Here is a 54,821-nt window from a genome sequence, read left to right as displayed (position 1 = left end):
AGCTGACCATCGAGCGCGATGCCGCGTACGACTTCCTTGTCGTGAATGCCGTTGATCCATTGATCGGCTGCGGCCTCGCTGTAGGGATAAGGCATGCGCGAGGTCATGCTGGCGATATCCCAATCCGCGCCAATCTCGGCGATGCGCCGTGCGTCAGCTTGCGTCAGTTCCCGAAGTCGTAAGCGCCGGGTCCTGATCTCACTGCCCTGCATCCTCTTCATCACCAAATGCCACAAGCGACCGACCATGATCTTCTCGTATTCATTGATCCGCGCGCCTGTTCGTGCCGCCGATCGTTCAACAAGATCCTTGAAAATATAAAAACAGGAGGCACGCGGTGCGCCTCCTGTTGGGTTATTCGAATTTTACCGTATGTGATCGGACCGCTTTCGCACGCCGCATCATTCCGCCGCGGCCACACCCTCGCTGGGCTTGACCGAAACATAGGTTCGGCCATTGCCGCGCGTGCGGAATTCAACGGCACCTTCGACAACGGCAAAGATCGTATGATCCGTGCCCATGCCGACGCCGGTGCCTGGATGCCACTTGGTGCCGCGCTGGCGGATAATGATGTTGCCAGGGATAACCTGCTCGCCGCCATAGCGCTTCACGCCAAGGCGTTTCGATTCCGAGTCACGACCGTTCTTCGTCGAGCCGCCGGCTTTCTTTTGTGCCATTGCTCAAGTCCTTCCTTAGTCTGTCGCCCTGCATCGGGCGCGGGCGTAGTTCAATCAGGCGGCGGTGATGCCGGTGATACGGATAAGCGACAGGTCCTGCCGATGACCGCGCTTCCGCCGGGAATTCTTCCGCCGACGCTTCTTGAAGGCGATGACCTTAGGGCCGCGCGTTTGCTCGACCAGTTCTGCGGTAACCTTTGCGCCTGCAACCAGCGGCGCGCCGACCTTGACGCTTTCGCCTTCGCCGACCATCAGAACCTCGTCAAATTCGATCGTGGCTCCGGCTTCGCCAGAAAGTTTTTCGACAGTCAGGATATCGTTTTGAGCGACACGGTATTGCTTGCCGCCCGTCTTAATGACTGCGTACATTGAATTAAGCCTTTATCTCTTCGCCGGCAGCTTCCGCGTCCGGCTGGGTTTCCGCGCCCTGTGGCGCCACCGTATTGCCTTGAATTATCAGGCAAATTTGGCGGACTTAATTCGCATAAGCGGGCCAGAGAAAAAAATCGCTGGCGAGGGCCTCGGGCAGCGCCTCTTGCGCGGATAGGCTAATACCCTCCGCGAACCGACGTCTTATGAGAGAAGAGTGCTCATTTGTCAACGATAACGACCGGCAATTTCGAGGCTCATAGGCCGTTAGCGGACATAACAGCGGCCAAGTGATGGGAACATGCTCGAGGGGTGGGCCAACTGGGTCGGAGTGAAGGCGGAAACATGCGCGTAACTGAGGCTGACTTGCCTGAAATACCGGTTATCGAGGTTGGAGCCGACTTCCCCTGGGAGACCCTTATCCGTCAGGAAGAAAGGGCGCACGCGTTACTTGATGTGGCAACGCGCCGGACTCCCGATCGCGTCCTGCAGGTTCTGGACTCGATATCGCGTCGTTGGATTGCGCGCCGAGAGGCCGATGACTTGGCCGAGGTTGACCGCATCGCCGTGCGTCTCGGAAGGCCTGGGGCCTACTTTTTGTCGGTCAACTATGAATGGGGCTGCACGGTCCGCGTGTGTCCCTCACCGGACAATGCCAGCGCCCGCCTCATCCGTGTGCTCGATTGGCGCACGCCGGGGCTTGGCGCTCACATCATCGCGGCAAAGGTCGAGGCTGCTGCTGGGCCGTTCCTCACGCTAACATGGCCCGGCTATACCGGCGTGTTGCAGGCTGTCGCCAAGGGACGCTTTGCTGCAGCGCTCAACCAGGCCCCCATGCGGCGGCCCGTGGGACTTTACCCGGTCGATTGGGCGGCCAATCGCGCACGCGTCTGGCTTATGCTCCATCCAACGCCTGCACACGTGTTGCGCGACGTGTTCGAAACGGCGGAAGACTTTACCGAAGCAAAGCGGATGTTAGTGGAGCGCCCCATCGCATCTCCCGGCATTTTTGCGCTTTCCGGTCTGGGGCCGCGTGAGGTCGCAATCATTGAGCGCACTGAAACAGAGGCCCGTGTGCACACGGGAGACCAGATCGCGGCGAACCATTGGCAAGCGGCTGGCTGGCACGGTACCGCGCGCGGCACGGACAGCGCCGGCCGAGCCTGCCAGATGGCGCGAATTCCAGCAGATCTGAAGCCGGATTTTGGCTGGCTCGCTGCTCCGATGCTCAATGATCGGACGCGTCTGGTGATGCAAGCTGATGCAACTGAGGGGCGTCTCATCGCCCAAGGCTATGAAGCGCAAGCCGCGGCGACCATGCCTCTGCAACTATCCCTGTGATGAGGTCAATATCCTGGATGTGCAACACGAAGCGCATGGCAAACTCCAGAAACGCGAAAGGGGCCGCGTATCCGCGACCCCTCCGTGAGACTGGCTGAAAACGCCGGTCCGGATAGAAATCCTGGTCAGCTAGCTTAGAACCGGAGGCTGCTCCGACACTGTGCCCGCAAACCCAGACCACCGCGTCAGTCCGAAGATCTCACTTAACATCGGATCACCTCCTTCCCGTTGTTGAATCTCAAATCAAAGATAGCAGTGTTCGTTTTGTTTTCAAGGGGCTGGCCGGGGTCCCTTGAAACGATGTACGCACTGCGAATCGCGCAATTTTCAAAGACTTGTGCAAGGGCAGGTGCGCATCAGACGCTTTCGGAATTCTTAGTGCTTATGTCCAAAGCCGAGCGGTTTGAGGCGTGTCATCAATCGGATACGCCCCCTTGCATCGCTGCGATCAAGACGCTACAAGCTCGCGTCCTGCTGGATCGTTTTTTTGCGTCGGCGGGACTGCGGTCGCGGGTATTTTGGGCCTGCGGCCTTGGGGGTAGGCGGAGCCAATTTTTCCCGTCATACATATTCGGTACGGAGAGGTGGCTGAGTGGTTGAAAGCACCGGTCTCGAAAACCGGCATACCCGCAAGGGTATCGAGGGTTCGAATCCCTCCCTCTCCGCCATTTCAGACCGCCTCTGGGCACGCCAATCGCCGCCGATTGCCGCCCTTGACCGGCAATAAGCGTCTTTAGCAGTTCCGTTTTCGACCCCATGATCCGGATTGCGTCGTCCGCGACCTCGACGCGCTGCGCCAGCGCGCGCAGGTGATCCCGCCGATAGCCGCCCTCGTGACCGCGAATGCGCTCCCGCGCGCGGCGTGCAAACCCTTCGATCATCGCGGGACTGAGGGCACTGTGGCCGGGGCTTTCGAGCAGGGCTTGCGCCCGGTCGGCATCAGCCCGCGCCTGATCGCGGAGAACCTTGAGACCGGCGATCCGCTCCTTGAGCGCCGGATCGTCCAGATCAGCCACGCCCGCCTCAATGGCGTCATAGAGGCGCTTGAGGCGCGATTCCGATTCGGTCGCCTGCCGCTGCAAAGAGGCGATGTGTTCGCGGCGGCGCTCGGCCTGATCCTCGCGGCGGCCGAGGATGCTGCCAAGCAGCTTCTCCAGACGGTCGGGATCGAGCAGGCGGTCCTCGATATGGCTGACCACCATGTCGTCGAGCTTGTCCATGGGGATCGCTCGGCCCTTGCAGCCGGTCTCGCCCTGCCGCGCCTTGATCGAGCAGGCATAGTAGCGGTAGCGGCCGCTCTTGCCGGTGCGGATGGTCATGGCCCCACCGCAATTGCCGCAATAACAGATGCCGGTCAGCAGGGTCGGCCCGATCACGACGCGGGCGGGCAGTTCGGTCTTGGGGTTGCGAGCCTGCAAAAGCGACTGAACGGCGTAGAAAGTCTCCCGCTCGATGATGGCGGGCACCGGGACGATGACGATTTCGCCGGCGGAACGCGGGTCGTTGTGCTTGCTGCGCTTCCCCCATTCATGTTCGCCGATATAGGTGCGGCGGGTCAGGACGCGATGGACCTGGCCGATGCCCCAGCGGCCGCCATCACGGGTGAAGATACCCTTGGCGTTCAAGTGCTTGACGATCGCCTTGACGCCCATCTGGCCGCTGTCGCCCTGACCTTCCAGAGCGAGCCGATAGATCAGACGGATCGTGTCGGCGTGCAGCGGGTCGATTTCCAGCTTCTTCTTGGTCTTGGCCCCACGCTGTTCGGCGGCGGCGATCCGGTAGCCGATCGGCGGCAACGCACCGTTCCAGAAGCCTTGCCGGGCATTCTCCTTCAGAGCGCGCGTGACGTGCTTGCCGTTCTCCTTCGACTGGTATTCATCGAACAAGGACATGATCCGACGCATCATGTCGTGGATCGGGTCGTCCCCCAGCTCTTGCGTAATGGAAATGAGGCGCACGTCATTCTTGGCGAGCTTGCGATAGTAATATTCCATGTCGAAAGCATCGCGGAAGAAGCGCGAGAAGCTGTGAACCAGAACCACGTCGAACGGTGTGGGCTTCGACGTGCCCGCCTCGATCATCCGCTGGAACTCAGGGCGGCGGTCGTTGGTGGCCGTGTTGCCCGGCTCCACGAAGATTTCGACAAGCTGATAGCCGCGCGCCGCGCACCAGGCTTCGCCCTGCTTGCGCTGGTCGGGGATCGACACGTCATGCTCGGCCTGCCGAGCGGTAGAGACGCGCAAATACAGGGCAGCCCGCAGGGCGACATTGGGGGATTGTGCGTTCATTTGCGGGTTCCTTTCGACTTGCGCCGCTCGATCAGGGGCAAGACCAGCTCCACGCGGTCATGGATGACCTTGGGGACCAGCTTGAGACCCTTGCCCTTCTCCATGCGAACAAGGCCGTAGCCGGCCATGGCCTTGAGGGTCCGGGACAGGTTGGATTTCGCGCGGCCGGTGATCTGCGCCAGTTCCTCCAGCGAGTCCGGCTCATGCTCATGGATGATGCGGAGCAGTTCGCAGTTGCTGGGCGACAGGAACTTGGCAAAGGACATGGTGGACGCGAACCAGACAGTCGGATCGCCGGGTGCGGGCTTTTCCTCGCCCCTGGCGACCCGCATGGTGCGGGCTTTCATTTCATCGGGTTCGGCGATCCCGACCTTGAGTGTCGTCATGGCATAGCTCGATCATCAGTTATGGCTTTTCATTATCATACCGCGATAACTTTTTCAAGCCTTCAGGCAGATCGACTGAGCCGAACATTTCATCGAAAACATCGGCGAACCAGCGCTCGAACACCTGAATCTCGGCCTCGGTGATCGGCACTTCGCCGGGCCAGTCATCAATGACGGGCAGCTTCTCCACGTCGAAGACATGAGACGGACTGCCGCGCGGCGGGCTGACGCGCGGCGCGGGATCGTCGTCATAGTCGTAGAGATCGTCGGGGAGCGTTCCGCGGGCCGGCTGTCTTGGACGGCCCCGTTGGGCGCGGCGGTGCTCTGCGCACATGGTATCCTCCGTGTTTTGCGGTTGGCATCCGGCGCGCTATGGCCCCGGAATTAAGCGAAGCATGGAGGGGGATCGGCGGTATGTAGCGTGCCGCATTCGCGCCTGTTCGCTCGCGGCACCCCCGTCGTGACGGATCAGGTCGCCTGCCGCTGTGCCTTGGCGAAGCCGCGATCCGTGGCGATGAACCGTTCCAGCATCGGCACGATAAGTCTGGCTGGCTCGATTGGGGCACCGCCATCAGCCAAGAGAGCGCCATAGTCAATCAGGTCACGGTGGAGCTGCGCGGGTAGTTCCAGCGTCACCTTCACCGGCTTGTCGTCGGCAAGGGGACCGAGTTTCAGCTTCGTCATAGTCAGTTCCTGTAGGGTTCGAGGACTAAATCCCGCGTCACAATGACCCTGACCGGGAAGCCCGGCCGGATGGTCAGCGTGGGCGCGACCTGCAACTGGCGCTGGACGATCTGCTGCCCGGCTTGATTGATGGTGTCCTGCGCCCCGTCGCGGATGGCGCGGATCAGCCGGTCCTCGTCGTCGGTCGCCAGCTCCGTGCCGATGCCGAGCAGCGTAGACAGCCCGGCCGCTTTCATCAGATCCCACCAGTGATAATCGACGCCATCCTCAAGCCCGGCATAGCCGGAAGCGTCCGCGCCGGGCTGGCGCTCCAGCACGATGGAGCGGCCGTTTGGCAGGATCAGGCGGTTCCAGACGAGCAGCACGCGGCGTTGGCCGAAGGTCACGCCGGCATCATATTGGCCGATGATGCGCGTCCCCTGCGGAATCAGGAGTAGGCTGCCGGTCGGGCTGTCATAGACATTCTCCGTGACTTGCGCGGTGATTTGTCCCGGAAGGTCGGAGCGGATGCCGGTAATCATCGCCGCCGGGATCACGGCTCCGGCCTGAAGGATGTAGGGTGATGCGGGGGCCATGATGCGGTCCAGGGCGACGGTCTGGCGATCCACCGGACCATTGAGGAACGCTGTGTGCCGGTCCTGGCTGGCGGCAGCACCAGATTGACCGTTGAGGCCAAGGCCGGCGAGGCTCGGGCTTGCTGTTCCCGCTCCCGGTGCAGTCTGGAAAAAGACGCGGCTGACGCGCGCGGCTTCTTCTTCGGCAAGACGGCGTTGCTCCTCGGGATCGACGGCTGGCGTGGCCATGACAGGCGGCGCGACGGGCTGGCCCCTGTTTTGCGCATCAAGGATCGGGCCGCCGAGATCGCCGGGCAAGGCCGGCCCCAGGACGGGTCCGGTATAGTCGCGCGGCAGGCCGGACAAACCGTCCGCCGTGGGGCGGTTCTCGGTCGAGTAGAGTTCTTTGCTGCTGCCGCTCATGTCGCGGGTCTGGAGCGCATAGATCAGCGCCCCGCCGATACCGAGAAGCGCCACCGCTCCAACGCCGGCGAGCATCTTGCGGGACAGGCGCGTGACGCGGGGCGGTTCGGCACGCAGCCTCATGGGTGCGGTGGTGTCGGCTGCGGCTTCTACAGGGGGCGTGTTCTCGGTCATGACGGGGATTCTCCGGTCGTCTTTGCCGGCTGTGCAGCCTGCCGTTGCTCGATGCGGACGATCCTGACCGTCTGCTGGCGATCACCGCTGCCAAGGCGCAATTCGGCTGCGCCGAACAGGCGATCCACGATCAGGATGTTCTGGTGGATGCGGCTGTTGACGATCTGGGTTTCGCCATCGGAACCGATGACGAAGATCGGCGGCATCTCGCCCTGCACGATGCCGCGCGGGAAGACGACATAGACGCGGCGGCCGTCGTCGAAGACGGAGATAGGCTTCCAAGGCGGGCTATCGCCGGTCAGGCCGTAGCGATAGTTGCGCGCCGCCCCGGCCGGAATGATCGGAGCGGCGGGAACGGTCTGGCGCTGGCTCGCCGGTTGCGCCGGATAAGCCCAGGCGACGGACGGCATATAGAGGGCTTCCCGCGCGCGCAGCTCGATCATGTAGGTGCGCCGGTCTGTCGTCACGACGAGGTTGGTCATGATGTCCGGCCGCGTCGGCTTGACGAGGATATGGACCCGGCGCGTCGTGCCTGAACCGCTCTCGGTGTCGCCGATGATCCAGCGGGCGGTGTCGCCTGCCGCGATCGGTCCCGCGCCGGTCAGGCTCTCGCCGGGTTCGAGGGCAATGGTCGTGATCTGCCCCGGCGCGGCATAGACCTGATAGAGCGCGCCTTCCGACCACGGATAAATCTGGATGGCGTTATAGTAGCCCTCGCGGCGCGGCTCGACACGCGCGGCGGCATTGGCGTTCTCGACGCGGCCTGCGGGCGTCGTTGCAGCGTTCCCGCCGCGCGCTACGGTCCATGCGGGCGGCGTGTGCAAAGGCCGGGGCCGGTCATCGGTGACGGCGGCCTGCACGACCGGGAGCGATGGCACGTCGGCGTCATAGCTGAACTGCGGCGGCCTGTTGGTCGCGCAGCCGGCCAGCATGGTCGCGGAGAGCAGCAAAGCCGGAATGCCGGATTTACGGAAAGCCGGAAACGCGGCTTTGCGGAACGTCGTGGGGGTCATTGGCTCATCTCCCGCGACCATGAGATTGCATTGACGTAGATGCCGAGCGGATTGGCGCGCAGCCGTTCGGCGTCGCGCGGCGTCTGGATCACGATGGTCAGGATGGCGGTCCAGCGCTCGGTCGTGGAAAGCTGCCCGTTTTCATAGTGACGTTCGGTCCAGGCGACGCGGAAGCTGTCGTTCGATGCCCGGATGACGCTGGACACCTCGACAGCGACCTGTTGCCGTCCGACCTTCGTGAACGGGTCGTTGCTGCGCGCATAATCGTTCAAGGCCGCCGCGCCGCGATCCGTGGTCCATTCATAGGCGCGAAGCCAGTTCTGGCGGACGATGATCGCATCGGCCGGGATCGCGCGGACCTGTTCGATGAAGCGGCCGAGATGGAACGCGATCTGCGGATCGGTCGGCCGATAGTCGGCGTTCGCGGGCGCAACGGTCTGTGCCTGTCCGAGATTATCGACCTGCACCACCCACGGCACGACGGTCCCGCGCGCCGATTGCCAGACAAGGGCGGCGGCAAAACCGGCCGACAGGATCAGCGAGCCGAAGGCCATATAGCGCCAGTTCTTCGCCTGCACGCGGGCCGAGCCGATGCGCTCGTCCCAGACTTGCGCGGCCTTCTGATAGGGCGTCTCAGGTTCCGGCGATTTGCCGTAATGGGTTGCGGGTCGTTTGAAGATGCTCATGAGCGGTCACTTTCGGAGAGATTGAGGGAAGAGCCGCCACCGTGGCTGTCGCCGGAGCGCACGGCATGGGCGGCCATGGTGGCGCCGTGGTTGACAGCCTGGGATCGCTGCATCCGCTGCGCCCAGGCCGGGGGACTGCCAGCGGGGGAAGATGCGGCTGCGGGCGCTGCGCTGCTGCCTCCGACCGTGCCTGCGGTAGATGATCCCCCCGTCACCCCGAAGGCTGCGCGTGCGCCATCCGAAAAGCTGGATTTGACGCTTTCCGTTGCTTTCGAGGCGGCGCGTTTCAGAGGCGATACGGCGGCGGAGCCTGCGGCGCGGGCAACGCCGCCGAGACCGGACGCAACGCCCGCTGCACCAGATTGGCCGAGCGAAGCCATGCTGTAGGTCGCAGCGGCCCCTCCGGCGGCGGCAGCGCCGCCCCGAACGGCCGCGGCGCCACCGGACATGGCGGCAGCGCCTCCCTTGACGGCGAGACCGGCTGCACCGCCTGCGGCAAGGGCTGCGCCTCCTACGGCAAGGCCGGTGCCAACGGCAGCGCCAGCGCCGAGCTGCGGGCCGCCCGAGACGAGACCGGACGCAATGCCGGGTCCGAAGATGCCGAGGCCGAGAAGAGACAGCGCTGCGAGCACGATCGCCATCGCGTCGTCGATGGTCGGCGTCGCACCGCCAAAGCCTGCGGTAAATTGCGAGAACAGCGTCGAGCCGATGCCGATGATGACGGCGAGCACGAGGACTTTGATCCCCGACGAGATGACGTTGCCCAGCACGCGCTCGGCCATGAAGGCGGTCTTGCCGAACAGGCCGAACGGGATCAGGACGAATCCGGCCAAGGTGGTCAGCTTGAACTCGATCAGCGTCACGAAAAGCTGGATCGCGAGAATGAAGAAGGCGAGGATGACCAGCGCCCAGGCGAACAAGAGGCAGGCGATCTGGATGAAGTTCTCGAAGAACGACCAGTAGCCCATCAGGTCGGAGATGGAGTCGAGCAGCGGACGGCCCGCGTCGAGGCCGGTCTGAGCGACCTTGCCGGGGCGCATCAGGTCGGCGGCGGAAAAGCTGGTGCCGGAGGCTTTCAGGCCGAGACCGGCGAAGCTCTCGAAGACGATGCGCGCCAGGTTGTTCCAGTTGGAGATCAGATAGGCGAAGACGCCGACGAACAGCGTCTTCTTCACGAGTCGGGCCATGATGTCGTCGTCGGCGCCCCAGCTCCAGAACAGCGCCGCGAGCGTCACGTCGATCACGATCAGCGTGGTGGCGATGAAGGCGACCTCGCCGCCGAGCAGGCCGAATCCGCTGTCGATGTAGGAGGTGAATACCCCGAGGAAGTTGTCGATGACGCCGGTGCCGCCCATGGTTCACTGCCCCCCGTTCTGATGCGGGGCGGCGGGCACCGGTGTCCGACCGAGAAAGCGGTCCCGGTTCTCGGCCCAGGTGGCGAGGCAGTCGGGATCGCTCGCGGCAGCCTCGCCAAGACGCTGGCAATCGCGCAGGCTCTGGCGCAGCGGATCGGCGGGACGCTGTAGCTCCGGTGCGGGCCTGCCGCGTGCCGGCTCGTCCTTGCGGGTCATCTCGATCACCGTGGCGGTGATGGCGATGGCGACGAATATGATCGCGCCCAGCCGCGCCAGCATCTTGCCGTCCATGTCGCGCCCCTCCTGTCCGGTCAGTTGTTGCCGTTGCCGAACATCTGCGCGTTGCCGGGCTGGTAGCCCGATCCCGGTGTCAGGAAACGCTCGCGCTGCACGCGGCCCTGTTCGGCGGCGGTGGCACGCTCGGCCTCGGTCAGTGCGCCCGCCCGGCCGTTCGCGGCGAGAAGCGCAACGAGGTCTGAAAGCTGCTGCGACTGGAGGGCGAGAAGCTGGTTGCCGGCCTGCGTGGCTTGCAGCGCGCCGGTCGCGTTCTGGCTCTGGCCGACCAGTTCCGACATCTGCGTGCGGTTGGTGTCGATGTTGCCGACGACGCCGGCCTGCACGCGCATGGCGTCCTGCAAGCCGCCGACCGTGTTCTGCCAGCGGGACCGCGCATCGGCGACAAGCTGGCCATCGGTCGCGGACAGCGAGACGTTGCCATATTGGGTCTGGAAGATCTGATCGACCTTCTGCACGTCGAAGGCGATGTTCTGTGCTTGGGCGAGGAGCTGCTGCGTGCGCTGCACGTTCTGCTGCAACGCCTGAAGCGAGGAATATGGCAGGCTCGCCAGATTCTTCGCCTGATTGATGAGCATCTGCGCTTCGTTCTGAAGCGACGTGATCTGGTTGTTGATCTGCTGCAACGTGCGCGCGGCGGTGAGCAGATTCTGGGCGTAGTTGCTTGGGTCATAGACGATGCGACCGAACTGCGCGTGGGCCGGGCTGGTCAGCATGGACGACAGCGCGAGCGGCGCTGCCAGCATGGTCGCGGCCATGAAAATGGCGCGCGAGCGGGAACGGCGAATGGTCATGATTGGGACTCCTTCTCGGTCTGGGGGATGAGATTGGTAAGGTCGGGGATCAGGTCGGCCGCCCAATCGACGCCGCGCAGGCGCAGCCAGGCGGCAAGGAAGCCGTCGCGGCCATGTTCTGCGACAAGCCCGGCGATGCGCTTGTGGTCGGACTTCGCGGATGCGGTGCAGAGAGCCAGTCCGACTTCGGACAGGCCCAGCTCGAACAGGCGATTTCCCCTGCGGCTCTGGCAGTAATAATCCCGCTTGGGCGTGGCCCGCGCGAGGATTTCGATCTGGCGATCATTGAGGCCGAAGCGCCGATAGATGGCGGTAATCTGCGGCTCGATGGCGCGTTCGTTCGGCAGCAGCAGCCGCGTCGGGCAGCTTTCGATGATGGCGGGCGCGATGCTGCTGCCGTCGATGTCCGACAGGCTTTGCGTGGCGAAGATGACGCTGGCGTTCTTCTTGCGGAGTGTCTTCAACCATTCACGGAGCTGGTTGGCGAACCCTTCATCGTCCAGCGCCAGCCACCCCTCGTCGATGATGAGCAGCGTCGGCCGCCCGTCGAGCCGGTCGCTGATCCGGTGGAACAGATAGGCGAGCACGGCCGGGGCGGCGCCGGTTCCGACGAGCCCTTCGATCTCGAACGCCTGCACATCGGCCGAACCGAGATGTTCGGTCTCGGCATCGAGCAACCGGCCATAGGCCCCGCCGATGCAATAGGGCCGCAATGCCTGTTTCAGATCGTTGGATTGCAGCAGGACCGTGAGACCGGTGATGGTGCGTTCCCCGACCGGAGCGGACGCCAGTGAGGTCAGCGCCGTCCAGATATATTCCTTGGTCTCGGGCGTGATCGGCACACCCTCGCGGCCAAGAATGGCGGCGATCCAATCGGCCGCCCAGCCGCGTTCATAAGTGTCGTCGATACGGGCGAGCGGCTGGAGCGAGACGGACGCCTCGTCTCCTTCCGTCAGCCCGCCGCCCAGGTCATGCCAGTCGCCGCCCATGGCGAGCGAGGCAGCGCGGATCGAGCCGCCGAAGTCGAAGGCGAAGACCTGAGCATCGGCGTAACGGCGGAACTGTAGGGCCATCAGCGCCAGCAGCACGGACTTGCCCGCGCCGGTCGGGCCAACGACGAGGGTGTGGCCCACGTCGCCGACATGAAGGGAAAACCGGAACGGGGTCGAGCCTTCGGTCTTGCCGAAGAACAGCGGGGGCGCGCTGAAATGCCCATCACTACTCGGGCCTCCCCGTTCCGGCCCCGCCCACACGGCGCTCAGGGGGATCATGTGGGCGAGGTTGAGCGTCGAGACCGGCGGCTGCCGGACGTTGGCGTAGGCATGCCCGGGGATCGAGCCGAGCCAGGCATCGACGGCGTTGACGGTTTCAGGCATCGCGGTGAAGTCGCGGCCCTGAATGATTTTTTCGGCGAGCCGCAGCTTCTCGTCGGCGATGCGCGGATCGGCATCCCAGACGGTGATGGTGGCCGTGACGTAGGCCATGCCCGCCACGTCCGCGCCCAACTCCTGCAAGGCCATGTCTGCGTCGGCGGCCTTGTTGGCTGCGTCAGTATCGACAAGCGCCGACGCTTCGTTGGTCATGACTTCCTTGAGGATCGCGGCGATGCTCTTGCGCTTGGCGAACCATTGGCGGCGTATTTTGGTCAGCAACCGGGTCGCGTCGGTCTTGTCCATCAGGATGGCGCGGGTGCTCCACCGATAGGGGAACGGCAGCCGGTTCATCTCGTCGAGCAGGCCGGGCGTCGTCGCGGTCGGGAAGCCGATGATGGTCAGGACGCGCAGATGCTGGTCGCCCAGGCGCGGTTCCAGCCCGCCGGTCAGGGGCTGGTCGGCGAGCAGCGCATCGAGGTGCATCGGCACCTCCGGCACGCGCACGCGATGCCGGTTGGTCGAAATGGTGGAGTGGAGATAGGTCAGCGTGCCGGCGTCATCGAGCCAACGGCATTCGGGCATGAAGCCGTCGAGCAGCGCCAGCACGCGGTCGGTGCGATCGATGAAACCGCGCAGCAGTTCCCATGGATCCACACCGGATTGCTCGCGGCCCTCATAGAGCCAGGTTTCGGCGCGGGCGGTGTCCTCGGCAGGAGGCAGCCAGAGGAACGTGAGGAAATAGCCCGACACGAAATGCGCTCCGGCTTCCTCGAAACCTGCCTTGCGCTCAGCGTCGAGCAGCGCGGATGCGGCTTCAGGAAATTGGCTGTCGGGATAGGTCGCGGCTTCGCTGCGCTGCGCCTCGACGAAAATGCTCCAGCCCGATCCGAGACGGCGGACGGCGTTGTTGATGCGGCCTGCGACCGCAACCAGCTCGGCCGCGACGGCGGAATCCAGATCGGGACCGCGAAACTTCGCGGTGCGCTGGAGCGAGCCGTCCTTGTTCAAGACGACGCCGGAGCCGACAAGTGCGGCCCAAGGCAGGAAATCCGCGAGACGGCTGGCGGTGCGGCGGTATTCGACAAGGTTCATCATGGCGCCCTCACACCGACAGATGACCGGGGATGCGCAGATGCCTGCGGCCCACCTCGACAAAGAGCGGGTCGCGCTTGGCCATCCACACGGCGGCGAAGTGGCCGATGGCCCAGATGGCGAGGCCGACCAGCCAGAGGCGCAGGCCGAGACCCACGGCTCCGGCCAGCGTCCCGTTCATGATGGCGATGGAGCGCGGTGCGCCGCCGAGCAGGATATGCTCGGTCAGCGCCCGGTGGACGGGGACGGAAAACCCCGGCACCGCGTCGAGTTGTTCGAGGCCGCCCGCCATCAAATGAGCGCCCCGCCGCCGAAGCTGAAGAAGCTGAGGAAGAACGAGCTGGCGGCGAAGGCGATCGAGAGGCCGAACACGATCTGGATCAAGCGACGGAAGCCGCCCGACGTGTCGCCGAAAGCGAGCGCGAGGCCAGTGGCGATAATCACGATCACCGCGATGATCTTGGCGACCGGCCCCTCGATCGACTGAAGGATGGATTGCAGGGGCGCTTCCCACGGCATCGACGAGCCGGAGGCATGAGCGGCCGGGGCGAGCATCAGGCTGATGGAAACGGTTGCCGCCGATGTCGCCATGAAGCGGCAGGCGCGTGAAAGTGTGGGGATCATGATGGGTCTCCTTTCGGGGTGGTTGCCAAGGCGCTGGGATGCGTGATGCGGTAGTCGCCGTCCGGTCCCAGCCCCTCGACGCGGGCGAGTTCGGCGAGCCGGCGCGCGGAACCGCGTCCGGCGAGGACGGCAACAAGGTCGATGGTCTCCGCGATCAGCGCGCGCGGGACCGTTATGACAGCTTCCTGAATGAGCTGTTCGAGACGGCGCAATGCGCCGATGCCGGAGCCGGCGTGGATGGTGCCGATGCCGCCGGGGTGGCCGGTGCCCCAGGCTTTGAGCAGGTCGAGGGCTTCCGAGCCGCGCACCTCGCCGATGGGGATACGATCAGGCCGCAAGCGAAGGCTGGAGCGCACCAGATCGGAGAGCGTGGCGACGCCATCCTTGGTCCGCATGGCGACAAGGTTCGGCGCGGCGCATTGCAGCTCGCGCGTATCCTCGATGATGACGACGCGATCCTGCGTCTTCGCCACCTCGGCGAGCAGCGCGTTGGTCAAGGTGGTCTTGCCGGTGCTGGTGCCGCCCGCGACGAGGATGTTGGCGCGTGCGGCAACGGCTTCGCGGAGAGTCACGGCCTGATCGGCGGACATGATCCCGGCCGCCACATAGTCGTCGAGCGTAAACACCGCGACGGCGGGCTTGCGGATGGCGAAGGCCGGTGCTGCGACGACGGGCGGCAACAAGCCTTCAAACCGTTCGCCGGTTTCAGGTAGTTCCGCCGACACGCGCGGGGATCGGGCGTGAACTTCCGCGCCGACATGGTGCGCGACCAGGCGGACGATACGCTCGCCATCGGCGGCGGACAGCATCTCGCCCGTATCGGCCAGACCCTCGGACAGCCGGTCGATCCAGATGCGGCCGTCTGGGTTCAGCATCACCTCGATGACGGCCGGGTCTTCCAGAAACCGTGCGATGGACGCGCCAAGCGCTGTGCGCAGCATCCGCGCGCCGCGTGCAATCGCCTCCGGTTTCTGGTGATGTGTCGTCATGTCGGCCCCATCTCGGGCGGGGCGCAACAGACGGACCCCGCAACGGGGTCGATTAAAAGAGCCTGAAATCAGGCCGATTCAACAAGTATCTAAGAGGATGCGGTGATCGGCGGCTATCGGCGGCAAATAGGATGGGTTGAAAATCTAGGCAGCGTCACCATCGGTCTTGGTCTGATCTTGCGGAGGACTGTCATGAAGCGAATCCATGTCGCGCGATAGCTCTTTCAGGAACCTATCGCCGGTCGCAAGCCTGCGGCCGAGATTCTGCATGAAGCCCTCGAACCGCTCGTTGCCCTTGATGCGTGCGGACTGTTTGGCGCTATCCGGCAATGGCGGGGTCATCGTCAGCCAGAAGTGAACGAACAAGGAGAGGGTCTCGCCGAGCACGGCGAGATCTTCGTCCAGCGTGCCGATCTGCCGGCCGATCTTGTCGAGGCGGCGCGACATGGCCGCTTCCAGCCGATCCGATGTGTCGCCCGACAGGAAGGATGCGACCGCCGCCTCGACGATAGCAGACTTCGAGACCTGTCGGCGCAGCGATAGCGCCTCGACCTGTTTGAGCAGTTCCGGGTCGAAATAGACATTCATGCGGGTGCGCGTCGTCATGGGCGGCCTCTCAAAGCTCTATGCCGTCATCGGGGTTCATCGACGCTTGCCGGGCGATCATCCGCATTCGCTGGCGGATGGTGCTGGCCTTGGCGGCATCGACGTCCGGCTCGTCGTCCAGAATGTCGAACTCCTGGACGGGCGATGGGGGCGGCGGGACGATTTCCTCATGCTCGGGCAATTCCGGCTCGCGGCGGATGCCGGCATTGTCGGAATCGCCCTCGGCCCCACTGGCGGCCCTCGCCGTTGTATGGTCCGCCGCCACGATGACGCGGCTCGTCCAGTCGTCGGTTGCCGGTTTCGTCGGTAGGACGGACGGCAACTCGGGCGGCGGCAGGATGCGCTCCTGCAATCGTGCATCCTCGAAATACCGGGCCTTCTTCGCCCGGATCGGTGGCGTTCCCGCGACCATGACGATTTCATCGGCGGGTGGAAGCTGCATGATCTCGCCCGGCGTCAGCAGCGGCCGCGCTGTTTCCTGCCGCGAGACCATCAGATGCCCGAGCCAGGGCGCGAGGCGATGGCCGGCATAGTTGGTGGAATCTCGCATCTCGGTTGCTGTGCCGAGCGAGTCCGACACGCGCTTGGCGGTGCGCTCGTCGTTCGTGGCGAAGGCGACGCGCACATGGCAGTTGTCGAGGATGCTGTTGTTCGGCCCGTAGGCGCGCTCGATCTGGTTGAGCGATTGGGCGATCAGGAAGGACTTGAGGCCGTAGCCCGCCATGAAGGCGAGCGCCGATTCAAAGAAGTCGAGACGGCCGAGCGCGGGAAACTCGTCCAGCATCATGAGCAGGCGATGCCGCTTGCCGGATAGCGTCAGTTCCTCGGTCAGCCTGCGGCCGATCTGGTTGAGGATGAGCCGGATCAGCGGTTTGGTGCGGTTGATGTCGGACGGCGGAACGACAAGGTAGAGCGTCACCGGACGGCGGCTGCCGACCAGGTCGGCAATCCGCCAGTCGCAACGATCCGTGACGCGGGCCACGACCGGATCGCGGTAAAGGCCGAGGAACGACATGGCGGTGGACAGCACGCCCGACCGTTCGTTCTCGCTCTTGTTCAGCAGTTCGCGCGCCGACGAGGCGATGACGGGATGAACGCCAGCCTCGCCCAGATGAGGCGTGTCCATCATCGCACGCAAGGTCGCCTCGACCGGGCGGCGGGGATCGGACAGGAAATTGGCGACGCCGGACAGGGTTTTGTCCGGCTCGGCATAGAGGACGTGCAGGATCGCGCCGACAAGCAGGCTGTGGCTGGTCTTTTCCCAATGGTTGCGCTTATCGAGACTGCCTTCGGGATCGACCAGGATGTCCGCGATATTCTGCACGTCGCGGACTTCCCATTCGCCCTGCCGCACCTCCAGCAACGGGTTGTAGGCGGACGACCTCGCATTCGTGGGATCGAACAGCAGCACGCGGCCGTGCTTCGCCCGGAAGCCCGCCGTCAGGGTCCAGTTCTCGCCCTTGATGTCATGGACGATGCAGCTTCCCGGCCAGGTCAGCAGCGTCGGCACGACGAGGCCGACGCCCTTGCCGGACCTCGTGGGGGCGAAGCAAAGGACATGCTCCGGCCCGTCATGGCGCAGATAGTCGCGATCGTATCGGCCGAGCAGGACGCCATCCGGGCCGAGCAGACCGGCGGCTCGAATCTCGCGATCTTCCGCCCATCGCGCCGAGCCGTAGGTGGCGACATTGCGGGCTTCGCGTGCCCGGATGATCGACATGAAGATGGCGGCGGCGATGGCAAAAATACCGCCGGACGTGGCAATGGCCGCGCCTTCCATGAAAATCGCGGGTGCATAAGCGTCGAAGGAGAACCACCACCAGAAGAAGGCGGGCGGATAGTAGAACGGCCATCCGGCCAGATCGAACCACGGCGGACCAAGCTGGGACTGGAAGCCGAGGCGAAAGGCTACCCATTGCGTTGCGGCCCAGGTCATCACCATGACAATGGCGAAGACAACGGCAATCTGCCCCCAGAGTATTCGGCCTCCACGCATACAGGCTCCAATCGGCAAGAGAGACGGAGCCGATCAGAGAATAGGCAATCATCGGGTCTGCAACAGCAAAGGCATTGCCGGAGGGCTATAGGATACTATCGGCGGCAAATAGGACGGGTTGCCGCGGCACTCTTCTAGCACTGTGCTAGTGGATTGGTTGCGATTCGGTCAGCGGAAAGATCAGCGGAAAGATCAGCGTATGTTCGTCGTGAGCGCGAGCAACTTGAGAAGCGCGGGCGCGCGATTGGACGGCGACCAGACAGCCGAAAATGGGATCGTTTCAGGCTCGTCCCGGATCGGCCGGAAAGCGACATTCGCCGTGCTGTCCGCTGCGCCTTCCCCGACGAAAAGCGAAATTCCGTGTCCGATCGCTACCATAGACAGCAGGGTGCTGCGCTCAACATCAAAACGCTGGATTGTTGGCGTTAGCCATTTGCCGGCCGCCCGCGCCACTATAAGGTCGTGAACCTGTGGGCCGGTGCCGCTATGACGGACGAGGAAAGTTTCGTCCGCAAGGTGAAGCCATTCCACATCCGATTGTGCCGCCAGAGGATGCTTGACCGGCAGCGCAACCATCAGGCGGTCGCGCCAGATCACCCGGGAATTAAGGTCGGGAATTTGATGGGTGCAGGCCATGAAGGCGACATCGAGCCTGCCTTCGCGGATCATGAATTGGGCGTCTCTAGCCGTTCCCTCGACAACGTGCAGCCGGATACCGGGATGGTCGGTGTGGAACTGCTCCAATAGCCGGTCGAGAAAGCAGCCAGGGGTGAGCGCATGCACGCCAATGCGAAGTTCTCCGGCCTCGCCGCGCGCTTGCATCCCGGCGATCTTGATGGCGCGGTCGAGGATGCCCATGGCCTCACCGACCTGATCGACGAAGCGGCGTCCGGCTTCGGTCAGGCGGACGCCTCGTGTGTTGCGGTCGAAGAGAACGATGCCAAGGTCTTCCTCCAGCGCCTTTATCCGAGCGCTGACGCTCGATTGACTTGTGCCGAGCGCGAGCGCGGCACGATTGAAGCTGAGATACTCAGCAACGGCGAGTGCCTGGATCAGGGCGATCATGGGGACGCGGCTTCGAAGGATCGAAAGAGGAGATCCTATTTCGGGTTCTTTTCTCTGTCTCCTTCGCATGTCGTTCACCGCCAAGCTGAACGTCACGCTTCATCAGCGGAGGCGTAGTTCTTTAACAAGAGGATGCTGTAGCAGCTACGAATGCAACGACATTCAGGCGGATCGATTTTCGTGATCAAAATTTGATTATGCTGTGCGTCAACCCAATGACGGCTTGCCGATATCTCACTCCACGGATGGCGCATCATGGTTGGCCCTCCGTGATCACTTCATCGCGGCGTTCGCGGCGGTTTCTCGCGGGAAGCTCGCTGTTGACCAGCCATAACGCGATGCTGATCAGAATACCTCCACAGGCTTGGAGCCAGGAGAGCGTGGCGCCGAGTATGAAGTAAGACAGAATAACCGTGAACAAAGGGGCCAGGAAAAGGAAGCCGCTCGTCTTTGTTGCTCCCCCCTTGTTCAACGCTACGAACCACAAGCCGAAGGAGCCTGTTGAGGCGGGGATCGCAAGCCAGAAGAACCAACCCCACTGCTCCCTCGTGACGGCTGTGGGCCACTGTTCGACCGTGCCGTATGCAAGGCCCAGAACGGCGATCGAGCCGATCAGCATCTGCCAGAAGCTTAACCCCCATGGACCAAACGGCAGATTGGCGCGCTTGTTGATGATCGTCGCTGTCGCCCAGCAAAGGGCGGATGCGAGGCCGATGATTTCGCCGATCAAGGTTTCGCCACCGGAGAGCATGTCTGGCCCGAGACCTATCGCGAGACCGACACCGATGGCGCCGAGGAAAAGGCCGGCCAATCTTCCACGATGGAGCTTCTCGCCGAGAAAGAACCGACCCAGCACCGCGACCCAGATCGGATTGGTGAAAAGCAAAATGGCGGCGGTGGACGCGGATACGAACTGCATTGCCCAGAAGAGTAGCCCCATGACCGCTGCCGTCTGGACCAGTCCAATAAGGATCACCAGAGAAAGGTCACGCAGACCAACTCGGCGCGGAAAAAGTGCCTGTCTGAGGCTGCCCTTGTCGAGAAGGACCAAAGGGAGAGTGGCGAGCGCTGCGACGAGAAAACGCCATCCCACCAGCATCATCGTCGGAAAACCCTGCTGGATCAGGATTTTCCCTGCGACGAAGCTGGACCCCATCAGAAAGGTTGATGCAATCAGTGTTATAAAAAACGGTACCTGAGAAACCGGCGTAGGTTGCGACCGCGTGGCCATGATTATGCTCCCTTGCCGGGTGTGGTGAATTTTGTAATAAGTTCGGCAAGAGCTTCGGGCGCATCTTCCGGCAGAAAATGCCCGGCCTGTTCTATGACTTCGAACTGGCCATTTGCCACTGTCCGGGCCAGACGTTCGCCAAGCGCTTTCGGCTGGAACACATCATTGTCGCCCCAGATAACGAGTGTGGGGGCCTCCAATCTCTCGACGGCATCCATCCGCGACGAAAGATCCTCCGTCCGCAGCCCGCGTGCCACCCGTAAATAGGCACGCCTCCCTTCAACGCCCCGGAAGGGGCGCTCGTAGGCTTCGATCAGTTCTGACGTGATCTTGTCGGGATGGACCATTCCGCGGGCAAATCCTTTAGCTAACCCCTTCTTCAGATCGAAGTCGGGCGCTTCGAGGATGCCGTCCCAGACGGGGTCCTTCAGTCTGGCGATACCCGGCTCGGGAAAGGAATCGTAGACGATGGAATCGACGAGGATGAGCCGTTCGATGATTTCAGGATGATCGACGGCAATCAGTTGAACGATACCACCGCCAATGTCGTGGCCAACGAGCGTTCCCCGTGCCCAGCCAAGCGCTAACAGCGCCTGCACAACGATATCGGATTGACCCTGTATACCGAGGTCGGCAACCAGCGGCTTGTCACTTTCACCATAGCCGAGAAGGTCAAGCGCGATGACCTCCCTACCAGCCGAGACGAGAGCGGGAATGATCTTCCGCCAGAGATGACGACTGGTCGGAATTCCGTGAATAAGCGCAATCTTGGGACCATTCCCCAAGTGCGTATATGCGATTTGATGGCCGCCGATGCTCAATCGACCATTTTGGCTGACATCAATGCTCATGAGCGTCCTGCCTGTTGCGGGCGCGAAAAGCCGCCCCCTTGGCTCGGCTTCCGCACCGATCCATTGAACACCAGCGCCGCCGCGAGCTGCGGGAAGTGTCGAGGAAGAGCATTCGGCAATCAGGCTGCTCACACGCCTTGATGCGTGTCCGTAGGGGGCTGCCGAGTAGGTCGATCGCATCCCTCGCAATTGTTGCGAGTGCTGTCTGGAATGGATCGTCGGCAAACAGCTTTACCGTCACCGACTTCGCATCGAGTTTCGGCACCGCCAATGGGAGCGCCGCCATTTCGTTCAGCGTTGCGACCGCATCTGCGGGCAAATCGCGCTCGGCGGCCGCCGCATCGGCAACCGCCCATATCGCTTCCCGGAGCTTTTCGAGGTCGGACGTCTGCTCAGGGGAAAGTGCCAGCAACTCATGGCTCAGACCAGCATCGCGCAGCCAACGAGCCGGTGCGCCTGATGGCGCCAGCACGTCTTGCGGCTCGGAAGCCCTGCGACGGACGGTTGCCGGAAGATCCAGGGCAATACGGCCAGAATTGAATCGGAATTCATCTACGTTGATCATGCAAACCGTATAAACCGGTTTGTCAGGTTATTCAAGTCTTCACCACCTGAGGGTCACCTGCCGACTACTGCCTCCGAAGACATCCTGACGCCGACGTGCTGAGCCAATTCCACGCTACGCCGCCTCTGGGGGCACTGTCGCCGCGGACTCGTTCACGTCGCCCCCGTTCGCACGCCGACAGAGCGCGCCAACAGCTCGCCGCACAGCTCCGTTGTTCACTTGCCCCCGGTGACATCGAGAAATGTTCCGGTGATGAAGGAGGCTTCGTCACTCGACAGCCACACGATCGCGCGGGCGACCTCTTCCGGTTGGCCACCCCTTCCCATGGGGATCGTGTCCCTGACCCGATCCACTCGCCCCGGCTCTCCGCCGCTGGCGTGCATCTCGGTATAGATGTGGCCGGGACGAATGCAGCATACGCGTATTCCCTCCCGCGCAACTTCCTTTGAGAAGCCGATGGTGAATGTTTCCAGGGCACCCTTGGAGGCCGCGTAGTCGACATATTCGTTCGGACTGCCGAGCCGGGCCGATGCCGACGAAATGTTGATCACGACACCACCCCGCCCGTTGTGGCGGGTGGACATCCGCCTGGCCGCCTGCTGGGCGCAGAGCATCGGGCCGATCGCGTTGACCGCGAATATCCGTTGCATGCGCTCGAAGCCGAGGTTTTCCAGGCGGGACTGCTGCGCAATGATCCCGGCATTGTTCACCAGCACATCGATCCGGCCAAACTCCCGGTCGATCACGGAGAAAAGCTGGGTGATTTGCTCGGGATCGGCACTATCTGCCTGTACGGCCAAAGCCCGGCGCCCGGCTGCTTCCACATCCGCTGTGACCGCATGAGCGGCGGCCTCATTGGAAACGAAAGTGAGGACGACATCATAGCCTCTGGCAGCGGCAAGCCGCGCCGTCGCAGCGCCCACGCCACGGCTTCCTCCGGTTATCAGCATCAGCGGTGTCGGCGAAACGGTATTCATTTCCTGGCCTTTCTCTGGGATTGAATGAGGCCGGTCAGGAGCCGGCCGGTTATTTGAGCTTCAGAATGGTTTATGCGACCGTTGTGATCTCGGCTGCCGGACTTCGCAGGTGGGGGGCTAGCGCCAGTACGAGCGGAATGATCAGAACGGCGGTGGCAGCCGCCGCAAAAACGCCGATCGTTCGGTTGCTGTGATCGGCGATTGCGCCATAAAGGATCGGGGCGAGACCACCGGAACCGATAACGCTCGTATAGAAGATTGCGAAAGCTCGACCGGTATCGCCGTCCGACAGTTCAGGCACGGTGCCGTAGAGCACCGACGATGTGCCGTTGAGAACAATGCCGAGCAGCGGCAGCAGGATGAGCGTCAAGGGCAGCGGCGTGAACAGCGTCGCGACGATCAGCGAGGCGGTCATGGCCTCGGCTACCATCACGGTCCTGACGACGCCCAGCCTTTCTCCAAGCCCGCCGAAAACTGCTTTCCCGAACGCTCCACCGATAAACAGCAGGGCTAGAGCGAGGCCGACCGTTGGAAGCCCGCCACCACGTCCCTGAACAAGAAAGGGAAGGAACAGGAGATACCCCATGCGGGTGGCGGTATCGAAGCCGCCGATCACTGTGAGAATACGAAAACCGCTGCGTCGGCGGCTGATGGTCGCCTGTCTCTTGCTTTCCGTGGCGACGGAAACGGGCGGCACCAGCCGAGCCAGAGTCAAGATCAAAGCGGCTCCGAGCATTGCCATCAATCCGAGCACTGGCCGCCATGCCAGAACCGTCAGCAGCAATGCGACAAGCGCCGGCAAGACGGCCTTTCCGAGATCGCCCGCGAAATTATAGATACCGAGGGGGCGTCGCGCGGCATCCCCATAACTGTCGGTGACAAGGAGGGAGGCCCGGGGGTGCTGAATGCTCGATCCAATGCCGGCCACGACGAGGCCGACACAGAGCCCCGCCAGCCCCAATGGCAGAGCCATAATCCCAAGGCCGGCTGCCGCGATAGCTGTGGAGAGGATCAGCGCTGCGCGTGGCGACCAGCCGCTAAGGAGTCGGTTGGCGGGTAGCTGAAGGCCGCCCATGGTCGCGTAGTAGAGGGCACGGATAACGGCAAGAGCCGCATAGGACAGCCCGAACTGCGCCTGCCATACCGGCATAAAGGCATAAAGGGAGTCGGTGTATCCATCATGCAGGGCATGTGCGAGGCTTGCTCCGACGAGGCTACGTTTTTGATTATTCCATCGATTGCTGCGGTTCATCTCTCACTGGTCTGCCTAGAATGCTTTTTTTACCTTGCCATGTCTGGCCATCTTATCATTCGACGGTATACGTGTGAGCTTTCATCGACTAGTATGGATTTGCTCACGCATATCGTTCGCTTTTCTCACGGATACAGGATGCGCCGTCTTCCCCCGTTGAATGCCCTGCGCATATTCGAAGTGGCTGCCCGGACGGGGAGCTATGCCGAGGCAGGAGCTGAACTCGGCCTCACCCATGGCGCGGTGAGCCGGCAGATCGCCGCGTTGGAAGGCTGGCTGGGGCAGAGGCTGTTCGTGCGGGATGGCCGCCGCATGGTCGCCACGCCAACGGCGAAAATCTTCGCCGCCGAGGTCGGGCTTTCATTCGACCGTCTGGCGGTCGCGGCAGAAGCCTGCGGTCGCCCGACGGCACGTCGCATCCTGCGCGTGAGCGCCCCGACCAGCCTGGCAATGCGCTGGCTCATCCCCCGGCTCGGTCGCTATCATGTCGATCACCCACATGTCGAAGTCGTCGTTACGACCGTATCCTGCGTGCAGGAAGAGTTGCGCGGCGGCGTTGATCTCTCGATCCGGCGCGGCGTTGCACGGGCTGATATCTGGCCCCAGCACCATGTCATTCCGGTGCTGGACGACGTGGATACATTGATCATGAGCCCTGCCTTGTTCGCCAAGCGCCCGATCCTCAAGCCGACGGACATTGAGGAGCATACGCTGCTTGCCAGCGAAACACGTCCCGGCGATTGGGTGAACTGGCTGGAAGCGGCAGACCTCCAGCACCTGGTCGGACTGCCGCGTCAGACATTTGACCACTTCTTCGTGGCGCGCCAGGCGGCGGAAGACGGGCTTGGCATCGGGATCGGCCCGCTTCCCATGCTGGACATCGACATTGCCAACGGAAGGCTGATGACGCCTCTGCCGGACATCCGGGTTCCGAGGACGGGATATGTCGCGGTCATCCCCCGTCAGGCCGATCCTGGAAGTCTGGTTCGCGGTTTCGTTGACTGGCTCGTTGCGGAGGCGAATAACGACTGACGAAGCTCAGCGGACAATCGACGATGCCTTTAGTGCCCGCTCGGCCCCGGCCAGCCGTCTCTCGACGCAGGCCGGGTCGTTACCGAAAATGGCGAACCCCTCAGATTCGCATTCCGCCGGAAACCTCGATCCGCTGTGCGTTCACCCAGCGATGATCCTCCGACAGCAGCGAGGCAATCATCGGCCCGATGTCGTCTGGCTGGCCCGGTCGGCCAAGAGCGGTCATCCCGGCAATAGCCTTGGCGACATCAGGATTATCGCGCACGACACCGCCGCTGAAATCGGTTGCAATAGCACCGGGCGCAACGCAATTAACGGCGATCCGTCGCTCGCCCAGCTCGAACGCCATATATTTGGTCATCGTTTCGACAGCAGCCTTCATCGTGGCGTAGGCGGCGCGGTTCGCCATGATGATCCGCGTCAGGCCCGATGAAATATTCACGATACGACCACCATCCCTGAGCAGGGGCGCAAGCTTCTGGGTGAGGAAGAAAACGCCCTTCACATGAATCCGATAGAGCGTATCGAATTCCTCTTCCTGCGCGTTCAGGAAACCCATGCCGCTGGAATTGCCGGCGTTGTTGACGAGGTAGTCTATTTTCTCGCTGCCAAGAGCTTGGAGTGTCTGCTGGATGCTGATGACAAATGCGTCGAAGCTGCTGGTATCACTCGTATCCAGTTGGAGCGCTACGGCCTTGCCGCCAGCTTTCTCGATCAGGCTGACGACCTTGTCGGCTTCCGACCTGTTCGTGTTGTAGGTGAAGATCGAAGTGACGCCGCGACGGGCGAGCGCTTCGACGGTGGAGCGGCCCAGGCCGCGGCTGCCGCCGGTAACCAATGCGATGGGAACGTGATTTGTCATAAGGATCTCCTGAGATTGATGATCCCAATATAGATGCATGGTCCCACCGGATTAGATCGCGATTGCCGCCCATACTGTTTTGCCATAGAGAATAATCAACATGGATAGATTGTCCTCTATAGAATTATTCGTGCGGATCGTTGAGCGTGCCAGCTTCAGCGCAGCGGCCGCAGATGTCGGTGTTTCACGCCCCGTCGCGACTGCAACCATCAAGGAGTTGGAGCACCGGCTCGGCACACGTCTGCTCCAGCGCACCACACGCCATGTCCAGCCAACTGTCGAAGGAGAAATATACTATCGCCGTTGCATGGCCATTCTCGCGGACATCGAAGATGCCGACAGGAGTGCGAGCGGCGCCGTGACTGGCCTCCTACGGGTCGATGTTGCTGGCAACCTTGCTCGAACGATGTTGTTACCCGCATTGCCTGCTTTTCTGGCCCAGCATCCGTCACTCACTGTCCATCTCCGAGAAAGCGAACGTTATGTCGATCTGGTACGTGAGGGCGTTGATTGCGTCGTCCGCAGTGGGCAGCTTTCCGACAGCGACATGATCGTTCGACCTATAGGCGGCATGGAGGAAATCACCTGCGCGAGCCCCGACTATCTGGCAAGGCATGGTATTCCGTTGTCGCCCGACGCCCTCGAAGGTCACACGATGATCGGCTTCGTGTCATCGCGCACCGACCGCGTTATGCCGCTGGAGTTCACGGTAGATGGAAGGGCCGTCGAGGTCGCGCTGCCTTCGCGTGTTCTGGTTTCCGGTGCGGATATGAATGCAGGGGCGGCACGTCTCGGACTTGGCTTGGCGCAGGCGCCGCGCAGTCGGTTCGAGGATGATCTTGCCTCAGGCGCTCTTGTAGAAGTGCTACCCGAGTTTGCTCCGCCAGAAACGCCCATTTCTGTGCTGTATCCCAACAATCGCCATCTTTCTCAGCGGGTACGCGTGTTTGTCGATTGGCTTGTCGCCACGCTGAAACCCAGGCTCTCCTAACCCACATTCTCCAAGTAAGTCGCTGATTTCGCTGTCGTAATCGTGATATTTCGCATATAAATCATGGCGTTGACGGCTGCGAGGGGCGCGTTTCATGGATCACCTGGAGGGTGCGGGCTTGGCGCGGGGAGATCGGGTTGATTTCGACCGCCGTGTGCGTCTGGAGTTCCGTGGTGCGCAGATCAGTTCAGACGGTGGCCTGCTGGTGATGCGCGAGCTTGATGACGTGCTCGGCCTGTCCAATCTGGCGTCGGAGGCGCTGCGAGACAGCCGCACCGGGAAGAACACGCTCCATCGGCTTGACGGATTGTTCCGGCAATCGGTGTTCGGACGACTGGCCGGATACGAGGATGTGAACGATGCCGACCGCTTGGCCCTCGATCCCGTGATGCGTCAGGTCGTTGGCGGCAGGGCCGTCGAGGCGCAAGCTGCTTCGGCATCGCAGATGGGACGGTTCGAGACCGAGACGCTGGCTCTGGCCGCGAACCGGGCGGCGCTGGCCGATCTGAACGGCCAATGGATCGACCGGTTTCATGACCGCAACGGGTTGAAATACATCGTGCTGGACATGGACAGCTCGGTCAGCCCCACCCACGGCGATCAGGAAGGTGCTGCCTGGAACGGGCATTTCGACTGCACCTGCTATCACCCCATCTTCTTGTTCAACCAGTTTGGCATGCTGGAGCGCTGCGCCCTGCGTAACGGCAATGTCCACAGCGCCGATGGCTGGCGGGATGTCCTTGATCCCGTCATTGCCCGATATGCTGGCCGCGACCTTGGTGGACGCTTCTTCCGGGCCGACGCTGCCTACGCGATCCCCGCGATCTATATGCGGCTGGAAGAAGCCAGGTTCTTCTACGCCATCCGTCTGCCCGCCAACGCCGTCTTGCGCGAGAAGATCGCGCATCGGCTGACACGGCCCGTGGGACGGCCTTCGCTGACCAAGGTCAAACGGTTCTTCGAGGACTTCGAGTATCAGGCGGCGTCCTGGGACAAGCCGCGCCGCGTCATCGCCAAGATCGAATGGCATCCGGGCGAGCTGTTCCCCAAAGTCGGCTTCATCGTCACCAACCTGCCGATGGAGCCAGACTGGGTGGTGAGGTTCTACAACCAGCGCGGCACCGCAGAGCAGCACATCAAGGAAGGCAAATATGCCTTTCGCTGGACGCGGCTGTCATGCCGGAAGTTCCGGCACAACGAGGTGCGGCTGCAACTGCACGCGCTGGCCTACAACCTGGCAACCTTCCTGCGCTGCATCGAACTGCCCGAGGCCATGGCGGACTGGTCGTTGACCAGCCTGCAACTCAAGCTGATCAAGATCGGCGCCCGCGTCGTCCGCCACGCCCGCGCCATTACCTTCCAGTTGGCCGAGGTCGCCGTCACCGGCCCGATGGTGCGGGCCGTCCTTGCCGCCATCCGCCGTCTTCGAACGCCTCCGTCATGCGCATGACCACGATCCATGCCCAAGCTGAACGAAAGCGGCAGGACAGGTCGGTCTGCCGCGCGGAAAAGCGGCTCTGCCGGGCCAGAATGCTACGGGTTCGAGGCTTGATCCACCCGACTTCGGCCGTTTGCGCGACGACAGACACCGCTCGGGGCGAAAAACGCTTGCCCAGCGAGCAAAATCAGGCGATCTTGAAGTCAAGCGGCAGGCCACTTGGGGAATGTCGGCTCAAACGACGTCGAACAATCGACGCCCGAGGAAACCAGCAGGAGGCTCTTTCCGTGACCAAGCCCGAATTCATCCGCGCCGCGACGCCCAAGTTCAAGACGCGCTACGACAACTTCATCGGCGGCCAATGGGTCGCTCCGGTCAACGGCCGCTATTTTGAGAACACCTCCCCGGTGAACGGCCGCGTCCTGTGCGAGGTGGCTCGCTCGGACGCGGCTGATGTTGAATTGGCGCTGGACGCCGCGCACGCCGCCAAGGACGCCTGGGGCAAGACCAGCGTCGCCCAGCGCGCGCTGATCCTTAATCGGATCGCCGACCGCATCGAGGCCAATCTTCAGGCCGTGGCCGAGGCTGAGACCTGGGACAACGGCAAGCCGGTGCGTGAGACCTTGGCGGCGGACATCCCCCTGGCCATTGACCACTTCCGCTATTTCGCCGGCTGCATCCGCGCCCAGGAGGGCGGCATTTCGGAGCTGGATAACGACACGGTCGCCTATCACTTCCACGAGCCGCTGGGTGTGGTCGGGCAGATCATCCCGTGGAACTTCCCTATCCTGATGGCGGCGTGGAAGATCGCCCCCGCCCTGGCGGCGGGCAACTGCATCGTGCTGAAACCGGCGGAACAGACCCCGGCCTCGATCCTGCTGCTGGCCGAACTGATCCAGGACATTCTGCCGGCGGGCGTGCTGAACATCGTCTCCGGCACGGGGGTCGAGGTCGGCGAGCCGTTGGCCACAAATCCGCGCATCGCCAAGATCGCCTTCACCGGCTCGACCGCCGTCGGTCAGAAGATCATGGAGTACGCGACGCAGAACATCATTCCGGTGACGCTGGAACTGGGCGGCAAATCGCCCAACATCTTCTTCAAGGACGTCATGGACGCCGACGACGCCTTCCTGGACAAGGCGCTGGAAGGTTTCGCCATGTTCGCCCTGAACCAGGGCGAGGTCTGCACCTGCCCCAGCCGCGCCCTGATCCACGAAGACATCTATGAGGCCTTCATTGAGAAGGCCATCGCCCGCGTCGAGGCCATCAAGCAGGGCGATCCGCTGGACCCGACCACCCAGGTCGGTGCCCAGGCCTCGGACCAGCAGTTGCAGAAGATCCTGAGCTATTTGAAGATCGGCAAGGACGAAGGGGCCGAGGTCCTGACGGGCGGGGAGCAGTCGCTGCTGCCGGACGACCTGTCGGGCGGCTATTATGTCAAGCCGACGGTGTTCAAGGGCACCAATGACATGCGGGTCTTCCAGGAGGAGATCTTTGGTCCGGTCCTGGCCGTGACCACCTTCAAGACCTTCGAAGAGGCGATGGAGATCGCCAACGACACCGAATACGGCCTGGGCGCCGGTGTCTGGTCACGCGACATGAACACCGCCTATCGCGCCGGCCGGGCCATTCAGGCCGGGCGGGTCTGGACCAACTGCTATCACCAGTATCCGGCGCACGCGGCCTTTGGCGGCTACAAGAAGTCGGGCATCGGCCGCGAGAACCACCGGATGATGCTGGACCACTATCAGCAGACCAAGAACCTGCTGGTCAGCTACAGCCCGGACAAGCTGGGCTTCTTCTGATCCTTTCGGAGGCGCGGACGTTCAGTCCGCGCCTTTTCTCTTTCGCGATCCAACCGAGGAGTAGTGATTATGGCCAGGACCATGAAGGCCGCTGTCGTGCGTGAGTTCGGCAAACCATTGGTGATCGAGGATGCGCCGATCCCGACGCCGGGCCCCGGCATGATCCAGGTGAAGATCGAGGCCACCGGGGTCTGCCACACCGATCTGCACGCGGCTGAAGGCGACTGGCCGGTCAAGCCGAACCCGCCTTTCATTCCCGGCCATGAGGGCGTCGGCTACGTCTCGGGCGTCGGCGCAGGCGTCAAGCATGTGAAGGAAGGCGACCGGGTTGGCGTGCCCTGGCTCTACACCGCTTGCGGCCACTGCAAGCACTGCCTCGGCGGCTGGGAGACCCTGTGTCACGAGCAGCAGAACACCGGCTATTCGGTGAACGGCAGCTTTGCGGAATATGTCGTCGCCGACCCGAACTTCGTCGGCCACCTGCCGGCCAACATCAGCTTCGAGGAAATTGCGCCGATCCTGTGCGCCGGGGTCACGGTCTACAAGGGGCTGAAGGTTACGGACACCAAGCCGGGCGACTGGGTGGTGATCTCGGGCGTGGGCGGTCTGGGCCACCTGGCGGTGCAATACGCCAAGGCCATGGGCCTGAACGTGGCGGCGGTCGACATCGACGACGCCAAGCTCGACCTGGCCCGTCGTCTGGGCGCGACCGTGACGGTCAACGCCAAGACCTCAAACGACCCCGCCGCCGACATAAAGCGCCAGACCGACGGCGGCGCCCAGGGGGTGCTGGTCACGGCCGTGTCGCCCAAGGCGTTCGAACAGGCCCTGGGCATGACTTCGCGCGGGGCGACGGTGGCCCTGAACGGCCTGCCGCCCGGCGATTTCCCGCTGTCGATCTTTGACATGGTGCTGAACGGGACGACGGTGCGTGGGTCGATTGTCGGCACGCGACTGGACCTTCAGGAAGCCCTGGATTTTGCGGCCGACGGCAAGGTGAAGTCGATCAATACAATCGAACCGCTGGACAACATCAACGACATCTTCGCCCGCATGCACAGAGGCCAGATCGAAGGCCGGGTGGTCATGTCGCTCGGTTGATTTGTGAAGATCGTTGAGTTCCCTCATCGCCGTTGCCTTTGCGAAGGTCTGCTGTCGTGTCTCGTTCGAGCAGGACAGCGCCTTCGCCGAGTTGGCTCAAACGATCGCTCGGATTTCTGAGGGGGCAGTCGGCCATCGAAAGACAGCCGCAGCCGATGCACCCGTCGAGCTGGTCACGCAACTGACCTAGGCTGCGTATGCGGTCAGTCAGCATGTCTCGCCAACTTGTGGAGAGCTGTCGCCAGTCGTCCAAGGCGGGGGCTCGGTCGGAAGGGAGTTTGGCCAGCGCCGTCTTGATCGCCGCCAGCGGAATACCGGCGCGCTGAGCTACTTTGATGATAGCGACGCGGCGCAAGACGTCGCGGGAATAGCGGCGCTGGTTGCCATCGCTACGCCATCCCTGGATCAGCCCCTTTGCCTCATAGAAGTGGATGGTCGAGACCGCGACGCCGCTGCGACGCGCAATGTCTCCGACCGAAAGCGGGATGCGGACGTCGATCGGCATGTTCACGAAGCTTCTTGACCTCAACTATGGTTGAGGTTTCATAAGGCGCGTCAGCTTGCCCTTGCAAGCTCGCATCCGCGGTTGCGGATGAGATCCCGAAGTGGAGCTGACATGAACTCTCGTGACATCCCGTCCGAGCCGCGCTCGCAACCCATACGGTCGGCGGACGACGATACAGGTGAGGCGCTCCTCGTCCCGCCGAGGGTCGGCTGGGCCGCCCTGCTGTCCGGCGCGAACGGCGTACGGTCGCTCGCGCTTGTCGGGGGCGTCGCTCTCCATGCGATCAACGTCTACATCGCGACCACCATCCTACCTTCGGTTGTTCGCGATATCGGAGGGCTGGATCTCTATGCCTGGAACACGACGGTCTTCGTCGTCGCCTCCATCATGGGGTCCGCGCTCTCGACCAGGCTGCTCCAGCGGGCGGGGCCAAGGGGCGGCTATACGATCGCGGCTGCGATCTTCGCCATCGGCGCCTTGATCTGTGCGGTTTCGCCTTCAATGCCGATCATGTTGATTGGACGTCTCGTCCAGGGACTCGGCGGCGGATTCCTCTTTGCCCTCGCCTATGCGATGATCCGGGTGGTGTTCCACGAAGCCCTTTGGCCGCGCGCGATGGCGCTCGTTTCAGGCATGTGGGGCGTCGCGACCCTGGTCGGCCCTGCGGTCGGCGGCGTATTCGCTGAGAAGACTGTTCAATGGCTCTGGCAAACCGGACCTCGCAATTGATTTCGGCACGGCAAATACCCGCGTCGTCACCGCAGAGGGTGGCATCGTATTCGACGAGCCATCCCTGTGCTGTTTCGCCATAGGTTCTGGCTCCGGCGAGCTCGTCGCTACCGGAAACGCCGCCCAGCTTATGAAGGATCGGACGACGGGCAATCTGCGGATCGTGCGCCCGCTCAATCGCGGCGTGCTCGCAGATATTTTGGCCGCACGCCATTTCCTCGCCTATGCGGTTCAAGCCAGCGTTGGTCAGCGCAGGCTGCGGTCGTTCCGGGCCATCATCGGTGTTCCGGCTGACGCTACCAAGGCCGAGCGCAGCGCATTGTTGACGGCGGCGCGGGACGCCGGACTTGGCGGAGTTGAACTGCTATCTGAGCCGCTGGCAGCCGCGCGCGGTGCAGATCTTGATGTCGATCAAGCGCGGGGCTCGATGATTGTGGAATGCGGCGCCGGCACAACGGAAGCCGCCGTTGTTTCGCTTGGCGGCATCTGCGCATCGGCCTCACTTCGCGGAGGAGGTGATGCGCTTGATGCCGCAATCGTCGATTACCTGCACTTTCAGCACAAGTTCCTGATCAGCCCGACCACTGCGGAAAAAATCAAGTGTGACATAATCGGTGCGGAACAGGACGAAACCACCTCGGCGACCGACGTCGTGGTCAAGGGGCGCAGTCTAGTAACCGGGCTTCCGCAAGTGATCAGGCTGCCAGTAGACGAATTGCTGCCGGTTGCAGCAAGGCACACTGCCGGTATCACACGGATGGTGCTCGAATTGCTAGGCAGCCTTTCTCCTGAACTGAGCCGTGACGTGCACGATAGTGGTATCGTGCTGACCGGCGGCAGCGCGGCCGTCAGTCTGGTCAAATCGGCGTTGGTCAAGGCGACCGGGCTGCAAATTGTGGTTGCGCCGAGCGCCGCACACTGTGTGGTCAATGGACTGAGGAAAGCTCTGACCCACTGATCTGTCGAGCTGCAACACAGGTTTGACTTCATCGGCAATCAAGATCAGATATAAGTAATGTCTGGTCGCCCCTCTCTTCAGCTTCGACGCTGTCGCACGAGTCCGCTCGTTTGGGGCTAGTGCCCCCGGACAGCGATAGACACGACCGGCGCAGTCCGGGGCAAATCCAACTCCACCCATCAATTTTTCTGCGCCCGCAGGCGCATTGAACGCGCCAGGACGAATGGCGCGGAAGGAATTGTCATGACTGACCAGCCAGTTGTCGATGCTCAGACCCCGATCGTGATCCGGGCGAGCGATGCCGACCGTGTAACCAACCTTGCCATTGCAGCAGAAGACCGGCTCCCGCAGGTTGCCGCTCTCCTGCTGCGGGAACTCAACCGCGCCGAAGTGATCCCTGATGCCGAGATGCCGGCCGACATCGTAACCATGCAAGCGACGGTAAAGTTCATCGATGAAGCAAGCGGCGTCGAACGCACCCTGCAACTCGTGTATCCGACGGAAGCTGATTTCGACGCAGGTCGCATCTCGATCCTGTCTCTGGTCGGAGCCGGACTCCTCGGCCTCAAAGCGGGCCAGTCGATCATGTGGCCTGATCGCGCAGGGAAGGAGCGACCTTTGCGGATTATTGACGTCATGCAAGCGTAGAAGCCGCGCAAAGGCCGCCGTTCATTGCACCAAGGGTTCGGGCGGCCTTTGCTGGCTAATACTCAGGCCTCGGCCGCAAGGCTTCCCGGTTGACTGCTCGCCGCGCGTTCGAGCGACACGATCTCGGTCAAAACCGACCTAAATACTTAGCCCTCTCTGCTTCCCCAACTGCCACGACACCGAACCGCCTTGCACAATGCCTGTGACTTCGCGATCGAGCTGACGGTCGATGAGGGGCCGCCACGGAACAAGCGTGAACTCGTGGCTCTGCTCGACCACGGCGAACTTACCGCTCGATAGCTGAACCGTCCCGGTGAACTTGCCGCTAATCTTCTCCCCGTCCGCCGCCGCCCGGAACGGCAGCGTCTTGCGCTCGGCCATCTCCGCGCCGACGCGGGCGACTTCGCGCTCGCGCAGCGTGGCAAGAAGGCTGCGCCGGTAAAAGATGCGGCCGTCCCGCGCTCGGGTGGCGTCGCCCTGTTCGATATGATGCTCGCGGCGCTGGTCCATGGCGTCGCGCACCTGCTGACCGAAACCGGCCGGAGCAATATCCGATGCGTCGGGCGTAACCAATCGCCGGTCGAGCCAGGTCGCGCCATCGGACCCGATCTGACTTTCCAGATCGAAGGTCGAGATGACCCGAATGCTGGCCTGCCGGTTGCGGCCTGCATCATAGGCGGCGGCGCGGCTCTCGAAATCCTCGGAGATGCGCCATTGATCGGGGTCGATCCGCTCGACGATCCCGGCGCGGCGCAGCGCCTCCAGCCGGCGCACATGGGCATCGACGAAGCCCTCATAATCGCCGCCCGGAACGCGGCCCTCAAACTTCGCCTGTTCCAGATGACGGCTCGGTCGATAGACGCCATACTCGGCGATGGCGGCAATGGCCCGGTCGGATGGTCGCTGCGCCGTGTCGGCCGGGCCGATCTCGATGATGCTGCCGATCCGGGCATTCTCGACGCGAGCCGGGTCGACACCCGGAACATGGTGGGTGCGCCCGTCGATCCCGTCCACCACAAGTGTCAGGTTCTCGCCCATCTCGTCGGTGAGATATTTGTCCACGACGCGGCCGGCGATGGGCGTCTCGGGCGCGGCATCATGAAGCTGGAACGTCATCGGATCGCGCTCCAGCCCATCGGCCTTCAGCGCCTTGTGCATGTTCCGGATGATGTCACCGCGCTCGCCCAGCTCGCGCAAGGTCGGCTCCATCCGCTCGCTCAACTCCCAGACACCCGGCGCGTGTTCGGTGGCGAGGCCCATCTGCTCCAGCTTGCCCAGGCGGCGCAGGCGCAGCGCCCGGTCGAACTGGCGGCGTGGCTCGGCCGGTTCATGGCGCAGGTCGATAAAGCGTTCATCGGCTTCCTCGGTCATCGCCCGGTCGATGCGGGTGAAGCGACCCTGATCGACTTCGGCCGAGAGCTTGCGGGTCTGCTCGATCTCGGTGACGGGACCAAGCTCCAGCGTGGTCAGCTCGCTCGCCCGCTCGCGAATGCCGTTGGCGAGATAGTCGCCGATGATGACCAGATTCTCGCCCAGGTCGTCCTTGCCCCGGACGATGACGTGCACATGGGGGTGGCCGGTGTTGTAGTGATTGACCGCGACCCAATCGAGTTTCGTGCCAAGGTCGATTTCGATCCGGCTCATAAGGTCGCGGGTGTGCGCCGTCAGGTCGGTCAGGTCAGCGCCGTCTTCCGGCGAGACGATGAACCGGAACTGGTGGCGATCGTCCTTGCCGCGATCAAGGAAGGCTTGCGGCTCGGTGCGGTCCTCGGTCGCCGAATAGAGTTGCCCACGCTCGCCATCGCGCGACGTGCCGTCGCGCTGGATGTAGCGCAGATGGGCGGCGGCTTTACCGTTCTTTCCGGCCTGCTGGACATAGCGGGTTTTCACGACGACGCGGCGCACCCCCGGCGCGCTGTGCTTCCAGCCGCCGGACAAGGTGCGGGCACGCACGAAGGTCGCGCCGCGCCCACGCTTGAGGCCCGGCCCGCTGCTCGTCCGCGATGCCTTGCCGCCCATGGTAGTGGCTGATGATCTGGAGCGTGGCGAGGATGATGCGGATGACCGCGACGGGCTGTTGCTGTGCTGGCGGGCGAGTTTCTTCGCCTGCGTCAGAAAGCTCTTGGTCTTGCCGAGCTTGGGGGCATCAGCACGGATGCGTCCGGGCTTCGGCCGGAAGCGGTTTTCATCGTCGGCGCTCATGGAAGCGCCTCCGGCCAAAATCGCAGAAAATCGGGCAATCGGCGGCCATGGTGCCGGTCGAAACCCAGCAAAGCCAAGGCTTTGCGCAAAATCACGGCTCGCGCCGTCCAAAAACAGGGTGCCGCTCGCGGCTCGCCTAACCAGTGTGCAGACAATAACAAATTCAAAAATCCAGCCAGCGTAGTGCCGGTTTCCTTTATCTTGCCCTCCCTTCCTGCCTTCTCTTCTGCCCTTCCTGCCGGGATTCCAGACAGGAAGAATCCTGCCTGGCTGAACACCGGAATGGATCGCGCCGAGCGCGGGAACACGTCTCTCATGGCGCACTCCCGTCGTCGGCACGGGCCACGAAAATGCTGCCGCCCTGCGGCTCCGCACTGGCGGCATCGCGCACCGGAACGGTCGCGCGGATGTCGCCGGATTGCGCTTCGGATGACGGCGCAGCGGCAATCCGCATGTCGGTCGAGCGTGTGACGAACAGCGGAGCGGCGCGCCAGTCGGGCGGCGGTGGCGGTGCTGGCGCGGGTGGTTCACTCCCGGCCGAGCCACCCAGAACCGGGGCGAGCGCGGTGACATAGGCGCGCGTCTCGGCCGGCAGCGCGCGGCCTGTCGTGCGATGTTCGTCGTAGCGGCCAGGACCGGCATTGTAGGCCGCGAGCATCGCCGCGACATTGCCGTAGCGGTCCCACATTTCGCGCATATAAGCCACGCCCGCCATGATGTTGTCGCGTGGATCGTAGGGATCGCGGCCGAGGCCATGACGGACGCGCAGGCCCGCCCAGGTATCGGGCATGACCTGCATCAATCCCATGGCTCCGGCCGACGAGATCGCGCGCATGTCGCCCGCGCTCTCGGCGCGCAGCACGGCGCGAATCCAGTGCTCGGGAATACCGAAGCGCTGCGAGGCTTCGGTGATGAAGCCGGCATAGGGATCAACGGGATTGGCGCGCGTGACGGGTGCGGCCTGCGCCGATACGGCGACCGGACAGGCTGCGACCGCGAGCACGCCAGCCAGCAGGAGACCGGCATATCGCGCGATCTCCCTGCCTCCATTCGACCTCCAGCCTGCCAGCGTGCTCGCTGTGGTCAAGGGCAAGGCGCGAGCGCCGGCCAGAGGCCGCCCTTGACCTTCGCTGCGCGCGCCGGCCGTCCGGTGGCCGAGCGGGACGACGGGATGAGACGGCCTTTCCGCGAACAACGGGATGAGGGTTTTGAACGCGGGGATGACGCGATAGCGCATGGCTTTCAGTCCCGCCCGCCGCGCGGCTTCGGGCGGCTCCAGTGCAGCGACCAGGCGGTCTTGTCGTTGCTGTTCTGGAAGAGGTTGGCGCGGATCGGCTGCGGCAAGGCGGGATCGTCGATCACCAGCGAAATGTAGTCGCCGGCCTTTTCGCCGACCTCCTTCCAGCCCGCGCCGACCTCCGGGCCGTCTTCGGCCCCGTGAAGGACGCGATAGGCGGGCGCGTTTTCCGCGTCCGATGGTTCGGCGGGAACGATGGTCAGCTCGCGGTAAAGGGTGAGCGTATGAACACGGCCCACGAAGTTTTCGTTTTCGGCGGTGAATTGACCGATCTGGGGCATGACAGTCTCCTTGGCGGTGAGGTTGAAAAGGCCATCGGCGGGCACCGCTTCCGCCGATGGGAAAGCGGTCAGCGTGTCGGCGTACGCCATTCGTAGCGGCCGTCGCCTTCCTCATCGGTCCAGAGCGGCAGCGCCCGGCCGATGACGGAACTTGCGGGGATGGGTCCGAAGTAACGGCCGTCGAGGCTGTCTCGGACTTGCCAATTCATGAGGAAGATTTCGCCGACGCCGATGACACGGCAGCCCTGCCAGACAGGCAGTTCGCGGCCGATCCGGTCGCGCTCCAGCGCTTCGCCCATCTCCACGCCATCGACGGTGACGGCGTGGCCAGTGCGGCAAACCCGCTGTCCGGGCAGGCCGACGACGCGCTTCAGCAGCGGCACGTCGCGCCCGACATAACCGCGCTCCACCATGAAGTCGGCGAGCGGTTCGGGCGGCATGATTGCGACCAGCTCGGGCACCGCGATCCGCTCGGCGGGTTCGACGGTGTAGAATCCGATGGGCGCGCTCGCGGTGGCGTTCCAGATCAGTTTCGTGGGCGTCGGGATGAACGCCGCGATGGCCATGCCGACGCCCACGAAATACGTCACCATGACGTAGCCGAACCGCGTCATGGCTCGATCCTCCGGCGATGGAGCCAGGCGGCATGTCGTTCCGGCGTGTAGTCGCGCGGTTCCAGACCGGCGATCAGGCGGTTGTGGACGTGCCGCCAGTAATCCGGCGCGGCGTCGGCCGGATCGAGGCCGAGCGCTTCCACGGCGTCGATGGCGGCAAGCGCCCGCTCCACCTTCGCCCAGCTATCGAGGCGCAACAGGATGTCGCCGCCGGGGCGGACGAAAGGCAGCGTCTGGAACGGCTCGCCGCGGCCGATGGCCCGCACGATGTCGATGCGTGAAATCACCGTGCCATGCTCGCCCGCCGCCCAGCGGACGAAGGCGAAGACGCTTTCCGGCGCGAAGCCGACGACGCTGCGACGGCGGTCGATGATCTGTTCGTAGCTCTTGCGGCCGAACCGGATCCAGCGCTCGACCTTGCGCTTGTCGAAGGTCAGTTCGACCAATGTGGTGGAGGGCGCGGGACCGTCCGGCAGCGGACGGCCGTGCATGCGGCGTGCCGCGTTGCCGGTCATATCGGATCTCCTTCGGTGGATGGAAATTCGCGTGCGAGCAAGTCGCGCAGCATGTCGGCGACCGTGATGCCGCGCCGGAAGGCCGCGACCTTGATGCGGCCGCGTAGCTCGGGCGTGATGTCGATCGTCAGGCGGGCGGTGAACGCCTCGCCAGCAACCTTGCTGGTGGACGGCGTGCCAGCAGCCTTGATCCAGCTATCGGGATTGCCCGGACGGGAGGCGAAGCCGCGTTTGCGGGTGCGTCCGGTCATGGCGCGGACCTCCCGACGCGCGGCCGGTCGATCTCGGCGGCAAGCGCTGCGATCTCGCGCGTGGCCCGGCTGTCGGCGTCGATCTCGGATGCCAGCCGGCCGGACTGCGCGGCATTGGCGAAGACGACGCGCTGGCCGATGGTGGCGGTGAGCAATGGCGGATCGTGGTCGGCCAGCGTCTCGGCCGTCTCGCGGGCGATAACGGTGCGCGCGCCGCAACGGTTAAGCACGAAGCGGGCGGCCAGTTCTGGCCGGTAGATGCGCGCTTCCCTGAGAAGGGCCAGCATCTCGGCCGACGCCCAGCCGTCGAATGGGGATGGCTGCACCGGGATCAGCACCAGATCGGCAGCAAGCAGCGCCGAGCGCATCAGAGCGGCAACGCGCGGTGGCCCGTCGATGACGACGTGATCGGCGTCGCGGGCCAGCTCCGGGGCTTCCCGGTGCAAGGTGTCGCGGGCCAGGCCGATGGTGCTGAACAGCCTCGGCAGCCCCTCATGGCTGCGTGTCTGCGACCAGTCGAGTGCAGAGCCTTGCGGATCGGCGTCGATCAGGATGACGCGCCGTCCTTCAGCCGCCCAGGCTCCGGCGAGATGCAAGGCCAGCGTGGTCTTGCCGACGCCGCCCTTCTGGTTGAGAAGCGCGACGATCATGGCGCACCTCGCCGGCCAAAAGCAGCACTGGCACCGGCACCACGGATCGCGTGCGCAAGCGTCAAAGAAGAAGAGTTAGATTCTTTGTTAGATTCTTCTATAGAGTCCGGCGCGCGATTTGCGCCTAATGTCCCGATACTGCGTGCGCCTAATGTCCCGATAGGATTCACACGGGTTTCCACAGGCACTGTGGATGGATTTTCAGGAAGAAAGCGCAGCAGTTCGCGCCCGTCCTCCCATTCGCTCTGGAGGCGGTATCCGGGCAGCGACTGGCGGTTTGCGATCCTGCGCAGGTCGAACGCGAAGTCGGACGGTCGCGCCGCGCTGCCGGATTTCTGGTGAAGGTGGGAGACCTCGAACGCCCAGCCCTCGGGCTGGCGACCGGCGTGCTTGCGGGCGACGCGATACAGCCAGCGCTCGATCCCGCCTGTCAGCCGGAAATAGGCCGGGTCGATGGTCAGGACCAGCGAGCGGTCGATGACGCTGTTGTAGAACCATTCGGGCAGGACGAACTCCATGCCCTCGACGCGGCCGGTGTGCGTCGTCATTTCCTCCCACTCGTTGATCCACGAAAACTGACGCCGCCGCCAATGCTTGCCGTTGCGGATGGTCGTGGCGATGACGGTGGATTGCAGGCGCGAGAGCGCGGCCTTGAGCAGCAGATAATCGCGGTTTCCGGTGGCCCGCCCGATCGAGCGCAGGAGTTGGTAAGGCATGAAGCGGAAGAAGCGCGACGTGGGGATGCCGTTGTTCTCGGCCGCGACGATTTGCGAGGCGGCCCAGATCAGCACATCGGCATCCCAGATCGTCGCCATGCCATGTTCGGGCATGGCCAGCACCTGCACCTCGACATCGGCGGCCCGGTAGAGGATCGGCGTGGTGCGGGGCCGCTTCGCCAGTGAGAAGAACGGCCGTTCCATCAGGTCGCGCTGGTCGCGCGGCGTGGCGTCGCCGGTCGCCACGATGAACGGGTCCAGGCGGGTGCGCTCGCTGTCTTCGCTCCGCTGCGCGGGTCTGGGATCGTCGTCGCGCAGCATTTACAGCTCGTCCCGCTCTCGGGGCGTCAGCGGGCGCGCGGCGAAGACCGTGCCGGCGTTCTTGTCGCTGGTGGATTTGCGGGTGCCGATGGCGCTCCACGCTTCCAGATCGCGGACGGCGTAGAGGACGCGGCCGCCGACCTTGCGATAGGTCGGGCCGGTGCCATAGGTGCGATGCTTCTCAAGGGTGCGGATGGACAAGCCGAGGAAGCGCGCGGCTTCCTTTGTGCGCAGCAGGCGCGGCGGCAGGTCCGCATTAGGGCGGATGGCCATGGAATCTCTCTCCGGTTCGTCAGACAGGCGGCTGTCGCAGCGACAGCGGGCTGTGTCGGACGATGGCGAGGGATCGGCGGCCTGTAGCGTGCCGCAGTTGCGCCTATGCGCTGGCGGCACCCCCTGACGGGTGATAGTCAGCCGGAAAAGGTGAGAGATTTCAGCGGCTCAATGCCCATCGCGCCAAATTGCCGAAGACATTCGCGCGCGGGTCGGCTAATAATGCGGGTGGAGCAGACGCGCTGCTCTGGGGCGTAGTAACCCCTGTTGACGGTTGGTGCCGGCCGTGACGGCACCACACTCCTTGACCCTATGGTCGGGGAGCCTGTGGCGTATGCAACAGGCTTTCCAGCTAAAGGCCATGGGGCCGTTCAACACGGTTACTAACTCCCCGATCACCAGGAGTCAGAGAGTTTTGTTTGCGGGGGCGCACCGCAAGCCATCGCTCTCCCAGGATGAAGGGGAATGACGATGCGGGTTCCGGTCGAACTTGATCCCGATGTGGATGACGTAGCGCCGACAGGCGACGAGATCACCAGCTATGACGAACGGCATTTCGTGACCTATCTCCGTCTCCTCGACGCCAAGGCCGAGGATGCAGATTGGAAGGAAGTCGCTCAAATCGTGCTGCACCGCGATCCGGTCGCCGAGGAGCTTCGGACCTATCGGTGCTGGCAGAGCCATCTCGAACGGGCGCAATGGCTATCCCGCGAGGGTTATAAGCGGCTTCTGGAGCACGCTGCGGCCAACAAGGCGTGATGCCGTAACATTGGCGACAAGCGATGACATCCACCGGACTCAGGGTTTGCCGGGTTTGACCGGATAGTGCAGCAGCATGCGATAGCCGCCGCGCATCATCTTGATGCCATGCGCCACGAGCCTGCGAGCCTTGTTCTTGCTCGGATCACCCTCGAAATCCTCCTTGTTGCCGTGGAAGTCGAGCAGGATTTCCGCAATGGCGCGATAGCTCTCGCCGCATAGTCGCGCATCCAGCGCGCGTAGGGACAGGACGTGCCATTGCCGGAGTTGGTCGGGAAGGATGCCGATAGGCGGTCCCGGCGGTCGCTGGGTGAGAGATCGCCAGAGACGCCGTGCGGCATGGATGCGAAGCTCCAACAAGGAATCCATCGGCAGGGTCACGGCGTAGAAGGCGGCGGTGTCCGGCATCGCTTCGGGTAGCCAGAACTGGTGCGCTATGTCACCTGCCTGCCAGACACCATGCCAGCCATCGGCCGCGCGGCGCAGATCGAGACCGTCAAGACGGGCGAACGTGATCGGCAGGTCTGCCGCAATGTCCTCGTGGCCGACCAGCGATAGCATGACCGCCTGCGGCTGAATGCGCGGAGACCAGAACAAAGTCAGATTGTCAGGCGATGTGTCGGGGTCGCTTGGGAAATCGCAACCCCCATCGCAGCGCGAACCGTTCCAGTTGCGGCCCGCCGGCTTGTCCGGTCAGGGCAATGGTCTGGAAATCGTTGCGATAATCGTCATTGCGACGAAGATATTCCCAGGCGAAGCCGGCGGCGGACAGATGCTTGGTGTGCCCGTAAGCCGCCGGAGCACGCCAGTCGATGCTAAGCATGGCGTTACCTCCGAATACCGGGCTGCACAGGACAGGCCCGGTTCGGAAGCCTGCGAGATTTCAGGAACTGGCTGTAGCTGCCTCAACGATATAAGTTGTGCCTCTAAGTCGATCGATGGTTTGGTTATTTTTGTCTTAAAAGTGCTTATTTGGATTCGCGAGCCGGGCACAGCCCGGCGAGCGGCGGCCGTGTCCCGGCATGGCCGCGCCGCCGATCCGCTGAGGCGGATCGGCGCAAAAATTGAGGAACCTGAAAGCCTGAAAAGCGGAAACCCGTAGAGCCGGTTTTCCGGCTCTACGGATTAGCGGTCATCGGGCCTTGAGGCGCTGCATACCTTCGGCCAGCGTCCAGAGGGCGCGATTGAGAGTCACATTCTGGTCGATGCCGTTGATGGGGCGGGTCTGGCTGCGGCGGATGCGGCCTTCGGCGTTACGCTTGCGGCCATGGAGTCCACCCCGGATGATATTTTCCTGAATGGTGTTGTAGGTCATCCAGAGGTTTTGCCCGACATCCTCGCGGCGGCGCGGTTCGATGATCTGTTCCGGGCGGATCGGGCTTTCGTCCTCGCCATAGCGGGCGACAAGGCTGGCCTCGGCCAGAACGCGGCGCTCATCTTCGCCAAGCTGGATTTCCTTCATGGTTTCGCTGGCGTCGATCAGCCGGGGGAAGTCCTCCGCGACCGTATAGACGCCTTCGATAATGTCATGCTGGATATTGCCCTTGTGAGGAACGCGCACGTCCTCGAACCGCTCTCCCGCCACAAGGCTGTTGGTGCAGACGAAACGGAGCATTCCGGCGAACATCTGGTAGCTGCTGGTTCCGTCATGGCTGTTGACGATGATGACTTCCGCCGCCTCCGGCTTGCCGATGCCGCCATCCCGGCGCAGGCGCAGCATATGCTTGGCGTGGCCGTGGCGGCTGCCGTCACGCGGAACCGACTGCACGGCGAAGAACGGGAACCATCCTTCCCGCCGCAACCCCTCCACGATGTCGATGGTGGGGACATAGACGTAACGCTCCGACCGGCTGTCATGGGCCTCGCGGGCGAAGATGGACGGGACATGACGATAGAGCGCTTCGTTGTCGAGCGCTTCGCGCCCGCTGATCTGATGGCTGTTGCGGCCGAACCGGGTGGCAAGGTGATGATAGGTCATGATCTTGATCCTTATGGGCTTGGGTTGGAGCGCAGCGCTGCGCTGCAACCCTGGCCGTCGCCGAGACCGGGGGGTGCAAGGCGCAAGGGCGGACGGGCGGAGGGGGATCACCCGGCCTGCACAAGCGGATCGAAGTCGTGACGAAGGTGCGCAGCACATATCCGCGCGGAAGGCTGGGGATACCGCCCGGCCGCCCTTGTGCCGCGCCAGGGGGCAGCGCTCCCAAGCAACCAGCTCGGCCAAAGCGAAGCGGAGGCCGGGGAGAAGATTTGATCGGGATACGCGAAACTTGAAAACCGGAAAGCCGTGTATCCTGATCTCCTTGTTTCGTGAAAGGCGGCGGACATGAGCAAAAAGAAGCCCCGCTCGGTTGAGCGGGGCAGTTCCGGGAGCCGGTCTTAGTCGCCGTTGCGGCGGGACCAGATGAGGTTGTGGGACTTTCCGTCCTCGGCTTCGACCAGGCTGGCGTAGATCGGCGCGGGGAAGCTCGGATCGTCCAGCTTGACGGAGAGGTATTCACGCTGCGTCTCGCGGGCGGTCTTCTTCCAGGCCGCGCCGAACTCGGTGGCGCCGGCGAAGATGCGGAAGTCGGGGCCGCGCTCGCTGTCGCCCTCGCTTGGGACGAACTTGGCCTTGACGTTGAGGGTCAGGGTCTTGACCGCACCAGTGAAGCCCGCGCCGTTCTCGTTCTGGGTGAAGGTGCCGATGGTCGCCATTGTCGTATTCCTTTTCCTGTCGGGCCGCACCATTGCGACCTCGATGGCGGTCGTTGGACCGGGGACGATCGGCCCCGCACCCCTTGGGGCTGGAACATCGTGGAAGGCGTCCGGCGACTTCTTTTTTGCCTCGCGATGCAAAGCCGAAGGCGGCGGAAAAAAGCTGGCGGCGGACGTTGCGGGAAGACGAGCGAGGCGAAGCCGGTCTTCGGTCAGACCGTGCCAATCGAGGACGCGGATGGAGCGCCCGTTTCAGGAAATCGTGGGAATACGGCAAATGGCGGCCGTTCTGCGCCGCGCTGGGAACGGGGACGCTGCGCCGGTCGCCTTGGCTGCGGCCTATTCATCCTGACCTTCAAGGCCATTTCGTGTGCTGCGAGTGGGCGTTTGAGGCAGGCACGGTTCGCTTGGCGTGCCGGATGACTACGCCGCTTTCCTTCTGCCGCCGGTGCTCGCCCGGTTTGCGGAAGACCATCCGCGTGTGAATGTCGAACTTGTCTGCGAACCCTCGCGGTTGCTGGTGCCGGCGATAGATGAAGGGCGTATCGATCCGGCGATTGTGACACGGCTCCCGGCGCAATCCTTCGAGGTGTTGCGGCGGGAACCGTTCGTATGGGTCGCGGCGGTGAGTCATGTGGCGTGGTCGCTGGACCCGTTGCCGGTGGCCCTGTTCGAACCGGGATGCGCGGCGCGAATGAACGTGATCGATGCGCTTAGCGTAGGGTTTTTAAGGGGCGTTTATCGGAGGCGGCTGCCAATTACACCTCACCAGGCACGTCCTTCTTATTCCGCTTCTTCTTGCGGCCTTCCGCTGCCACAACCTGGTCCGCGATGAAAATCACACGCCCCGGAACGTCCATAAGCTGGAGCGCCTTCATGCCGCGCATAAGGCTGATGCGGGAGAACAAGGGCAGGTTCAGCGACCGCCCGGCGGGGTCTTTCCGGGTCACGATGCCGAAGACGATGCGGCATTTCCGGTCACGAACGAGCGTGACCATCGCATCCGCATCGCCATCGGCAAGCACTTCCCGGATAAGCGCCTCCAGCTTGTCAACGGCCTGCGGTTCCAGCCGCATCAATTCGATGGCGTTTACGCCCTGATTGAACAGATGGCTCAACTGAGCCGAGAGCGTCGAGACTTTGACATGATAGAAGGCAGCGACGCCGTCGCGGACCGCCAGCAGGTCGCAAGGCTCCACCGCGCTTTGCCCATCCGGGCTGATATTCTTTGTATCAAGGCAGGCGATAGCCGCGTCCCCCGCCCCAACGGCCGCATTGTATTCGCCCTCGCTCGGATGATCGTAGGGCGGGAGATCGCTGTCCGCGCATAGCGGATCGAGATAGGCGCTAAGCCGCGCGATATAGGTATCGTCGATGCGGTACCAATTGCCTTCGCAAAGATGGAAGGTTTCGCCTTGCGCGTCCTCCAGCGTCGTGTCGAAGACCAGGCTCTTGAAGATGCTGTAGCGATCGCGGCTGTTTCCGTCCTCGTCGGTCAGGACCAGCGCGTGACGGCGCAAATCCTCGACGCCCAGAGCATTCAGGTCGATCCCATGTTCATCCAGATATTCGTAGTACCGCCCGATATAGACATCGTCATAGACGCGGCTGCGCCCGGCTCCGGCGAAGGCGGCGTAGAGGTTGTCGCTGTAGTTGATGATTTCCGGAACCGTGAGGTTGAGGTCGGGATTGCGCGCGCGAAAGGCCGCTAGGAGTTGGCCGTTCAGCGCCTCGATCTGCGCCGGATCACGGACCGGCATGATGTTCTGGATGTCCGGGAAAGCGGCCTTGTATTCCTCGCTCTGATATAGATCGAGCAGCTTCTCGCACAGCGCCGCCAGCCGGTCGGCCTCGACATCCGTGCTGATACGCAAATTACTGCCGCCTGTGGCGTGCCGGAACAGTTCCTTATGCTCATCGCGGACCTTGCCGGTCAGGCTGCGCAAGATCGTGCTGTCACGGTCGAAATCGAACAGCGTCAGTTCAGACTCGATCGGAAGCTGCGTCCGCTGGCGCTTGGCCGCACCGGGATCGAGCGTGTCGGTGCTTTTAAGCTTGTGCGGGTCAAGGCTGTTCAATGTTACCCGCAGCCCAAAATCATATTCGTAGCTGGAGTCGATCAAGTTATGGGCGACATGGCCGAAGGAGAGCGCGAAACACCGCCCGCCGACCGGCAGGAACACAAGGGCACCCTTGTTGACCTGCGTCAGGTTTTTCTCGACGTTGAAATATGACTTCCACCATGGCGGGCGCGGGTCGCTGTCCAGCACGAACAGCGTTGCGCCTTCCGGCAGGCCCTGCGCGCCGATATCGTCATCGAGCGCATGGTCCTCCCGCAGCGCGTTGGCAGCATCATAGCCTTCCTTGAGAAGGTATATCGAGAAAGCCCTGCTCTTTGCCATGCCGCCCCCGGCGCGCGATCAACATCTCGCTTCTTAAACCTGCAATAGCAGAAAGAAGACGGGGACGCATGTCAATGACGAGCGGCACAAGCCTAAGTATTGCAGGCTTATTCCCTGGATATGGTGCCATCGTCTCCAAGATGTGTCCCGCCGGCCGCCTGATAGAGCGCCAAAGAGATTCCGCTGCCGAGTCGGCCAGTGCCTTCCATTCGGGGTTCGCCTGCACTTGCGCGTGTTCGCAAAGCTCGCTGGCAACCGCGCGACTCAGGAAGGATGCCATGTGCGAGACCTCATGCCGCCCGCTATCATCCATTTCCGGCATGTGCTGAACCTCGTCAGAATCCTGCTGCCATCATATTGCGAAGCCCGAGCGGCAAAACCCCGGCCCGAGAGTGGGAGGGCAGTGCCCACTTGGCCCCTGACCGGGCACTGCCGCAGGTTACATGCTATCCTGCGCGGGCGTGGATGCGGCCTGTTACTGAGACAATATTGGCGGGCTTTCGGCGCTATCAACTATACGGGGAAAGGGCCGGGTACCGGGGGCAACAGAATGAACAAGAAAGCAAACAAGACCGTTCTCGAAACCATACTCGACTGGTCGGCTGACCGCCCGCTTTGGCAACGCGATGCCCTGCGCCGGATCGTGACCGGCGGAACGCCCGATGACGATGGGGTGAAGGACATCCTCGCCCTGTGCAAGAAGGAGCACGGTGCCGAAGGTATTGCGTTGGAACCGGCGGCTCTCGAAGCCGCGCATTTGCCTGCCGCCCCCGCCGGCGGCGAGTCGATAGCACTGGCAAGCGTCGGGGATATCGCCGGTGTAAACCAGCTTGCCTCCGGCCAGTCCCTACTGTTTGAAGCGGCGGGGCTCACCATCGTGTACGGGCCGAACGGGTCCGGCAAGTCGGGTTACGGGCGAGTGCTCAAGCGTGCCTGCCGCGCGCGCAAGGCGGGCGAGATCATGCCGGATGCGTACAACCCGCCGCCCGCCGGCAACGCGACCGGCACTTTTTCGATTCTCAAGGACGGTGTAGCCGCACCGCCCGTCAGTTGGACCGACGACGGCAAGCCGGACGCGGTGCTGTCTGCCGTCAGCGTCTTTGACCGGGACTGCGGCTCGGTGCATGTGCAGGAAAAGAACGAAGTGGCGTTCAGGCCCTTCGGCTTGGATATTCCCGACGACCTCGCTGGCGTTTGCCAGGCACTCAAGCAGAAACTGGGTGCTGAAGAAACTCAGCTCAATGCGGTCCGCGACCCGGTCTTCGAGAAGCCGACGTGGAACCCGGCCACGCCGGTCGGCGCGATCATGTCAGCACTGAGCCATGACACCGATCTTGCCGCGCTTGAGAAACTTGGTGAGATGAGCGCCGACGAGCGCGCGCGGCTGGCACGCCTTGACGAAGACCTGCTGAAAAACCCGGCGGACGCTGCCGCCGAACAGAGGCTTTTTGCCGGCAATGTACGGCAGCTGATCGCTACCCTGGACAGGCTTGCCCCCGCCTATGGGGATGAAAAGCTGGCCGGGATGAAAACGCTGGCGGACGCGGCGCGGGACAAGCGGGCGGCGGCCGATCTTGCCGCGCGCGAGACCTTTGACGGCCTTTCCATTCCCGGTGTCGGCGGGGAAACATGGCGGGCGCTATGGGAGGCCGCCCGCCGCTATTCGGAACAAACGGCTTATCCCGGCGCGCCTTTCCCGCCCACAGGGGACGAAGCCTGCGTCCTGTGTCACCAGGCGCTGCATGCGGATGCCAAGGACCGGCTGGGGAGCTTCGAGGCATTCGTCCGCGCGGATGCCGAATCACAAGCGGCGCGCGCCGAGCAGGACTATTCTGAGGCTCTTGCCGCATTCACGGCGCGGCAACCGGACGTGCGCGTGATCGCGCAGGCGCGCCAGCGCATCGCCCTCCAGAACCCCGGCCTTGCCCGCAAGGTTTTGCGCTTTGTCGCCAGCGCGGATTTGCGCCGCCTGAAATGCCTTTGCGCCCTTTCGACCGCTGACCCGCTAATCCTGCCGCCGTTTTCGCCGTCACCGAAGGCGGAGCTGGAGGCGTTAGCGGCCACTCTGGAAGCCTATGCTGCGGAACTTGACGAAGCGGCCGACGCTGAGGGCCGCGACCGGCTGATCCTCGAACGTGACTCGTTGACGGACCGGGCGGCGGTTGCCGACTTTCTCGAAATCGCAAAGAAAGAAATCAAGCGACTTGATGACCTGCGCATTGTCCGCGCCTGCATCACTGACACGGCAACCAACGCCATCACCAAGCTCGGCAACGATATCGCCGACAATGTCATCACCCCGAAAATGCGCGACCAGTTCCAGTCGGAAATTGTCCGTCTCGCAGCGGAGAAAGTGCGCGTGGAAGTCGTGCGTTCGGGCGGGCAGTACGGCTCGCCCAACTACCAGGTCCGCCTCTTTGCCAACCCGAAAGCCAAGATCCATATGGTCCTGAGCGAGGGTGAGCAAACCTGCGTCGCTCTCGCCGCGTTCCTCACCGAACTGGCGACGGCCCAGCATAAATCTGCGCTGGTGTTCGATGACCCGGTGACATCCCTCGATCATCGCTGGCGCGAAAAGGTGGCGGACCGGCTTGTCGAAGAATCCGCAACCCGCCAGATTATCGTCTTCACCCATGACATGGTGTTCGTGAACGACCTTCACGACAAGGCCGTCCGCGAGGCTGTTCCTATGAAGCTCGTCAGCCTGTCGCGAGGGCCAGCCGGGACGGGCATGGTCACGGACGGCTTGCCCTGGCAGCACGCCGGTATCCGCGACCGGGTTGATAAGCTGGAAAAGGCGGCGCGAGAGGCGCGGAATCTGTATGACGCGGACGATGAAGAAGGATACCGGGACGCAGCCGTGAAAATCTATGACCGGCTGCGGGCGACGTGGGAGCGCGGGCTGGAGGATGTCGCCTTTGCCGGGGTCATCCACCGCCACCGGGACTATATCGACACGAAGAACCTGAAACGGGTGACTGTCGTTGAAGACGCGGATGTCGAGACATTCCGCAAGAATTTCAAGAAGTGCAGCGACCTCGTGGACGCGCACGACCCGTCGCGCGCACGGGACGGCGCGGTGCCGCCGCCCGACGACATCCTTGCCGACATCAAGACTCTTGCGGATTGGGCGGATTCGATCCGGTCCCGGCAGAACGCCTTGCCGTGACCAGCTCGTTCGCCCTGAATGCTTCGTGCCAGGGATCGTCACCCGAATGGGCGGAGACAGCATGGTTGGCACCGTAGAGCCGGCACATCCGGCGGCATAGAGCCAGGTCCGCGCACGCGGAGGCACCACAATCTGGGCAGCCGTACAAGACGATTAAATTCGCTGCTTTACAGCAAACCGACAACCCTGTTGGTGGCCACCGTGCCAAGGCAAAAAAGCGTTTGACGCTGTGCCGAGGCCTGCCGCCACGAACGTGCAAGGTCGGACTCCCAGGGGGTCACGATCAGCTCGAAGGAACCGTTGGTCAGGCGGCGGAACATGACCGCCGAGTCGGCATAATTGAACCCGCCCTGTGCGGCAGTCGGCAGGTTCATCCGCTCCATCTTGTTATTGCCATGCCAGGTCAGTCGCCGGTCGTTCCACACGCGCGCGCCGCTGCGGAGGACGGGCTCACCGATTATCAAGTTATGCGGATAGTCGTATTGGTCAAACACGAAGCCGAAGAACCGGTGTCCGCCGCGCGGCAGCTCCAGTTGGTTGCTCGATCCGCCCTGAAGGGCCTCGCCGTGAACCCACATGGCGGCATAGTCGGCGGGGTTGATCACTCCGGTTTCCATGGCGACGCGGAACAAGGGCAACGCGGCACCCGCCACCGGTGCCGGTGTTGCTACAGGCTGTGCCTCCTGCTCGATTTCGGGCGGCGGCGGCTGGGCCTGTCGCAGGGCGGTATAGGCTGCGAGCAAGTCGTCGGTGAGAGCAGTCGTTTCAAAGCGGGCCTTGTCGAAGGCTTCATCGGCATCGGCGCGCGGAACGCCCTGCTGTGCCCATGCCGCCTCGGTATTCACGCTAAAACCGCGGCTGGTCAGGTTCGCCGAGCCGACCAGCGTGCAGCATGTTTGGGGATCGGTGCCAAAGACGTATAGTTTGGGATGAAAGGCGCGCAGCGGCATAAGCGAGCCCTGCGCCAGCCTCTGCGCGCCCGACACGAGAACAGTGGCGTTCGCCAGCCCGCGCCAATGCTGCAAGGCTTGAGGTTCGGTAAGGCCGAAATCAAAGGATGTCACAAGGGTTTTGGGCATCGCCGCGAATGCGACCGGCCCCACGGCATTTGCGACGGCAGACAGCAATATGTTTGCGCCGCCGAGCGTGACGTATGCGGAGGCGGCGCGGATATCGATGGCCCCCGCCGCGACCATATCGACGAGAGCATTGCGCAAGCGCGCCGGTTCTGCGGCGTTCTGGACGATCAGCATACCGGAGCCTGCGTCCCGCTACCGCTGCCGCCGGATGGCGCGGTGGATGCACCGGCCAGCGCCGATTGCGCCAATGTTTCAAGCTGCGCCAGTAGCGGCGATGCTTCGAGCAGCGTGCGCAATTTGCGGCGGCGCGCCGTCAGTGCTTTGGCAGGATCAGCCAGATACAGGTCCGTCGTGCAATGGCCGTCCGCTAGTGTGGCAATATCCTCGGCAAGGACCGCGATCTGCTGATGATCGCCGTTGGCGGCATCGTACGCGGGCATCATTCTGTAGGGTAGCGTGTGAAGATGCCGCTCCCCAAAATCGCCCTTCGGGTTAAACGCGAGGGTGGCGTTGGTGAGAGCCTCGCTGTTGAGCATCCCGACCTGGTACCAGGCCTCGTCCGCGTCCGTCACAACTTTCCAATACAGCGTCTGGTCAACGACAAGGTCCTGAGCCTGCGCAACCGGAACGCACGCCGCGCAGATGATCTTGCCGCCGGCACCGGCCAGAATGAGGTACCCGCTCATACCGAAGACTTGCTTGGAAAGCTTACCCCGCTCATCGATGCGCTGTTGGAGCGACTTGCCTTTCCCCACCGTTTTGAGCCTCTGGTTGATCGCGGCGAACCGCCGTGCGGTCTGGGTAAAGCCCTGCCTGCGGATTTCGGCCTCGTCGAGAATGCTCCACGTTCCGCCCGCCGCGCGCAACGCCGGCAGAGCCAGCGGCGCGCGATGGACACCGAGCACGAACGGCAGCAGGTTTTCCGACTGGGCCATGCGGAAAAGAAAGCGCGGCGCGACGTGGCCGGGGAAGCGGTCTGCCGCCATTTCTTTGGCTGATTTGATCGTAAATCCCCACGCGGAAGCGCGTGTCGGCGTATCGACGCGAACCTCCGCGCCCGCATTCTGGACGATGTCCACGCAGACGGCCGTGCGCGGCATAAGGTCGGCTCCTTGCTGCGGCAGGTCGCCGCCACCGCCGGCCACGGCTGAACCGCCGCCCGTTTCGAGCACCCAGGCGCTGCGCGCCGAACCGATGGTGCGAACCGAAAAGCCTGCGGCGTTCAGCCCCGCGTCTGTCGCCACAAAGCCGCTAAACGTGCTTTGTGGAAGACCGGTCGTATTCGCTTTTTTGTGACCGACTAGCGCCGCGCCGGGATATTTGAAGGTTCCCGGCGCGACCTGCCAGATTTCGGCGATGTCGAACGGGACGGGGCGGTCGCTTGTCAGGAAATCATGCTGCCTGAGCCTTTCGTGGTGGGTGCCGTTCAGCACCGTGCCGGGTACAAGACAGGCGACGCAGGCATCCGGTCCCAAATAACGGTCGATGGCATGAAGCAGGTGCATCGTGCCCAGCTCAAGATGGAGAAAGGACTGTCCTGCGGGCTGGATGCCGTAGAGTTTCGCTCGGCCTTTCAGCAAGTCCCGGTACGGGTTGTCGGCCAGCCCGCTCATGGCGAGCCATGGCGGATTGGACACAAGCCCGTTGAAGTGGCCGGTCAGGAGCCCCGGCCTGTAGGTATTGCGCAGGATGAACGCCCAGATGCCGTTGCGCCCGGCAACGGCCAGTTCAGCCATGCGATGCGCCAGCGGGAACAGCGCCTCGGAAAGCTGCTTGTAAAGCTCCGGCGACAACGTGATCCCGAACACGGCGATCGTGCCATCGAGAAAACTATCCGCGTCCGCCTTGCTGAAACCCGCAACGGTTCCGCGCTGCTGCGCATCGCGCGCCTCGTCATAGGCCCAGTCCACGATCTTGTCGAAAAATTCGCGGTATGCCGGCTGTACCAACGCTGTCGGCAGATGTACGGTCGTGCCGTCAAGCGATACCGGTATGGTATCGCTTTCGCCGACCAGCGGAACTGACGCCGAAACCGGTGTGACGGCGAACAGCGAGTCCGCATGATAGACCGGGATGACGATGGGCTTCGTCGCCGCCTTGATCTCAGCCGAGAGGCTGACGACCCAGGTCGTCTTGGCGAGACTGACCGCCAGCGGGTCGATGTCGAATCCGGTCGCCACGTCTTCAAGCTGTTCGATGGCGGAAAAGCCGAACCGGACCCGTGTGGCCTTTATGATTTCTGCGAGCATCGTGCCGGACCCGCAGCACATATCGACGATCCGGGGGCTTTCCCCGTTCGGGAGGCCGTCGATGCAACGGTCGGCAAGCAGGCGCGCGAGCCAGTGCGGGGTCCATTCCTGGCCGAGCAGCTTGCGCTGGCTGCGGCGGGCGAGCTGCGCCATAAAGCGGCCGAATAAATCCTCTTCGGGATACCAGCTGAAATCGTAAGCATAGAGATCGCGCTGGAGGTCTCGGGCCACCGCGACAAGCCGGTCGATGTAGACCGGGCTGAGAAGCCAGCCGAAATAATCCTGCTCGACCACATTCTCCAGCTGGAAATTGTTGCGGAAGAATTCCCCGTTCAGGATTGTCTTCAATTCGTCGTCCGTGCTGAGCACCGCCTTGCCTGTCAGCACGTTCGCGCTCAGAAGCCGCGCGAGAAGGGTCACGTAAGCTTCATCGACATACGCGGTGGTGCGGAAGGTGCCCGCCGGTCCCTCCAGATGATCGACGAACTGCGACCAGAGATCGGTGGCAAGGCCCGCCGACGGATCGGCCTTGCGCCCCTCGTCCACCAGCAGCGACAAAGGCGCCGCGCTGTTCTTGTATGCAGCCGAGTCAATGCCAAGGTCGGAGGCGAGGAATTCTGACCTCAACGGCCGCGACTGTTCGCGCGCCAGATGCTTCTTGATAAAGCCGCCGAGCTGCTCGGCGGACAGGACGCTGTCATCAAGCAGCTTGAGCTCGTCTATGACGACGAGCGTGATGTCGGCAGCGGTGCAGGATAATGAATCGACCCCTGCTGCAAGCTCAGCATCGTAAGCGTACCATTCGACCGTATCCGACAATACGCCCCGGACCGTTGAAACCGGCATGCCCGCGCGGACCAGCCCCGCTGCCTGCTCCTGCACCTGCGCGGAGCCGGTATCGCGCTTAGCAGTGTTGCGCAGATCGGATTCGTACTCAATCGTGGTCGAACCCACCAGATTGTCGATGAAGCGGGACGCGGCCTTGCCTGATCCAGTGCCCACCTTGGTATGGGCTTCCGTGCCTTCGGTGTAGTTGTTGATCCAGGTCTCATGCGCGGTGTCCGGGAACATGAGCCGCAACCGCCCCTGGAACTCGCTGCGCAGCACCGCCTCTACATGACCTGCATCCCGCAGCATACGGCAGCGCGCGATAGTTTCACGAATGCGAATAATATCAGCTGTCATGGACGGTCCTTTGACGGGCGACGCACGCAGCCTCAAGGCGAGAGTCGAGGTGGCGCGCTACGTCTTTAAGGTTGTTTTCATTCATGCCGGGCAACGAAACGGCCAGGATGAACATGTCGATCTGGTGCCGGGCTGTCGGTACACCCGCAGCCAGTTGCTGTCCGAGCGCGGCAAGTCTCTCGCGGTCGCGGTCCGATAAAGCGGGAATTGGCACCTGACGGATATGCGTCGCTTCGAGTTTGAGCGCGCCGCCGCCAAGAGGTGTGCCGGCGGCTTCCATGGCCGCCCGGCTCCAGCTGCTATGGAACAGGGCGTAGAGCGCATGCGCTGTCCATCGCTTCTCATCCGCCCACAGGGTTGAGAAGTTGGCATCGATCAGAACCGGCGGCTGCGTATTCAGCGCGACAGACGGTGTCCCGTGATTGATCCGCGGCGT

General features: G+C 63.2%; 57 protein-coding genes, 1 tRNA gene and 1 pseudogene (2 of these 59 cut by a window edge). 14 read left to right on the top strand and 45 right to left on the bottom strand.

Features of this window, described 5'->3' with window-relative positions:
* From K5845_RS02130 to rplU, 3 genes are all read right to left on the bottom strand, one after another.
* On the bottom strand, positions 1-248 hold the start of the coding sequence (locus tag K5845_RS02130; protein WP_244465026.1) for a GNAT family N-acetyltransferase. The gene continues 340 nt to the left of window position 1, outside the view; only the first 248 of its 588 coding nucleotides appear in the window; it begins with the start codon at positions 246-248; its stop codon lies off the left edge, out of view.
* Between the two features lie 153 nt (positions 249-401).
* The gene (gene rpmA / locus K5845_RS02125) at positions 402-677 is read right to left on the bottom strand and encodes a 50S ribosomal protein L27 (RefSeq protein WP_046477427.1); all 276 of its coding nucleotides are present in this window, start codon (positions 675-677) and stop codon (positions 402-404) included.
* 54 nt (positions 678-731) lie between these two features.
* Positions 732-1,046, bottom strand: coding sequence for a 50S ribosomal protein L21 (rplU, locus tag K5845_RS02120; RefSeq protein ID WP_046477429.1), 315 nt, complete (start codon positions 1,044-1,046; stop codon positions 732-734).
* A gap of 345 nt (positions 1,047-1,391) precedes the next feature.
* On the opposite strand from rplU, the gene K5845_RS02115 reads away from it, so the two are divergent.
* The gene (locus tag K5845_RS02115) at positions 1,392-2,387 is read left to right on the top strand and encodes a hypothetical protein (RefSeq protein WP_287958257.1); all 996 of its coding nucleotides are present in this window, start codon (positions 1,392-1,394) and stop codon (positions 2,385-2,387) included.
* Positions 2,388-2,965: 578 nt separating this feature from the next.
* A tRNA-Ser gene (locus K5845_RS02110) sits at positions 2,966-3,055 on the top strand.
* Positions 3,056-3,631: 576 nt separating this feature from the next.
* Here the strand turns inward: K5845_RS02110 and K5845_RS21175 are convergent.
* From K5845_RS21175 to K5845_RS02000, 22 genes and pseudogenes are all read right to left on the bottom strand, one after another.
* Positions 3,632-4,675, bottom strand: a pseudogene (locus K5845_RS21175) (recombinase family protein); the annotation flags it as partial.
* Complete coding sequence (locus K5845_RS02100) at positions 4,672-5,061, bottom strand: HVO_A0114 family putative DNA-binding protein (RefSeq protein WP_047099775.1); 390 nt, start codon at positions 5,059-5,061, stop codon at positions 4,672-4,674. The pseudogene K5845_RS21175 and the gene K5845_RS02100, both read right to left, overlap by 4 nt.
* Before the next feature lie 19 nt (positions 5,062-5,080).
* Positions 5,081-5,395 (bottom strand): hypothetical protein, encoded by a 315-nt coding sequence (locus K5845_RS02095; protein ID WP_287958256.1) that lies wholly within the window; start codon positions 5,393-5,395, stop codon positions 5,081-5,083.
* 134 nt (positions 5,396-5,529) lie between these two features.
* Positions 5,530-5,745: a DUF2274 domain-containing protein gene (locus K5845_RS02090; protein WP_287958255.1), complete on the bottom strand. Its 216-nt coding sequence runs from the start codon at positions 5,743-5,745 to the stop codon at positions 5,530-5,532.
* Between the two features lie 2 nt (positions 5,746-5,747).
* Positions 5,748-6,896 carry a TraB/TrbI/VirB10 family type IV secretion system protein gene (locus tag K5845_RS02085; RefSeq protein ID WP_287958254.1) on the bottom strand — a complete coding sequence of 383 codons (1,149 nt, stop codon included), beginning with the start codon at positions 6,894-6,896 and terminating at the stop codon, positions 5,748-5,750.
* A complete protein-coding gene (trbG, locus tag K5845_RS02080) occupies positions 6,893-7,909 on the bottom strand; it encodes a P-type conjugative transfer protein TrbG (RefSeq protein WP_287958253.1) in 1,017 nt (338 codons plus the stop codon). The genes K5845_RS02085 and trbG overlap by 4 nt, the downstream gene beginning before the upstream one ends.
* A complete protein-coding gene (trbF, locus tag K5845_RS02075; RefSeq protein WP_287958251.1) occupies positions 7,906-8,595 on the bottom strand; it encodes a conjugal transfer protein TrbF in 690 nt (229 codons plus the stop codon). Before trbF ends, trbG begins: the two co-directional genes overlap by 4 nt.
* On the bottom strand, positions 8,592-9,950 hold the full coding sequence (gene trbL, locus K5845_RS02070) for a P-type conjugative transfer protein TrbL (RefSeq protein WP_287958250.1): 1,359 nt from the start codon (positions 9,948-9,950) through the stop codon (positions 8,592-8,594). The genes trbF and trbL overlap by 4 nt, the downstream gene beginning before the upstream one ends.
* Positions 9,951-9,953: 3 nt before the next feature.
* Positions 9,954-10,241, bottom strand: a complete 288-nt coding sequence (trbK-alt, locus tag K5845_RS02065) for a putative entry exclusion protein TrbK-alt (protein ID WP_271115001.1) — start codon at positions 10,239-10,241, stop codon at positions 9,954-9,956.
* A 20-nt stretch (positions 10,242-10,261) separates the two neighbouring features.
* Positions 10,262-11,038 carry a P-type conjugative transfer protein TrbJ gene (gene trbJ, locus K5845_RS02060; protein ID WP_287958248.1) on the bottom strand — a complete coding sequence of 259 codons (777 nt, stop codon included), beginning with the start codon at positions 11,036-11,038 and terminating at the stop codon, positions 10,262-10,264.
* A complete protein-coding gene (gene trbE, locus K5845_RS02055; protein ID WP_287958246.1) occupies positions 11,035-13,506 on the bottom strand; it encodes a conjugal transfer protein TrbE in 2,472 nt (823 codons plus the stop codon). The genes trbJ and trbE overlap by 4 nt, the downstream gene beginning before the upstream one ends.
* Before the next feature lie 7 nt (positions 13,507-13,513).
* Entirely contained in the window at positions 13,514-13,795 is a 282-nt protein-coding gene (locus tag K5845_RS02050; protein WP_230632047.1) for a VirB3 family type IV secretion system protein, read from the bottom strand.
* The gene (locus K5845_RS02045; RefSeq protein WP_240578681.1) at positions 13,795-14,127 is read right to left on the bottom strand and encodes a TrbC/VirB2 family type IV secretion system protein; all 333 of its coding nucleotides are present in this window, start codon (positions 14,125-14,127) and stop codon (positions 13,795-13,797) included. Before K5845_RS02045 ends, K5845_RS02050 begins: the two co-directional genes overlap by 1 nt.
* A complete protein-coding gene (gene trbB, locus K5845_RS02040) occupies positions 14,124-15,116 on the bottom strand; it encodes a P-type conjugative transfer ATPase TrbB (protein WP_287958242.1) in 993 nt (330 codons plus the stop codon). Before trbB ends, K5845_RS02045 begins: the two co-directional genes overlap by 4 nt.
* Positions 15,117-15,260: 144 nt before the next feature.
* The gene (locus K5845_RS02035) at positions 15,261-15,722 is read right to left on the bottom strand and encodes a ribbon-helix-helix domain-containing protein (RefSeq protein WP_240578683.1); all 462 of its coding nucleotides are present in this window, start codon (positions 15,720-15,722) and stop codon (positions 15,261-15,263) included.
* 10 nt (positions 15,723-15,732) lie between these two features.
* Positions 15,733-17,718, bottom strand: a complete 1,986-nt coding sequence (locus K5845_RS02030; RefSeq protein WP_287958240.1) for a conjugal transfer protein TraG — start codon at positions 17,716-17,718, stop codon at positions 15,733-15,735.
* 192 nt (positions 17,719-17,910) lie between these two features.
* A complete protein-coding gene (locus tag K5845_RS02025; protein ID WP_287958238.1) occupies positions 17,911-18,783 on the bottom strand; it encodes a LysR family transcriptional regulator in 873 nt (290 codons plus the stop codon).
* Positions 18,784-19,036: 253 nt separating this feature from the next.
* Positions 19,037-20,014 (bottom strand): DMT family transporter, encoded by a 978-nt coding sequence (locus K5845_RS02020; RefSeq protein ID WP_240578686.1) that lies wholly within the window; start codon positions 20,012-20,014, stop codon positions 19,037-19,039.
* A 2-nt stretch (positions 20,015-20,016) separates the two neighbouring features.
* A complete protein-coding gene (locus K5845_RS02015) occupies positions 20,017-20,865 on the bottom strand; it encodes an alpha/beta fold hydrolase (RefSeq protein ID WP_240578687.1) in 849 nt (282 codons plus the stop codon).
* The gene (locus K5845_RS02010) at positions 20,855-21,430 is read right to left on the bottom strand and encodes a CGNR zinc finger domain-containing protein (RefSeq protein ID WP_287958235.1); all 576 of its coding nucleotides are present in this window, start codon (positions 21,428-21,430) and stop codon (positions 20,855-20,857) included. The genes K5845_RS02015 and K5845_RS02010 overlap by 11 nt, the downstream gene beginning before the upstream one ends.
* Before the next feature lie 215 nt (positions 21,431-21,645).
* On the bottom strand, positions 21,646-22,407 hold the full coding sequence (locus K5845_RS02005) for an SDR family oxidoreductase (protein WP_287958234.1): 762 nt from the start codon (positions 22,405-22,407) through the stop codon (positions 21,646-21,648).
* A gap of 70 nt (positions 22,408-22,477) precedes the next feature.
* Positions 22,478-23,659, bottom strand: a complete 1,182-nt coding sequence (locus K5845_RS02000; RefSeq protein WP_287958232.1) for an MFS transporter — start codon at positions 23,657-23,659, stop codon at positions 22,478-22,480.
* A gap of 138 nt (positions 23,660-23,797) precedes the next feature.
* Here K5845_RS02000 and K5845_RS01995 point away from each other — a divergent pair, with 138 nt between their 5' ends.
* A complete protein-coding gene (locus K5845_RS01995; RefSeq protein ID WP_287958231.1) occupies positions 23,798-24,691 on the top strand; it encodes a LysR substrate-binding domain-containing protein in 894 nt (297 codons plus the stop codon).
* 100 nt (positions 24,692-24,791) lie between these two features.
* On the opposite strand, the gene K5845_RS01990 is transcribed toward K5845_RS01995, so the two are convergent.
* A complete protein-coding gene (locus K5845_RS01990; RefSeq protein WP_287958229.1) occupies positions 24,792-25,553 on the bottom strand; it encodes an SDR family NAD(P)-dependent oxidoreductase in 762 nt (253 codons plus the stop codon).
* A gap of 100 nt (positions 25,554-25,653) precedes the next feature.
* On the opposite strand from K5845_RS01990, the gene K5845_RS01985 reads away from it, so the two are divergent.
* The 4 genes from K5845_RS01985 (at position 25,654) to adhP (ending at position 30,888) form a co-directional block, all read left to right on the top strand.
* Positions 25,654-26,544 (top strand): LysR family transcriptional regulator, encoded by an 891-nt coding sequence (locus K5845_RS01985; RefSeq protein WP_287958228.1) that lies wholly within the window; start codon positions 25,654-25,656, stop codon positions 26,542-26,544.
* Positions 26,545-26,638: 94 nt separating this feature from the next.
* Positions 26,639-27,994 carry an IS1380-like element ISPme1 family transposase gene (locus K5845_RS01980; RefSeq protein WP_012112698.1) on the top strand — a complete coding sequence of 452 codons (1,356 nt, stop codon included), beginning with the start codon at positions 26,639-26,641 and terminating at the stop codon, positions 27,992-27,994.
* Between the two features lie 275 nt (positions 27,995-28,269).
* Positions 28,270-29,787, top strand: a complete 1,518-nt coding sequence (exaC, locus tag K5845_RS01975) for an acetaldehyde dehydrogenase ExaC (protein ID WP_287958217.1) — start codon at positions 28,270-28,272, stop codon at positions 29,785-29,787.
* A gap of 69 nt (positions 29,788-29,856) precedes the next feature.
* Complete coding sequence (gene adhP / locus K5845_RS01970; RefSeq protein WP_199257880.1) at positions 29,857-30,888, top strand: alcohol dehydrogenase AdhP; 1,032 nt, start codon at positions 29,857-29,859, stop codon at positions 30,886-30,888.
* Here adhP and soxR read toward each other — a convergent pair.
* On the bottom strand, positions 30,872-31,393 hold the full coding sequence (gene soxR / locus K5845_RS01965) for a redox-sensitive transcriptional activator SoxR (RefSeq protein ID WP_287958216.1): 522 nt from the start codon (positions 31,391-31,393) through the stop codon (positions 30,872-30,874). The genes adhP and soxR overlap by 17 nt on opposite strands.
* A gap of 111 nt (positions 31,394-31,504) precedes the next feature.
* On the opposite strand from soxR, the gene K5845_RS01960 reads away from it, so the two are divergent.
* The 3 genes from K5845_RS01960 to rnk all read left to right on the top strand — a co-directional run bounded on the left by K5845_RS01960 (position 31,505) and on the right by rnk (position 33,728).
* Entirely contained in the window at positions 31,505-32,122 is a 618-nt protein-coding gene (locus K5845_RS01960) for an MFS transporter (RefSeq protein WP_287958215.1), read from the top strand.
* Positions 32,055-33,080, top strand: coding sequence for a rod shape-determining protein (locus tag K5845_RS01955; RefSeq protein WP_353736532.1), 1,026 nt, complete (start codon positions 32,055-32,057; stop codon positions 33,078-33,080). The genes K5845_RS01960 and K5845_RS01955 overlap by 68 nt, the downstream gene beginning before the upstream one ends.
* Positions 33,081-33,323: 243 nt before the next feature.
* A complete protein-coding gene (rnk, locus tag K5845_RS01950) occupies positions 33,324-33,728 on the top strand; it encodes a nucleoside diphosphate kinase regulator (RefSeq protein ID WP_287958213.1) in 405 nt (134 codons plus the stop codon).
* 138 nt (positions 33,729-33,866) lie between these two features.
* Here rnk and K5845_RS01945 read toward each other — a convergent pair whose 3' ends face one another.
* From K5845_RS01945 to K5845_RS01900, 10 genes are all read right to left on the bottom strand, one after another.
* Complete coding sequence (locus tag K5845_RS01945; protein ID WP_502814120.1) at positions 33,867-35,372, bottom strand: DUF3363 domain-containing protein; 1,506 nt, start codon at positions 35,370-35,372, stop codon at positions 33,867-33,869.
* Positions 35,373-35,926: 554 nt separating this feature from the next.
* Entirely contained in the window at positions 35,927-36,247 is a 321-nt protein-coding gene (locus K5845_RS01940) for a hypothetical protein (RefSeq protein WP_287958211.1), read from the bottom strand.
* Complete coding sequence (locus K5845_RS01935; RefSeq protein WP_287958209.1) at positions 36,244-37,167, bottom strand: lytic transglycosylase domain-containing protein; 924 nt, start codon at positions 37,165-37,167, stop codon at positions 36,244-36,246. The genes K5845_RS01940 and K5845_RS01935 overlap by 4 nt, the downstream gene beginning before the upstream one ends.
* Positions 37,168-37,172: 5 nt before the next feature.
* Positions 37,173-37,508 (bottom strand): DUF736 domain-containing protein, encoded by a 336-nt coding sequence (locus K5845_RS01930; protein WP_254462241.1) that lies wholly within the window; start codon positions 37,506-37,508, stop codon positions 37,173-37,175.
* 68 nt (positions 37,509-37,576) lie between these two features.
* Positions 37,577-38,122, bottom strand: a complete 546-nt coding sequence (locus K5845_RS01925) for a S26 family signal peptidase (protein ID WP_287958208.1) — start codon at positions 38,120-38,122, stop codon at positions 37,577-37,579.
* Positions 38,119-38,637, bottom strand: coding sequence for a DUF2840 domain-containing protein (locus K5845_RS01920; protein ID WP_287958206.1), 519 nt, complete (start codon positions 38,635-38,637; stop codon positions 38,119-38,121). The genes K5845_RS01925 and K5845_RS01920 overlap by 4 nt, the downstream gene beginning before the upstream one ends.
* The gene (locus tag K5845_RS01915) at positions 38,634-38,888 is read right to left on the bottom strand and encodes a ribbon-helix-helix protein (RefSeq protein WP_287958205.1); all 255 of its coding nucleotides are present in this window, start codon (positions 38,886-38,888) and stop codon (positions 38,634-38,636) included. Before K5845_RS01915 ends, K5845_RS01920 begins: the two co-directional genes overlap by 4 nt.
* Entirely contained in the window at positions 38,885-39,538 is a 654-nt protein-coding gene (parA, locus tag K5845_RS01910; RefSeq protein WP_287958203.1) for a ParA family partition ATPase, read from the bottom strand. The genes K5845_RS01915 and parA overlap by 4 nt, the downstream gene beginning before the upstream one ends.
* A complete protein-coding gene (locus K5845_RS01905; RefSeq protein WP_287958202.1) occupies positions 39,535-40,575 on the bottom strand; it encodes a replication initiator protein A in 1,041 nt (346 codons plus the stop codon). The genes parA and K5845_RS01905 overlap by 4 nt, the downstream gene beginning before the upstream one ends.
* The gene (locus K5845_RS01900) at positions 40,576-40,848 is read right to left on the bottom strand and encodes a helix-turn-helix transcriptional regulator (protein WP_287958200.1); all 273 of its coding nucleotides are present in this window, start codon (positions 40,846-40,848) and stop codon (positions 40,576-40,578) included.
* 471 nt (positions 40,849-41,319) lie between these two features.
* Between K5845_RS01900 and K5845_RS01895 the strand changes: the two genes are divergently transcribed.
* Positions 41,320-41,607 (top strand): DNA -binding domain-containing protein, encoded by a 288-nt coding sequence (locus K5845_RS01895; protein ID WP_287958415.1) that lies wholly within the window; start codon positions 41,320-41,322, stop codon positions 41,605-41,607.
* Positions 41,608-41,646: 39 nt separating this feature from the next.
* On the opposite strand, the gene K5845_RS01890 is transcribed toward K5845_RS01895, so the two are convergent.
* The 4 genes from K5845_RS01890 to K5845_RS01875 all read right to left on the bottom strand — a co-directional run bounded on the left by K5845_RS01890 (position 41,647) and on the right by K5845_RS01875 (position 44,301).
* Complete coding sequence (locus K5845_RS01890; protein WP_075821208.1) at positions 41,647-42,168, bottom strand: DUF2285 domain-containing protein; 522 nt, start codon at positions 42,166-42,168, stop codon at positions 41,647-41,649.
* Between the two features lie 46 nt (positions 42,169-42,214).
* The gene (locus K5845_RS01885; protein ID WP_287958198.1) at positions 42,215-42,430 is read right to left on the bottom strand and encodes a transcriptional regulator domain-containing protein; all 216 of its coding nucleotides are present in this window, start codon (positions 42,428-42,430) and stop codon (positions 42,215-42,217) included.
* 309 nt (positions 42,431-42,739) lie between these two features.
* Positions 42,740-43,585, bottom strand: coding sequence for a DUF932 domain-containing protein (locus K5845_RS01880; protein WP_287958197.1), 846 nt, complete (start codon positions 43,583-43,585; stop codon positions 42,740-42,742).
* A gap of 398 nt (positions 43,586-43,983) precedes the next feature.
* The gene (locus K5845_RS01875; protein WP_287958196.1) at positions 43,984-44,301 is read right to left on the bottom strand and encodes a DUF736 domain-containing protein; all 318 of its coding nucleotides are present in this window, start codon (positions 44,299-44,301) and stop codon (positions 43,984-43,986) included.
* On the opposite strand from K5845_RS01875, the gene K5845_RS01870 reads away from it, so the two are divergent.
* Together K5845_RS01870 and K5845_RS01865 are read left to right on the top strand one after the other, a co-directional pair.
* A complete protein-coding gene (locus tag K5845_RS01870) occupies positions 44,291-44,653 on the top strand; it encodes a hypothetical protein (protein WP_287958195.1) in 363 nt (120 codons plus the stop codon). The genes K5845_RS01875 and K5845_RS01870 overlap by 11 nt on opposite strands.
* A gap of 60 nt (positions 44,654-44,713) precedes the next feature.
* Positions 44,714-45,136, top strand: a complete 423-nt coding sequence (locus K5845_RS01865) for a LysR substrate-binding domain-containing protein (RefSeq protein ID WP_287958194.1) — start codon at positions 44,714-44,716, stop codon at positions 45,134-45,136.
* Here K5845_RS01865 and K5845_RS01860 read toward each other — a convergent pair.
* A complete protein-coding gene (locus tag K5845_RS01860) occupies positions 45,060-46,703 on the bottom strand; it encodes a DUF6119 family protein (protein ID WP_287958193.1) in 1,644 nt (547 codons plus the stop codon). The two genes, K5845_RS01865 and K5845_RS01860, sit on opposite strands and share 77 nt — an antisense overlap.
* A 550-nt stretch (positions 46,704-47,253) precedes the next feature.
* Between K5845_RS01860 and K5845_RS01855 the strand changes: the two genes are divergently transcribed.
* A complete protein-coding gene (locus K5845_RS01855; protein ID WP_287958191.1) occupies positions 47,254-49,872 on the top strand; it encodes an AAA family ATPase in 2,619 nt (872 codons plus the stop codon).
* A gap of 167 nt (positions 49,873-50,039) precedes the next feature.
* Here K5845_RS01855 and K5845_RS01850 read toward each other — a convergent pair whose 3' ends face one another.
* The 3 genes in view from K5845_RS01850 to K5845_RS01840 are tightly spaced (each overlapping or abutting the next) and all read right to left on the bottom strand, a layout consistent with a single transcriptional unit that may run on beyond the window.
* Complete coding sequence (locus K5845_RS01850; protein WP_287958190.1) at positions 50,040-51,125, bottom strand: phospholipase D family protein; 1,086 nt, start codon at positions 51,123-51,125, stop codon at positions 50,040-50,042.
* Entirely contained in the window at positions 51,119-54,385 is a 3,267-nt protein-coding gene (locus K5845_RS01845; protein WP_287958189.1) for an N-6 DNA methylase, read from the bottom strand. Before K5845_RS01845 ends, K5845_RS01850 begins: the two co-directional genes overlap by 7 nt.
* Positions 54,375-54,821: the end of an N-6 DNA methylase gene (locus tag K5845_RS01840; RefSeq protein ID WP_287958188.1), read on the bottom strand. 1,680 nt of this gene lie beyond the right edge of the window; only the last 447 of its 2,127 coding nucleotides appear in the window; the start codon falls outside the window, past its right edge; its stop codon occupies positions 54,375-54,377. Before K5845_RS01840 ends, K5845_RS01845 begins: the two co-directional genes overlap by 11 nt.

The sequence above is a fragment of the Filomicrobium sp. genome, assembly GCF_025698805.1.
Taxonomy (GTDB): Bacteria; Pseudomonadota; Alphaproteobacteria; order Rhizobiales; family Hyphomicrobiaceae; genus Filomicrobium; species Filomicrobium insigne.
This window is presented reverse-complemented; position numbering and strand designations above follow the sequence as displayed.

Excerpts from the sequence above, each read along its gene's own strand:
- rpmA (WP_046477427.1), bottom strand. The coding sequence starts at position 677 with ATGGCACAAAAGAAAGCCGGCGGCTCGACGAAGAACGGTCGTGACTCG.
- rplU (WP_046477429.1), bottom strand. The coding sequence starts at position 1,046 with ATGTACGCAGTCATTAAGACGGGCGGCAAGCAATACCGTGTCGCTCAA.
- K5845_RS02115 (WP_287958257.1), top strand. The coding sequence starts at position 1,392 with ATGCGCGTAACTGAGGCTGACTTGCCTGAAATACCGGTTATCGAGGTT.
- K5845_RS02100 (WP_047099775.1), bottom strand. The coding sequence starts at position 5,061 with ATGACGACACTCAAGGTCGGGATCGCCGAACCCGATGAAATGAAAGCC.
- K5845_RS02095 (WP_287958256.1), bottom strand. The coding sequence starts at position 5,395 with ATGTGCGCAGAGCACCGCCGCGCCCAACGGGGCCGTCCAAGACAGCCG.
- K5845_RS02090 (WP_287958255.1), bottom strand. The coding sequence starts at position 5,745 with ATGACGAAGCTGAAACTCGGTCCCCTTGCCGACGACAAGCCGGTGAAG.
- K5845_RS02085 (WP_287958254.1), bottom strand. The coding sequence starts at position 6,896 with ATGACCGAGAACACGCCCCCTGTAGAAGCCGCAGCCGACACCACCGCA.
- trbG (WP_287958253.1), bottom strand. The coding sequence starts at position 7,909 with ATGACCCCCACGACGTTCCGCAAAGCCGCGTTTCCGGCTTTCCGTAAA.
- trbF (WP_287958251.1), bottom strand. The coding sequence starts at position 8,595 with ATGAGCATCTTCAAACGACCCGCAACCCATTACGGCAAATCGCCGGAA.
- trbL (WP_287958250.1), bottom strand. The coding sequence starts at position 9,950 with ATGGGCGGCACCGGCGTCATCGACAACTTCCTCGGGGTATTCACCTCC.
- trbK-alt (WP_271115001.1), bottom strand. The coding sequence starts at position 10,241 with ATGGACGGCAAGATGCTGGCGCGGCTGGGCGCGATCATATTCGTCGCC.
- trbJ (WP_287958248.1), bottom strand. The coding sequence starts at position 11,038 with ATGACCATTCGCCGTTCCCGCTCGCGCGCCATTTTCATGGCCGCGACC.
- trbE (WP_287958246.1), bottom strand. The coding sequence starts at position 13,506 with ATGATGAACCTTGTCGAATACCGCCGCACCGCCAGCCGTCTCGCGGAT.
- K5845_RS02050 (WP_230632047.1), bottom strand. The coding sequence starts at position 13,795 with ATGGCGGGCGGCCTCGAACAACTCGACGCGGTGCCGGGGTTTTCCGTC.
- K5845_RS02045 (WP_240578681.1), bottom strand. The coding sequence starts at position 14,127 with ATGATCCCCACACTTTCACGCGCCTGCCGCTTCATGGCGACATCGGCG.
- trbB (WP_287958242.1), bottom strand. The coding sequence starts at position 15,116 with ATGACGACACATCACCAGAAACCGGAGGCGATTGCACGCGGCGCGCGG.
- K5845_RS02035 (WP_240578683.1), bottom strand. The coding sequence starts at position 15,722 with ATGACGACGCGCACCCGCATGAATGTCTATTTCGACCCGGAACTGCTC.
- K5845_RS02030 (WP_287958240.1), bottom strand. The coding sequence starts at position 17,718 with ATGCGTGGAGGCCGAATACTCTGGGGGCAGATTGCCGTTGTCTTCGCC.
- K5845_RS02025 (WP_287958238.1), bottom strand. The coding sequence starts at position 18,783 with ATGATCGCCCTGATCCAGGCACTCGCCGTTGCTGAGTATCTCAGCTTC.
- K5845_RS02020 (WP_240578686.1), bottom strand. The coding sequence starts at position 20,014 with ATGGCCACGCGGTCGCAACCTACGCCGGTTTCTCAGGTACCGTTTTTT.
- K5845_RS02015 (WP_240578687.1), bottom strand. The coding sequence starts at position 20,865 with ATGAGCATTGATGTCAGCCAAAATGGTCGATTGAGCATCGGCGGCCAT.
- K5845_RS02010 (WP_287958235.1), bottom strand. The coding sequence starts at position 21,430 with ATGATCAACGTAGATGAATTCCGATTCAATTCTGGCCGTATTGCCCTG.
- K5845_RS02005 (WP_287958234.1), bottom strand. The coding sequence starts at position 22,407 with ATGAATACCGTTTCGCCGACACCGCTGATGCTGATAACCGGAGGAAGC.
- K5845_RS02000 (WP_287958232.1), bottom strand. The coding sequence starts at position 23,659 with ATGAACCGCAGCAATCGATGGAATAATCAAAAACGTAGCCTCGTCGGA.
- K5845_RS01995 (WP_287958231.1), top strand. The coding sequence starts at position 23,798 with ATGCGCCGTCTTCCCCCGTTGAATGCCCTGCGCATATTCGAAGTGGCT.
- K5845_RS01990 (WP_287958229.1), bottom strand. The coding sequence starts at position 25,553 with ATGACAAATCACGTTCCCATCGCATTGGTTACCGGCGGCAGCCGCGGC.
- K5845_RS01985 (WP_287958228.1), top strand. The coding sequence starts at position 25,654 with ATGGATAGATTGTCCTCTATAGAATTATTCGTGCGGATCGTTGAGCGT.
- K5845_RS01980 (WP_012112698.1), top strand. The coding sequence starts at position 26,639 with ATGGATCACCTGGAGGGTGCGGGCTTGGCGCGGGGAGATCGGGTTGAT.
- adhP (WP_199257880.1), top strand. The coding sequence starts at position 29,857 with ATGGCCAGGACCATGAAGGCCGCTGTCGTGCGTGAGTTCGGCAAACCA.
- soxR (WP_287958216.1), bottom strand. The coding sequence starts at position 31,393 with ATGCCGATCGACGTCCGCATCCCGCTTTCGGTCGGAGACATTGCGCGT.
- K5845_RS01960 (WP_287958215.1), top strand. The coding sequence starts at position 31,505 with ATGAACTCTCGTGACATCCCGTCCGAGCCGCGCTCGCAACCCATACGG.
- rnk (WP_287958213.1), top strand. The coding sequence starts at position 33,324 with ATGACTGACCAGCCAGTTGTCGATGCTCAGACCCCGATCGTGATCCGG.
- K5845_RS01945 (WP_502814120.1), bottom strand. The coding sequence starts at position 35,372 with ATGAGCCGGATCGAAATCGACCTTGGCACGAAACTCGATTGGGTCGCG.
- K5845_RS01940 (WP_287958211.1), bottom strand. The coding sequence starts at position 36,247 with ATGAGAGACGTGTTCCCGCGCTCGGCGCGATCCATTCCGGTGTTCAGC.
- K5845_RS01935 (WP_287958209.1), bottom strand. The coding sequence starts at position 37,167 with ATGCGCTATCGCGTCATCCCCGCGTTCAAAACCCTCATCCCGTTGTTC.
- K5845_RS01930 (WP_254462241.1), bottom strand. The coding sequence starts at position 37,508 with ATGCCCCAGATCGGTCAATTCACCGCCGAAAACGAAAACTTCGTGGGC.
- K5845_RS01925 (WP_287958208.1), bottom strand. The coding sequence starts at position 38,122 with ATGACGCGGTTCGGCTACGTCATGGTGACGTATTTCGTGGGCGTCGGC.
- K5845_RS01920 (WP_287958206.1), bottom strand. The coding sequence starts at position 38,637 with ATGACCGGCAACGCGGCACGCCGCATGCACGGCCGTCCGCTGCCGGAC.
- K5845_RS01915 (WP_287958205.1), bottom strand. The coding sequence starts at position 38,888 with ATGACCGGACGCACCCGCAAACGCGGCTTCGCCTCCCGTCCGGGCAAT.
- parA (WP_287958203.1), bottom strand. The coding sequence starts at position 39,538 with ATGATCGTCGCGCTTCTCAACCAGAAGGGCGGCGTCGGCAAGACCACG.
- K5845_RS01905 (WP_287958202.1), bottom strand. The coding sequence starts at position 40,575 with ATGCTGCGCGACGACGATCCCAGACCCGCGCAGCGGAGCGAAGACAGC.
- K5845_RS01900 (WP_287958200.1), bottom strand. The coding sequence starts at position 40,848 with ATGGCCATCCGCCCTAATGCGGACCTGCCGCCGCGCCTGCTGCGCACA.
- K5845_RS01895 (WP_287958415.1), top strand. The coding sequence starts at position 41,320 with ATGCGGGTTCCGGTCGAACTTGATCCCGATGTGGATGACGTAGCGCCG.
- K5845_RS01890 (WP_075821208.1), bottom strand. The coding sequence starts at position 42,168 with ATGCTATCGCTGGTCGGCCACGAGGACATTGCGGCAGACCTGCCGATC.
- K5845_RS01885 (WP_287958198.1), bottom strand. The coding sequence starts at position 42,430 with ATGCTTAGCATCGACTGGCGTGCTCCGGCGGCTTACGGGCACACCAAG.
- K5845_RS01880 (WP_287958197.1), bottom strand. The coding sequence starts at position 43,585 with ATGACCTATCATCACCTTGCCACCCGGTTCGGCCGCAACAGCCATCAG.
- K5845_RS01870 (WP_287958195.1), top strand. The coding sequence starts at position 44,291 with ATGGTCGCCATTGTCGTATTCCTTTTCCTGTCGGGCCGCACCATTGCG.
- K5845_RS01875 (WP_287958196.1), bottom strand. The coding sequence starts at position 44,301 with ATGGCGACCATCGGCACCTTCACCCAGAACGAGAACGGCGCGGGCTTC.
- K5845_RS01860 (WP_287958193.1), bottom strand. The coding sequence starts at position 46,703 with ATGGCAAAGAGCAGGGCTTTCTCGATATACCTTCTCAAGGAAGGCTAT.
- K5845_RS01855 (WP_287958191.1), top strand. The coding sequence starts at position 47,254 with ATGAACAAGAAAGCAAACAAGACCGTTCTCGAAACCATACTCGACTGG.
- K5845_RS01850 (WP_287958190.1), bottom strand. The coding sequence starts at position 51,125 with ATGCTGATCGTCCAGAACGCCGCAGAACCGGCGCGCTTGCGCAATGCT.
- K5845_RS01845 (WP_287958189.1), bottom strand. The coding sequence starts at position 54,385 with ATGACAGCTGATATTATTCGCATTCGTGAAACTATCGCGCGCTGCCGT.